This is a genomic window from Adlercreutzia sp. ZJ176 (assembly GCF_011038975.1).
Taxonomy (GTDB): domain Bacteria; phylum Actinomycetota; class Coriobacteriia; order Coriobacteriales; family Eggerthellaceae; genus CAAEEV01.
On sequence record NZ_JAAKEC010000003.1, the window covers coordinates 1 to 57,016 of the forward strand.

A 57,016-nucleotide genomic window follows, 5' to 3' on the forward strand; every position below is an offset into this window, starting at 1 on the left:
TTCCCATGATTGCCTCCTGTCTCGCATGGCGAGAAGGCACATGGGACTATGTTATGACATCGGATGTGCCCGCATTCTGCGACACTGACAGACCTAATGCCTGGTGTTTGGCATTAAAGATGACAATTAACCGCTGTCAAACTATATTCGGATTTGCGTCACCAACTTATTCGGATTTGTGGTGGTCATTTATTCGGATTCGTGGTATAGACTACTGGAGATGCATCTTCCCTCCCGCACAAAAGAGGAGGCTTGGCCATGAAAGCAAGCGGGATCGTCCCCGGTCCTTATCGGCCGCGCATCGTCGATGCCCAGGTGGATCGCTATCTTCGCCTGTTCGGCGCCGTGGAAGTGTCGGGGACGAAATGGTGCGGCAAGACATGGACGTCGCTCGCACACGCGAGCAGCGTCACCTACGTCGACCGCGGCGCGAACCTGCAGATCACTCAAGCAGACCCCTCCTATGCGCTTGCAGGAGAACAACCACACGTCATTGACGAGTGGCAGCGAGTCCCCGCCATCTGGGACACCGTTCGCCACGCCGTCGACGAACTAGGAGGGAGCAAAGGAGCGTGGATCCTCACCGGATCTTCTACCCCTGAGAGATCCAAGACATCTCACAGCGGCGCAGGCAGGATAGGCCGCGTACGCATGCACCCCATGACGCTGCAGGAGTCGGGCGACTCAACGGGCGCCATAAGCTTGTCGAAGCTGTTCGACGGGGAGTTTACGCCCTGCCAATGCCCCAACGGAATAGAGAATCTGGCGCAACTGATATGCCGCGGCGGATGGCCTGAAGAGCTATCCGCCGATCCAGATGACGCGCAGATCGTCATACGCGAATACCTTGAGGCGATCCACGAGCAGAGCATACCTCATCTCGGCGGCTCAAGCGCCCTCTCGCGGCGAGTCAGCCTCTCCTTGGCGCGCAACCTCTGCCAGTCAGCCACGCAGGCGACGCTCGCCCGCGACGTGTACAACCTCGAGACCGACGCCGTTCCGTCTGACGTTCAGAAACGTGCCTTGGCTGAGCATATCGGGCTTCTCATCAGGCTCTTCCTCGTAGACGAAGTTCCCGGATGGGTTCCCGCCACACGCTCTCCCAAGCGCATGCGCGTCAAGCCCAAGCGCTATTTCGCCGACCCCTCGCTTGCCGTAGCGCTGCTGGGATTGTCCGTTCAGTCCCTGCTCCAAGATTGGCAGACGCTCGGCCTTGCCTTCGAGAACTTGTGCATGCGAGATCTCGACGTATACGCCCGCGCACTGCCTGACACACCGTCCCAGCCGCTTCGCTACTACCACGACGATTCCGGCCTCGAGGTCGACGCCATCATCGAGCGCGCTGACGGCCGCTGGGGTGCCTTCGAGATAAAGCTGAGCGAAGACAAGATCGACCAGGCGAGCTGCACCTTGACGCGCATGAGGAACAAAGTGCTGAAAGACCCGCGTGAGCGCGTGCGCGAGCCCTCCTTCCTCGCTGTCCTTACCGGCATGGGAGAAGTCGCCTACCGACGCGCTGACGGCATCTACGTGATACCCATTCGCGCCTTGGGAGCCTGAGATTGAGCGACTCGGAAATCGGCGCAGGGTGAATTATCGAATCAGCCCTTCGCGCAGGGAAAGAAGTCAGCATAGGACACGTAGATGCCGCCAACTCTGGGCAGCTGCGGAAGCAGCAGCACAAGAACAGAAACCGTTAAGGCAACTGCTGTATATCAGCCACAAAGATTTGACATTCATGCTGATAGATCTTACGATTTTACTAGTACAAGCACCGATATGGAGGTTATTTTCCTCTTGGATCGGTGCTTTACTTTTGCGAGTCCCCGAACGGTGAGAAGTCACCCTTCCGGAGCTCTCGTAGTTTATCCGCCACCCAGCGGCTGGCACCTGCCGCAGCTGCGACGCTTCAGCTTTGAGGGCCCGTCGCTTCCCCATGCTACGGGAATTGCACCGCCTAACGTGCGTTCTCTATCAAACCTGACCCTTCGCCGACCAGAAAGCATCATCACAGCTTAACCGTGTTGACACACCCTTTGAAGGCCATTCAGCTGCTCGAAATCCGAGTCCGGAGCTCCTCACCGTGCCAAGGGGCGCCGCCACCACGTTTTCCCGGGATCCGCCGGAGCGATACCGAGGAGAGCTGCGGCAAATTCGCCACAAAGACATGCACCCTCACCTTGATCTGATCCTTTACCCTTTGCTCCTTGCCATTTTGCATGCATCAGCCTCCAGTTGTTATTTCCAACGCAAGCGAATCTGAGCCCGCGCTAAGCGAGCATTCCCAGAATAGGAACATGCCGCAAAGCGTCCTTGACGGCCGGCGTATAATCGATTGCATGACCAAAACCAGAGGACAGATAATCATCGTCCCAGGCTTGAACGTCTGGTCGTACGAACTGAAGACCGCCGAGGCCTTAGCCAATGCCGGCTGCACGGTTGAGTTTGTTAAGAAAAGTGAGATCGATCGCGCAAAATAGGCATGTGCTTATAGACGGCGTCCCATGGGAGACCAAATCACCGACATCGTGTCGAACCGACATGAGCGACTACTGTATGTCAGCCGCTATGGGGGTGTTGCGATCACCAAATAAACCGTGTTACACTACGTCCTGTCAAAGCGTTCGAACGGTGCGTACTGTGCCTACCTCAGCGCTTGGTTTTTTGATTCTAGGGTACATGGACACCGAGAACTCCCTTCCCGCTGCTGAGATCCTGCGCATCATGCCGACCGACGGCGAAGTCGCTAATCCTATCACGCGAATTGAAGTGCACATCGGCAGGTTTTCGCACCGATGTGCACTTCTCGTGCGCTTACATAGCAGTCCGCCGAGCGCGATCAGTCAACGGGATAGTTTCTCCTTGCTTATATGCATTCCGAATCTCTCATAAATACGCGCCATACGTTTCAAGCACATCATTAGTACTAATATGAGATTACAGCTGATCATAACGACTATGCTGGATATGCAGGACCAAGCCATTCCTAATTCCTCAGCTCCCGCAATACCTATGCAATCGAATATAATCAAAACAACAGAGATCGTCATACCTTCAAAAATGCACCAAACGACAGAAAAGAAAAGCTCATCAAGGACATCAACATCACCGTCATCAAAAATTGACCCTTGAGTGGTGCTGCCTTCCAGTGTCTTACGCTCCATCTTGTCATTTAGTTGGACTCGTGTTTGAAACAGGAACACAGTCACCGCCCCCAAAAGCGCCGACACGACGGAGACTCCTGCAATTAGATTCGAAATACCCTGAAAGCTAAAACCTAGCACCGCGGAAGCGATTCCGATCAATATGGGCAACCCAACTTGAATTGCTACATCAATAATAGAAACGCATCTCTTCCCGTTTCGCCAAACATACAGCGTGGAAATATAACGAGAAAGAACTGTTTTGAGCGACAACTTACTCATTCTTAAACCCTAGCGATATCAATATCTGCCGGAATAGTCCAAAGCCATTTCTTGACATTTTGCAACAAAATCGGTATCCGATAGCTCAGTTCCATCGGGATTATTGATCGGAATATACAGATAAGGCGCTCTGGGATCCTGATCCAATGAAAACGTAGTGGTTTTACCATCCTCTCCGCGAAGGGTCAATTTACCTTCTATCGAATCAGCATCATCTAAGCTAAAACCGAAGTCTTCAGCAACCTCAATCAATGTGGCCCTTCGTTCATCCTCGTTCTTTCCAATGAATTGCTCGAGGGTACGCTTCCCCCAGATTGTGAACTTATCAGGCTTTACTACATAACCCAACGTACCGCTGTAGGAACTTGTCCGATCTGCGGAGTCTGATGATTTTTTCTTTACGTTAATACTTAGCTCAGCCAAGGTCGCAGATCGAAGCCATTCCTCTGCTCCGTAGACTCGATTTGCATGTATCGTTACCGTAGGAACGCTATGAACAAAATCTTTTCTAAAAAGCGCCAGATAGTTAACTCCAGCACTGACCCTATCGGAATACTCGCTAAAGAAAAAAGCTGTCTCGCCATTTAGGGGAACATGGCAATACGCACGGGTGACTGTCGATACCGGGTCATCGCGCTGTATTTCATAACGAACGTCTGCGTAATCATTTGGATTTAAGACCTTGGATTCTTCGCCCCACTTAGCTACTGATAAATGCATTAAGCAACTTTCATCATTGAGTCGGGTATAGTTTTGACGCTCAATCATCGTTTGATGGTATTCATCCCGCGTTTCGCAAAAAGTGCACCCGTTAAAAAAACGCTCGAAATGGTCAAGAAGGTTGATGTTCTCTAGATCACTTGGAGCAATTGCCTCATCGGGATGTCTTTTTCTATTGAATTTTAACGAATGGGCAACTAATGACCTGCTCATTTTTCTAGCCTTTCATACAAGCTAGCCTAAGCGCTTACCGTCTCGACCTTCTTTGGTCCACGTTTTCTAAAAGAAGTTCCAGCCTGAAGCAACAGACTACGAGTTCTTTGGATCGAATAATCATATTTTGATGCGAGATCGTTTATTGAGACTCCGTTCTCATATTCGACACGAAGAGCTTTTCCAATTTTTGCGGATACCTCCTTTGGAATCCTTTCATTTGGATCAATAGGAGGCATAATGGGGCCACCTTCATAACCCTTAAAGACACGACCTTGGGGCGTAATCTCCTCATCAGCCTCATTGCCCCAAACCTCCCAATGCGGTTGTGGATATCGCGCAAATAGTTCTAAATACGGTCCAGGGGAGCAATCCATGATTAGCTTGTATTGTTCATCTGGCTTTCGACTATGCTCGCGCTTTCTTGTTTCGATCATATTGACCTGACTCCGACCGGGAGCAAGTGTTCTCATCTTTCCTTTGACACCAAAAAGAAGCAGCTCAGTCACATTGCGAAAATAGAAGCCTACGCCTCTCCCGTCGGGACCTCCGTCTTTCCGTCTTTTTGCCCAAACGATGTTTGAGACATATTTGAATCCCCAAGCCCTCATGACCTCAAGTCCCTCAGGCAGCAGCGCGTTAGGCACCCATAAATAAAGATGTGCATTGTCTGCAGCGGCATCGGCAACCGATAACGCTTTTATCTCGTCAAGCGACATCGTTGCATAACGACCTAAACGTTTGTGTTCTGGCGCAACCTTTCCAGTTCGATTGCTAAAACGCCAGGGCGGATCAGCGAGAATAGTTGAAAAGCCACCTGGAACGTTCGGGAGAGGCTCTATGTTCATTAATTTCTCCTTGCGACAACTGTTTTTTTATATTCTACTCTAATTAGATCTATTTTTAGATCTATTTCGGTAAACATATCATGAGCCTGTGCAATTATCATATGTGCATGATCGAAACTTACACATACCAAAGAGTTCTTCCGGAAACCATCCTCGAAAAGTATTGTTTCCTAGAGACCGGCTCTGCAACTCAAATTGCAAGCGTCGTTGACGAAGATGCCTTTAAGGACGTAATAGACGTTCTTGGGGGTTTTAGTCTAACCGGTCAACTCCTTTTAACTAAAGGAGGGAGTCGCGGTCCCATTCCCCGTCTTATCGATGGCGCGTTCGAGTCGCGCGGTTGGATTGAGGCTCGTGTTGATCTGTATAAAAGAGCGTTCCTGTTTCCAGGACATAATTCTCCCACTGTCAAAGACGATCCCTTGGGTACGAGAGCCAATGAAGTTTTGATTTCGGAGACATATCAACAGGGATATTCAGTTGACAATGTCAAGGACCGCATAGCGCTGGATGTGGAATGGAATCCAAAAGACGGAAATCTCGATCGTGACTTTTCAGCCTATCGGGCGTGGCATCAAGAAGGATTGATTGATGCCGCTATTTTGATCACACGAATACAAGACGATACGAAGAAGCTTGCAAAGCAAATCTGGGATGAGTTTGTAGAGCGAAATCCCCAGCTTAAAGGTAAGGCTCAACCCGTTGAGTACGGAACTACTACTACAGCCAACTTCGAGAAAGCTCGCGAACGAGTGTTGAGGGGCGACCTTGGAACCTGTCCGATCTTAGTAGTTGGTATTGGCGAACAGACTTGGGATGGTTTACCGTGGGATGGACGCAAGGTTCAGTACTTCAAGGGTGAAGGTTTTTTGGCACTGGTAGATTCATTCGAGGAAATCCCTCCCGACATAACGTACGAGATAGTGTCAATCTAAGTTTATGGAACCCATCATGCAAATGAAACTGTTCCGCAAGGATAACGACTTCGCAGACCTCAAGTTCCACGAGCTTCGCCATACCCAAGCAACACAACTCCTTGCGAATGGCGTTGACATGAAGACCGTGCAGACCCGCATGGGTCACGCAAATGCTTCGATCACACTGAATTGGCATGTGCACTCCGTCTCCTCAACCTAGATTTTATCTGCCACCCAGTGGCTGGCACCTGCCGCAGCTGCGGCGCTTGAGCTTTGAGGGCCCGCCGCTTCCCCATGCCACGAGACTTATGCCGTCTGACGTGCGTTCACTGTCAAACCTGCTCGTGTCGTCCTGAGCGAGCGAAGCGAGTCGAAGGACCTGGGTTCGGGCACGGCACGCTTGCGTGCGCTTTCCTCTCGCGGCCAGATCCTTCGACTCCGCGCCCTTCGGGCGCTCCGCTCAGGATGACATGGGAGGACAGCATGGCGGGCACTCCGGTTGGGATGGCATGGAGGGAACAACTTGCTGCCGAAATGGCACAAGAAAACTAGCTGGTTCTCAAAGCAGCGCAGGAAGAGTAGTCGACTGCACAGGATGGCGTAATTCGTGCGAGGTCATGCGTGCGTGTCCGCGTCATGATGCGCGGGAGCGGCAAACCCCGTGGCGTTAAAAGCAAGCGCATCAGCGCTTTACACTTTTCCTCGGGCGCCTCACACTCTCGCAGGAAGACGGTCGGCGTGGGGCGGGTCGGTTTCGCGGCGGACGGCTTCGTGGAGCTTGCGGCGAGTGGCTTCGAGCTGGTCCTTCTTGAGCTCGTGCTCCCAGACATAGACCACCTTCCAGCCGGCCTCCTCGAGGGCGTGACGCGTGCGCGCGTCACGCTCGACGTTGCGGTCGAACTTGGCCTGCCAGTACGCCACGTTGCTCTTGGGCTGCGGCAGGTCGCACACCGGGCAGCGATGCCAGAAACACCCCATGACGAAGATCGCGATCTTGCGGCCGGGGTACGCGATGTCGGGGTGTCCCGGCGCCTTCTTCCAGTCGAGTCGGTAGCCGGGATAGCCCAGCTCGCGCAGCATTGCGCGCACCTTGAGCTCGGGTGTGGTGTCGCGGCGCTTGTTGCCCTGCATGCACTTGCGCACCGCCGCGCTCGTGGCAGCGGGCGCCTGGCGCAAGACGTCATCGGCTGCGCTCGTAGCAGCGGGCGCCTGGCGCAGGACGTCATCGGCCGCGCTCGCCGCCGCAGGCGGCTGCGCGAGCGCGCCCTCTTCTACCTCGGGTTTTCGCACGCTGCGTTCCTATCGCAAGCTCACAGCCGCATCGAGGACAGCATCTGCGAGCACAGCCTTGCTCATGAGCGGCAGCTCGCGCGTTCCTTCCGCGTCGACGAGCCACACCTTGTTGTCATCGGTGCCGAAGGCGCGGCCCTCCCCCACCTCGTTGGCGACGATGAGGTCGGCGTGCTTGGACGCGAGCTTGCGGCGCGCGTTGCCGAGCACGTCGTCCGTCTCGGCGGCGAAGCCCACCACGCGCTGGTCGGCGCGCTTCTCCCGCGCGAGCGTCGCGAGGACGTCGGGGTTCTCCGTAAGCTCGACGACGCGAAGTGACGCGTCGTCAGCGCCCTTCTTGAGCTTGCGCTCGGCAGGGCGGGCGGGTCTGAAGTCTGCTACCGCCGCCGTGAACACCGCGATGTCGGCGCCTGCGAAGGGCGCGCGCGCCGCGTCGAGCATCTCGCGCGCCGTCTTGACGCGGATCACGCTCACGCCCTCGGGCGCCTCGAGCGCCACCGGCCCTGAGACGAGCGTCACCTGCGCGCCGCGCGCCGCCGCGGCGGCGGCCAGCGCGTATCCCGTCTTGCCGCTCGAGTAGTTGGAGAGGTAGCGCACCGCGTCGAGGGGCTCCACGGTCGGCCCCGCCGTCACCATCACGCGCAGGCCGGCCAGGTCACGCGCCGGCGTGCCAAAGGTCGCAGAGCCGGCAGCGGCCGCTTCCGCGCCCGCTGATGCTTCCTCGTCCGAGCAACCGTCCGCCACACTTGCCGACGCTTCCGCGCCGCCAGCGCCTACCTCCGCCGACGCTTCCGCTTCCGCACTGCCAACGCTCTCGCCCGCGGCCCTCGCCTCGCGCAGCGCCTCGAGCGCGGCGCGCACGATGACGTCCACGTCAGCCAAACGCCCGCGACCCACGTCCCCGCAGGCCAGATACCCCTCGTCCGCCTCGATGACGCGCACGCCGCGCCCGCGCAGGCGCGCGAGGTTCTCCTGCGTGGCAGCCGCCTCGTACATATGCACGTTCATGGCGGGCGCTATCAGAAGCGGCGAGGTGGTGGCAAGGGCGGTGGTGGTGAGCAGGTCATCGGCGATGCCGCAGGCTATCTTGGCCGCCACGTTGGCCGTGCACGGCGCGATGAGGAACACGTCGCACTCTTGTGCGAGCGAGACATGGTGGATGGGGTCGCTCGCGTCATCGAACAGGCCCACGGCGACTGGCTCGTGCGTGAGGGCACGGAACGTGGTGGGGCCCACGAACTCACACGCGTGCTCAGTCATGACCACCTTGCACCGCACGCCCGCCTTCTGCAGGCCGCGCACGATCTCGCAGCTCTTGTAGGCGGCGATGCACCCGGTCACGCCCACCAAAACACACGGCTCGCTCATCGTTCGTCCTTTCGCGCGCTTTCTGCCGCGCCCGCGCGGTCCTCGTCGAGCGCATCACCCACGTACGGCGCGAGCACGTGCGCCAGCACGCGCAGATGCGCCTTGCTCTTGTTGAGGCACGGCACGTACGTGAACGCCTCGCGCACCTCAGGCGCCTCGCGCACCGCGCGCGCCGCATGCGCGCCGGCCCCCTTCGCCATGCGAACCGCACCAGGCTCCCCTTGCGCGCCAGCCCCCTTCGCCACGCGCGGCACGCTGGTCTCCCTCTTCGCGCCAGCACCGCCCTTCCCTTCCGCGCCCGCGCCAGCCGCGCGCAGCGCTGCCAGGTACCCCGGCTTGAGCTCGCGTTCCACGTCGTAGAGCGTCTCGAGGCAGTCCACCGCGAAGTTCGGGCACACCATGAACACGCGCGAGCGCGCGCCCGACTCCGCCCAGCTCGCAAGCTTTTGCGATGCGAAGGGCGCCAGCCACTCGCGCCCCTTGTCGAAGCGGCACTGGTAGGCCACCGTCCAACGCCGGCGCTCAAGCCCGAGCTCGTTGGCCACGCCCAGGCTCGTGGCGCCCGTCTGAAGCTCGTAGGTGTCGCCGCGCTCGATGTCCGAGAGCGGGATGGAGTGGAACGAGAACAGCAGGCGGTCGTCGGAGTCCACCTCAAAGCCCGCGCGCTTCACGGAAGCCGCGATGGCACGCAGGTAGACCGGGTCATCGTGGTAGTTGTCGATGACGGTGACCTCGCCCTTGAAGCGCGCCTTGCGCACCGCGCGCGCCACGCCGTCAGACACCGCGCCCGTGGTGGAGTACGCGCTCTGGGGGTACAGCGGCAGCACCACGAGGGAGTCGCACCCCGAAGCGCGCAGGTCGCGCACCGCGTGCGGCAGGGTCGGCGCGCTGTAGCTCATGGCGAAGTGCACCTCCACGTCAAGCCCGCGCTCGCGGTAGTACGCCGCGAGTCCCTGGGAGAGTCGCTCGTGCGCGACGATGAGCGGCGAGCCCTCGGGCGTCCAGATGGCCTGGTACTTCTCGGCCGAGGCAACGGCGCGCTTCGGCAGGATGAACAGGTGCAGGATGCACCACCACAGCACGCGGTTCATCGGCGCGATGCGCGGGTCCATGAGGAAGCGCCCCAGATAGGCCCGCACCGCCGCCGGCGTGGGCTCCTCGGGCGTCCCCGTGTTCACGAGGAGCACGCCGGTCCTCGCGCGCCTGCCCGCGGCAGCTTGATCGCCCGCCGCGCCGCGCGTCCTCCCCGCGCGCCGCCCGTTCGCGCCTGCGCGCACGCCCGCATTCGCCCCGCCCGCGGCCTCAGTCATAGATGACCCCTTCGATCGAAGGCTTTGGCGAACGCGCCATGAGCGCGGCCACCTCCTCGCCCGCCGCCGTCTTGCCCATGCTGCGCGCCTCCAAGCCGTCGAGCACCGCGGCCAGGTCACGCGGCAGGTTGTCCGCGAAGGAGAGCTCCTCGCCCGTCAGGGGGTGCTCAAAGCCCACGCGGAAGGAGTGCAGGAACTGCCGCTTGAGGCCGAGCTGGGCCTCGGGGTCGCGCGGGCCGTTCGCGACGTACACCGGGTCGCCCACGATGGGGTGGCGCGTGTACTGCATGTGCACGCGGATCTGGTGCGTGCGCCCCGTGAACAGCTTGCACTCGATGAGCGTGTAGCCGTCGTCGCGCCGAGCGTGCTCGAAGCGCTCGAGCACCCGAAACGTCGTGATGGCCTCGCGCGCGGAGGGCACGTCGCGCACCGCCATGCGCGTGCGCTCGCTGGCGGCGCGCGCGATGGGCGCATCGACCATGCCCGTGTCGTGCGCCATGACGCCGTGCACGAGCGCGATGTAGCGCCGGTCGATGGCGCGGGCGCGGATGTCGTCCATGAGCGCGCGGCCCGCCTCGTCGGTCTTGGCCGCCAGCATGAGGCCGCTCGTGTCGCGGTCGAGCCGGTGCACGATGCCGAGGCGGTCGTCCTCGCCCTGCACATTGCACAGGTTCTCGGCCCCGCAGTGGAAGATGAGCGCGTTCACCAGCGTGCCGTCGGCGTGGTCGACGCTCGGGTGGCACACGAGCCCCACCTGCTTCGAGAGCACGATGAGGTCCTCGTCCTCATAACGTATGTCCAGGTCGATGGGCTGCCCGTACACGGGGAGCTGCTCGGGCTCATCGTCGAGCTCGCAGACGATCGCCTCGCCCGCGTTCACCTTGTGCTTCTTCGCGGCCACGCGCCCTCCCACGAGCACGCGCCCCTCCTCGACGGCGCGCGCAGCCGCCGAGCGGCTCGCGTACAGGGCATGCGCAGCCAGAAGCGCGTCGAGGCGCGATCCCGCGTCGGCGGCGGTGGCCACGTGGCAGACCGAGCGGCTCATGAGGCGCTCTCCTGCCGCCACTCGAGCGCGAGCGCTGCGAACACCAGGACGACGCCGCAGGTCACGCCGATGTCAGCCACGTTGAACACCGGGAAGTCGATGAACGTGGGCTCGATGAAGTCCACCACGTACCCCAGGGCGAAGCGGTCGAGCGCGTTGCCGATGCCGCCCGCGAACACGAGCGCGAGCCCGACGTTCATCACGAGCGAGGAGGTGCGCGCCGAGGCCACGGCGTAGGCCAGAAGCGCGCCGCACACCACGACGGCGAGCACGCCGAGGGCGAAGGTCATGTCGCCGAACATGCCCCACGCCGCGCCCGTGTTGTGCACGAGGCGCAGCTGGAAGACGCCCGCGAAGGGCCCGGCGACAAGTTCGCCGGGCTCGTAGGCGTTAAACGCCTGCTTGGAGGCGATGTCGAGCACCAGCCACGCGCACGCCACCGCGCAGAACGCGACCAGGTTGCGGACGCGCCGGGACGCCGGGACGCCCGGGGCAGCCGCGCCCGCAAGCTCTGCCGCGCCCGCAAGCTCCACGCCCACCGAAGCGTCCGCGCCCGCAAGCTCCACCGGCCCCGCGCCCTCCGCGCCCGCGCCCTTTTCGCCAAATCGCTCGTCAGCCATGCCGCTCAGCAAGTCTTATTCCGCAGACGCGGAGAAGCCGATGGCGTCGAGCGCATCGCCGCAGCGCGCGCACACGTCCGGGTGCGCCGCGTTGCCGCCGAGCTCGCGGAAGTTCCAGCAGCGCGGGCACTTCTCGCCCGACGCCGGCTCCACGCGCGCGCTCGGCTCCTGCGCGTCCGCGCATGCCTCGAACGTCACGCCCGCCACGATGAAGAGCTCCTCATACACGCCGGCGTCGAACCGCTCCAGCTGCTCGAGCGTCGCAAGCGGCACGCTCACGCGCACCACAGCCTCCTGGCTCTTGTTGATGGCCTTCGCCGTGCGCGCGTCCTCGAGCGCCTTGGTGACCACCTCGCGCACGGAGAGCACCTGCTCCCACGTGCCGAGGATCCCCGCGCACACCGCCTCGTCGGGCAGCGCCGGCGCGAAATCGGCGCGCGCGGGCCAGCCGGCGAGCTGCACGCTGCAGGCGCGGTCGGCGCGCGTGCGCGCGGCCGGTGGGAAGTGCTCCCACACCTCGTCGCAGGTGAACGACAGGATGGGCGAGAGCACGCGCACGAGCACCTCGAGGATGTTCATGAGCACGGTCTGCACGGCGCGGCGCCGCATGGACGCGGGCGCCTCGGAGTACAGGCGGTCCTTCGTCACATCCATGTAGACGGCCGACAGGTCGTTCACGAAGTCGTATGCGAGGCGGTAGACGTTGTTGAACTTGTACGCCTCGTAGCTGGCCTCGACCTCAGCAAGCAGCGCCGCGGTCTTCGCCATCATGTACTGGTCGATGGGCTCGAGGTCATCCCACGTCATCGACGAGGCAGCCGCGTCGTCGTAGTCGTTCAAGTTCCCGAGCAGGAAGCGGAAGGTGTTGCGGAAGCGGCGGTACGCGTCCGAGACCTGCTTGAGGATGCCGTCGGAGATGGACACGTCCTGGGAGTAGTCGACGCTGGCCACCCACAGGCGCAGCACGTCGGCACCGTACTTGTCGCAGACCGCGGCGGGGTCGATGCCGTTGCCGAGCGACTTGGACATCTTGCGGCCCTGCTCGTCGACGGTGAACCCGCAGTGCATGACGCTTCTGTAGGGCGGCACCCCGTAGGCGCCCATGCTGGTGAGCAGCGAGGACTGGAACCAGCCGCGATGCTGGTCAGAGCCTTCCAGGTACATGTCCGCCGGGAAGGTGAGGCCCTCGGCGGAGCGGTGCTTGCACACGCTCGTGTGCGTCACGCCCGACTCCCACCACACGTCGAGGATGTCCTTCTCGGGCACCAACTCGGTGCCCCCGCAGCGCGCGCACTTCGTGTTCTTCGGCAGGTACTCGCGCGGCTCGCGCGTGAACCACGCGTCGGCGCCCTCCGTGCGGAACAGCTCGATCACCGCGTCAAACGTCTCGGCCGTGGCCACCGTCTCGCCGCACTTCGCGCACTTGAACACGGGGATGGGCACTCCCCAGGAGCGCTGGCGCGAGATGCACCAGTCGGGGCGGTCGGCCACCATGGACCCGATGCGGTTCTTGGCCCACTCGGGGATCCAGGTCACCTCGGAGCCGATGGCGTGCAGCGCGTCCTCGCGCAGGGAGTTCTTGTCCATCGACACGAACCACTGGTCAGTGGCGCGGAAGATGACAGGCTCATGGCAGCGCCAGCAGTGCGGGTAGGAGTGGTTGATCTCCTGCTTGGCCACGAGCGTGCCCTGCCCGCGCAGCCACTCGATGATGACGGGGTTGGCCTCGTCCACGTCGAGCCCGGCGAAGCGGCCCGCCTCGTCGGTGAAGCAGCCGTTGTCGTCGACCGGCATGAGCAGCGGGACGTCGAACTCGATGCCCACGAGGTAGTCGTCCTGGCCATGCCCCGGGGCGGTGTGCACGCAGCCGGTGCCGGTGTCGAGCGTGACGTGGTCGCCGTAGATGATGGTGCCCTTGAGGTCCTGGCGCACCGGGCAGGTGTAGGTGAGGCCGCACATCTGCTTGCCCTTGAGGGTGACGGGCTCGCCCTGCGCGCTCTCCACGAAGCGGTAGCCCTCCCAGCCGGCCACCTCGGCCACCTGCTCCACGAGCTCGCGCGCCATGATCATGTTCACGCCGTCGACGACCACCATCACGTAGTCGGCCTCGGGCGCGAGCGACACGGCGGTGTTCGCCGGCAGCGTCCAGGGCGTGGTTGTCCAGATGAGCACGTAGGCGTCGCCCTCGGCTCCCGCGGCCTCGAACACGCCGGGCATGAGGTCCATCTTGAAGCGCACGAAGATGGACGGCGACACCTCGTCGCCGTACTCGATCTCCGCCTCAGCGAGCGCGGTGTGGCAGCGCTTGCACCAGTGGATGGGCTTGCGGCCGCGGTACACCGAGCCCTTCAGGTACATCTCCTTGAAGATCTCAACGTTGCCCGCCTCGAAGTCAGGGAGGTAGGTGAGGTAGGGCTTGTCCCACTCGGCGTTCACGCCGAGGCGCTTGAAGCCGTCGCGCTGGACGTTCACGTACTTCGTGGCCCAGTCGCGGCACAGCTTGCGCAGCTCGGGCTGGCTCGTGGCCGCCATCTTCTCGGGGCCCAGGGTCTTCTCGACCATGTGCTCGATGGGCTGGCCGTGGCAGTCCCAGCCGGGGATGTAGGGGGTGAAGTAGCCGCGCTGCGCATGGCTCTTCACCACGAAGTCCTTCAGGATCTTGTTGAAGGCGTGGCCGATGTGGATGGGACCGTTGGCGTAGGGCGGGCCGTCGTGCAGCACGAAGGGCTTGCCGTCCTTGTTCTTCTCCAAAACGCGATGGTAGATGTCCTCTTCAGCCCACTTCTCCAAGCGCTTCGGCTCGTTGGCGGGCAAGTTGCCCCTCATGGCGAAGTCGGTCTGAGGGAGGTTCATGGTCTCTTTATAGCTGTTAGCCACCGGAGCTTCCCAACCTTTCGTACGTACTTCAAAAAGCCTCTTAACGTAAACTTGTTCAGTATATGTCAACCTCGCAGGCGTTTCTATCGCTCGCAGGAAAAACGGATGCGAAAAGCGCGCAGATGATGCACGGCCGCTTGGAGCCTGTCGGTTTATCCCCACGTAGCGAATTCGTGACAAACGAGCCGACGGCGACACGCATGCGGACGCGCATGCGGTAGAATGGCACAGGTTCACCCTGACCACAAGGAGCGCTCATGGATTTCGAAATCGTCACCGACTCGAGCAGCAACCTCACCGAAGACATGATCGAGGAGTTCGGGCTGCACATCCTGCCGCTCACGTTCATGGTCGACGGGCAGCAGCGCCAGAGCTACCTCAAGGGGGCGCACACCGACCTCTCCCAGTTCTACCGCATGATGCGCGAGGGCAAGGTCATCACCACCTCGCTGCCCAACCTCGCCGAGTCCGAGAAGCTCCTGCGCTCCCTGCTTGAGGCCGGGCGCGACGTGCTCTACATCGGGTTCTCAAGCGGGCTGTCGGGCACCTACGAGGCAACTGACCTGCTCCTTCGCGAGCTGGCCGAAGAGTACCCCGCGCGCACCATCCGCACCGTCGACACGCTGGCCGCCTCGGGCGGCGAGGGCCTTTTAGTCTGGCACGCCGTGCAGCGCGCCCGCGCAGGCGCGAGCATCACCGAGGTGCACGCGTGGCTCGAGGAGAACAAGCTGCACCTGGCGCACTGGTTCACGGTGGACGACCTCATGTTTTTGTTCCGCGGCGGGCGCGTGTCGAAGACGAGCGCGTGGGCGGGCACGCTCCTGAACATCAAGCCCGTCATGCACGTGGACGACGAGGGGCACCTCATCCCGCTCGAGAAGGTGCGCGGGCGCAAGAAGTCGCTCAACGCGCTCGTGGACCACATGGCGAAGACGGCGCTGGCGCCCGTCGAGGACCAGATGGTGTTCATCACGCACGGCGACTGCCTCGAGGACGCCGAGTACGTGGCCGCGCAGGTGAAGGAGCGCCTCGGCGTGCGCGACGTGGTCATCAACTGGGTCGACCCCGTGATCGGCGCGCACTCCGGCCCCGGCACGATGGCGCTCTTCTTCCTGGCGTCCGGACGCTGAGCACACGCATAGTCCTGCCGCACCCAAGTAGCTGCTATAATGGGGCTGTTAGAACCGAGGCACGGTGATGATTGGGTCCCTACCGTCTCGGTTCTCTTCGTTTAAGTTTCTTAGCTACTTCAAGCCCGATGGCGTATACGATGTTGAAATTTGCGACTACCACTGAATCGGGAGGATGCCATGAGCGATGAGATCTATTTGAGGGAAGATGCCCTGCTCATAGGCCGAGAGCCTATCCATCCCGGCGAGTTTCTCCGGGAGGACTACATGCCGGAGCTCGGTTTGAGCGTGGCGGAATTGGCAAAGCGGCTTGGCGTCACGCGCCAGACGGTGAACGAGATCGTTCGCGAGAAACGCGGTCTCAGCCCCGAGATGTGCCTGCGGCTGGGGCGGCTGTTCGGCACCACCCCGCAGTTCTGGATGAACATGCAGCAGAAGGTAGACCTGTGGAACTCCATGGAGCTGCACTGCGAGGACATCGAGAAGGTGGAGCCGCTCGAGGTGCCCGAGCTGGCGATGGCCGCCGGGTGACACGCACACCATCAGCGCAATGACCTCAATCCAAAGAGAAGGTCACCTCGACGTCGCCGCTTCCGAGGATCTCCCTGAGCTCCGCATCGCTTACGCCTTCTATCTTGCCGACGCGCGTGAGGCTCCAGGAGTTGACGTCGTAGTAGATCGTCAGCTGATCTCCCTGGTAGAGAATGATGTCCCCAGGCGCAGTGGTGATCTGCGCGTCGGAGGTCGGGAGCGACTGGCCGATAGGCCCGATCTTCTCCATGGAGCCGTAGTCGCGCATGGCGATGGTGAGGGGTCCGTGGGCCAGCAGCTCGACGAGAGCCTGCGCCGAGGGGCTTTCCTCGAGGCTGGCGCGAAGCTCCCGCCCGTTAACTGAAACGGCGATCTGAACAGTTTGAGCATCCGCCTGCCCCGCCTCCTTGGCATCAAGGTCGCCGGACGATCCGCTGGATGATCCTCCGGGCAGTCCGCCGGACGCTTCCGCAAGCTGGGCCTGCTCCTGGGATTGGGCCTGCTCCTGGGCTAACGGCTCCTGCTGGCCCTCTGGCTGCGCGCTGCAACCGGCCAAGCCGGCTCCCAGGCAGGCGACGATGAGACAGAAAGTCGCCATCGTCGCCATCGTCGCCGTTGAGCCCATAACGGCGTTCCCGCGTTTCACTGAGCCTCCTCCGACCAGAGATACTCCGTTAGATCGGCTCATTATTATTTGGCTGAATCAGCGGAATTGCAAATACCTATAGCGCATCGAGAAGTAGAGCCTGCGGGCATGATCTGCCAAATCAGGGAATTACCTGGGAGAACAGTTGCGATCGCTGAGCTTGGCGTCACGTGTCAAGCGATGAACAAGGTCATTCACAAGAAGCGCAGGGGTCTATGGCGGCCGTCCGATTGCGCGTCTTGGCGCTCGCGCGCGAGGGCCTGGTTGCGCTACACTAGCCTTATGAGCGACGACACCGACAACCTGCTTCTCCCTTGGGAGGGACCGGCCATCCTGCTGGTCGACCTCGACGCGTTCTTCGCCTCGGTCGAGCAGCTCGACCACCCGGGCTGGCGCGGCAAGCCCGTCATCGTGGGCGGCGACGCCGACGCGCACGGCGTGGTGTCCACCTGCTCGTACGAGGCGCGCGCCTTCGGCGTCCGCAGCGCGATGGCCGCCTCGCTCGCGCGCGAGCTGTGCCCCGAGGCCATCTGGACGCGCGGCCACTTCAGCCGCTACCGTGAGATGTCGAACGCCATCATGGGCATCCTGCGCGACGAGACGCCGCACGTGCAGCAGGTCTCCATCGACGAGGCGTTCATGGACGTCACCCCCACGAAGGTGAACCACGAGCATCCCGTGAGCGTCGCGCGGCGCATCCAGGCGCGCGTGGCCGCGCTCGGCGTGACGTGCTCGGTGGGCGTGGGCACCACGAAGTCGGTGGCGAAGGTGGCCTCTGACATGGACAAGCCGCGCGGCCTCACCGTGGTGTACCCCGGCAGCGAGGCGACGTTCCTCGCCCCTCTGCCCGTGCGCACGATGAGCGGCGTGGGCGCCTCGGCCGAGCGCGCGCTCGTGAGCCACGGGGTGCGCACCTTGGGCGACCTGGCGCGCGCCGACGAGGGGCTTCTGCGCAAGGTGTTCGGCAAGAACGCGGGCATGATGCGCGCCCGCGCTGCCGGTGGCGACACATCGCCCGTCGAGGCTGACGACACGGTGAAGTCGATCTCGAACGAGGTCACCTTCGCGCGCGACCTCACCGAGAGCGAGGAGGTCACCTCGGCGCTCTCCACCATCGCCGCGAAGGTGGGCCGGCGCCTGCGCCGCAAGCAGCTTTCCGGGCGCACGCTCGGCATCCGCGTGCGCTACGCCGACCGCACCACGCGCTCAGCTCAGATGCGCCTGCCCCGGCAGACCGACGACGAGCTGTTCTTCACGCCCTACGCGTTGCGCCTCTTGGAGGACTTGTGGCAGCCCGGCATGAGGATTCGCCTGCTCGGCGTGAGCATGACGGGGTTCGAGGAGGAGGGCGTGGTGCAGGAGGCGCTCTTCGACGTGGACGAGGCGGCGCCCCTCGACGACGGCGTGCGCAGCCCGCTGATCGCAAGCGAGGAGAAGCGGCGCGGCCTTCTGGCGGCCACCGACGCGCTCAAGGAGAAGTTCGGGGAATCGGCCGTGCGGTTCGGCTGCGAGCTGCGCAACGAGCGGAACACCACCGGCTCGAGCTCGAAGAACCCGGCCGACTACAAGTAGGCCGAACGAGCCTTCGGGGCACCTTGCACGGCGATCCTTGCGGCCGGCTGCAAGCAGGCCCGCCCCCCCTTCGCCTACCGGCGGTTCGCGGCGTGCAGGAGGACGAGCCCCTTGAGCGTGAGCGCGGGCTCAACCACCACGTCGTGGCGCATGAGCGCGCCGAGCGCGCCGGCGTCGCGCCCCGAGAGCACCACCGTGGTGCGCTCGCAGCCCATCTCGGCCCACACCATGTCGATCAAGCCGTCGATGCGCGCGACCTCGCCCATCACGATGCCCGCCTGCATGGCCTCGCGCGTGGAGCGCCCCACCACCGACGCGGGCGCCTTCACCTCCACCATGGGCAGCCGCGCCGCCGCCGTGGCGAGCGCCTCGGCCGACAAGCGCAGCCCCGGCGCGATGATGCCGCCCGCGAACGCGCTTCGGGCGTCGAGCACCTCGATGTTGGTCGTGGTCCCCAGGTCGACCACCACGGCGGGCGCGCCGTAGAGCTCCTTGGCGGCCACCATGTCGGCCACGCGGTCGGCGCCCACCTCGCCCGGGTCGCTGTAGCTCATCTTGAGGCCGGTCTTGAGGCCCGGGCCCACCACGAGCGGCGCGCGGCCGCAGAGGCGCGACGCCGCCTCGACCCACACGTCGGTGAGCGGGGGCACCACCGACGACACGATGCCGTCGCGGGGGCGCAGGGGGGCGGACGGGAACGCGGGCGCGGGCGCACCGCCGCGCGCGGACGCGGGCGCACCGCCGCATGCGAACGCGCCACCGCGCGCAGGCACCGCCCCATCGCCGCATGCCGCCGCGTCCATGCGGGCGAGCCCCTCGCCGAGCGCGCCGAGGAAGGCGCGCAGTGCGCAGAGCGCCTCGTCGGCGGTCGCGCGCGGGTCAGTGGAGGTCTCCCAGGTGGAGAGGAGCGCGCCGTCGCGCGCCACGCCGAAGCGCGTGGTGGTGTTGCCCGCGTCGATGACGAGCACCGACTCGCGCATGCCCTCGCCGCCTTTCGCCACGATGCCCCGCTTCCCTTCGCCTAGTTGAACTTGAAGATCTTCTGCGCGATGTGGTAGCCGCCGAGGCCCGCGCGCCGCCCCACCTCGGTGGGGATGTTCGTGCTCAGGTTGAGCACGTTCGTGCGAATGCGGCGGTACAGCGCCACGTCGGCATCCTTCAGGTAGGCCCAGATCTCCTCGCGCTTGCGCTCGTCCTCGGGCGTGTTGCGCATGCGCAGGAACACCGAGCAGATGCACATCATCATCGCAAGGTAGTTCTCCAGGTAGTGGCGCAGGCGCTTCTGCTCGATGGACATCACGTCAACCGCGTCGATCATGATGCGCGTGATGCGCAGCTGCTGGTCGATGCGGCCCATCATCACGCTCTCGTTCACCGACTGCCCCTCGCGCCCGATGAAGTAGCGGTACATGTCCACGTCGAGGTAGTACATGGTCCGCACGTGGGGCAGCGGCTCGTACACGAAGATGTTGTCCACGTAGAAGCAGTGCCGCGGCAGCTCGAGCGCCATGTCGCGCAGAAGCTCGGTGCGGTAGATCACCGAGTGCATGAGCAGGTACTGCGACGGGCCGAACGTGCCCACCTCGTCCCAGGTGAACTCCTGCTCGACGGGGAACACGTTCTTGTAGCGCATCACGGTGCGCGTGTTCTCGTAGACCTTCTCGTACACGTAGTTCGCGATGACGAGGTCAGTGGGGTCCTTGAGCTCCATCTGGCGGCGCAGGTAGCGCATGACCCGCTCCATGGCGTCGGCGTCGAGCCAGTCGTCGGAGTCGACCACCTTGAAGTAGCGCGCCGAGGCGTGCGCGAGCCCGGCGTTCACCGCCGCGCCGTGCCCGCCGTTCTCCTGGTGGATGGCGCGGATGACGTCGGGGTGGCGGCGCGCCCACTCGTCAGCCTTCTCAGGCGTGGCGTCTTTGGTGGAGCCGTCGTCGACGATGAGGATCTCAACGTCGTCGCCGCAGGCCAGAAGCGACTCGATGCACTTGTCCATGTACTCCGCGGAGTTGTGGCACGGAACTGCAAACGTGATGGTCTTCATGCCCGCGCCCTACTCCTCCGCAGCTTCCTGCGCAGACGCGCGCTCGTCGAGGATGCCGTGTGACAGGTCGAGCGCGAGCCCCACGATCTTGTCCATGTTGTAGTAGCGGTACTCGGCGAGGCGCCCGAGCGGGTGGAAGTTCGACAGCGACTCAGTGAGGCGGCGGTAGCGCTCGTAGTGCGCGTTGTTCTCGTCGTTGATGATGGCGTAGTAGGGAATCTGCGCGTCGGGGTCGGTGTAGGCGCGCGAGTACTCCTTCATGATGGTGGTGTTCGGCGCCTTCTGGCCGGTCATGTGCTTGAACTCCGTGACGCGCGTGTAGTCCTCGGTCACCGTGTAGTTCACCGTGCCGCAGGGCAGCTTGTACTCCTCGTCGTAGGTCTCGTAGACGAAGTCGAGGCTGCGGTAGGGCAGGCGCCCGAAGCGCGCGAGGAAGAGCTCGTCGAGCGGGCCGGTGTAGACGATGGGGCCGGTGAAGCTCACGTCGTGCAGCTTGATGGCGGACAGCTGCGCGTCCTCGGAGTCGTCCTCGAACTCAAGCTCGAACACGCTCGTGGCGTCGGTGTTCAGGCACACCTCGATGCCCTCGTAGTCGAGCATCTGCTCGAACAGGTCGGTGTAGCCGCGCACGGGCATGCCCTGGTACTGGTCCTGGAAGTAGCGGTTGTCACGCGAGATGAACACGGGCACGCGCGCGGTCACGCTCGGGTCGACCTCCTCGGGCGTGAGGCCCCACTGCTTCTGCGTGTAGTAGAGGAACACGTTCTTGTACACGAAGTCGGCGATCTCGCGCAGTTCGGGGTCGTCCTGGGCGCGCAGTTCGTTGATGGTGACCTTGCGGCCGTCGCCGAACACGTCAATCAGCTTCTCGGTGAGGTGCGCGGCGCGCTCCTTGCCGAACGCGATCTCCATGGAGTTCTTGTTGAAGGGAACGGGCAGGTAGGTGCCGTACCAGTCGGCGAGCACGTTGTGCTGGTAGCCGATCCAGCCCGTGAAGCGGCGCAGGTAGGAGAACACGCGGCCGTCGTTGGTGTGGAAGATGTGCGGCCCGTAGCGATGCACGAGGATGCCGGCCTCGTCGTGCTCGTCGTACATGTTCCCGCCGATGTGAGCGCGCTTCTCGATGACGAGCACGCGCATGTCACCTCGCTCGGCGAACTCGCGCGCACACACCGCGCCGGCGAAGCCGCTGCCCACGACGACAGCGTCAAAGCTATTGATGTCAATGTCCTTGTAATCGGTGTACTGCACGCCCACGAGCGTTCCTTTCTGTTTGACGAGGGCCATGCCCGCGCGCCGTGCGCCGGGCCGAACCGCAAGCACGGCGCCGAGGGCGGGCCGCACGCTGCCTACCTCGCGCACCCCGCGGCCCGAACGCCGCAGCATTATCGGGGATATTGTACGATAGCCTGCGGCGACTCCGACCCGCGCGCCGTCTCTCCGCGGGCAACACCATACAAACCGAATAATTCAGCCGCACGGCACGCACGCAGGGTGCGCGGGCGCGCCGGGCGCGTATGATGGGCTCACGTCATCTGCACCAGAAAGGACTTTTTCCATGAGCACCTTCCTTGACACCATGCTCGAGCGCGCCCGCGCCGACAAGCAGACCATCGTCCTGCCCGAGGGCAACGACGAGCGCACGCTGGCCGCTGCCGAGAAGATCCTCGCGCTCGGCGTGGCCGACCTCATCATCTTGGGCGACGAGGCCGCCATCGCCGCGAGCGGGCACGCGCTCGACGGGGCGCGCATCATCGACCCACGCACCTCGGACATGCGCGCTGACCTGGCAGAGCACCTCTGCGAGCTGCGCAAGCACAAGGGCATGACGCCTGAGCAGGCCGATGCGCTCATCAGCGACGAGCTCTACTTCGGCGTGATGATGGTGAAGCAGGGCCTGGCCGGCGGCATGGTGGCGGGCGCGTGCCACGCCACGGGCGACGTGCTGCGCCCCTGCCTGCAGATCCTCAAGACGGCGCCAGGCGTCAAGCTCGTGAGCTCGTTCTTCGTCATGGTGGTGCCTGACTGCGACCTGGGCCAGCAGGGCACGTTCATCTTCTCCGACTGCGGGCTGGAGGTGCAGCCCGATTCCGAGCGCCTCGCGCACATCGCCGTGAACTCCGCGCGCTCGTGGAAGACGCTCATCGGCACCGAGCCCGTGGTGGCGCTGCTGTCGCACTCCACGTACGGCTCCGCGAAGAACGACGACGCGAGCAAGGTGGTGCGCGCCGTCGAGATCGCCCGCGAGCTGGACGGCGCGCTTGCGCTTGACGGCGAGCTGCAGCTCGACGCCGCCATCGTGCCCTCCGTGGGCTCCTCGAAGGCGCCCGACTCCCCCGTCGCCGGGCGCGCCAACGTGCTCGTGTTCCCCGACATCGACGCAGGCAACATCGGCTACAAGCTCGTGCAGCGCCTGGCGAAGGCCGAGGCATACGGCCCCATCACGCAGGGCATCGCCGCGCCCGTGAACGACCTCTCCCGCGGCTGCACCGCCGATGACATCGTAGGCGTGATCGCCATCACCTGCGTGCAAGCGCAAGCGCAAGCCCACGCGACTGAGAAGTAGGGCGGTTGCGGGTGCCTGGGCGGGTGTTTGGGTGCGTGCCTGGGCGGGTGCCTGGGTGCGTGCCTAGGTGCGTTCGCAAGGGGCACCTCACGCCAGCCTGAGCGAGCGTTCCTCCCCTCGTGTCATCCTGAGCGAGCAGCCCCCCTCATGTCATCCTGAGCGAGCGAAGCGAGTCGAAGGATCTGGCCCCGGGCACGGCGCGCCCGCATGCCATCCCAAACGCGAAAGCGCCTTAGCGTCACCCCGAGTGATCCTTCCTTTCCCCGTGTCATCCTGAGCGAGCGAAGCGAGTCGAAGGATCTGGCCCCGGGCACGGCGCGCCCGCATGCGCAACCCACCCGCGGCCAGATCCTTCGACTCCGCGCCCTGCGGGCGCTCCGCTCAGGATGACATAAAGGAGTTGCCTGGGATGGCACGAAGGGCGAGCTCAAGCGTGTGTGCCCGCGTCATGATGCGCGGGAACGCCCAAACCCCGTGGCATTAAAAGCAAGCGCGTCAGCGCTTAGCACTTTAACGGCGGGCGCTCCACCCGGGATGACACAGGATGAGAGCGCAGCCCTAGAACAGGTGGAGCTCGTCGGCGAGCATCTTCTCGTGCAGGATCTCGAAGGTGTCGCGCGCGATCATGTACTCCTCGTTGGTGGGGATGATGAGGATCTGAACCTCGGAGTCGTCGGTGGAAATCTCGCGCTCGCCGCCGCGCAGCTTGTTCTTCTGCAGGTCGAGCTTGATGCCGAGCGGCTGCAAGCCCGCGAAGATCAGTCGGCGCATCTTGTCGCAGTTCTCGCCGACACCCGCGGTGAGCACGACGGCGTCGACGCCGCCCATGACGGCGATGTACTGACCGATGTACTTCTTCACCGAGTTCGAGTACATCTCGTAGGCGAGCTGGGCGCGCTCGTTGCCGCTCTCGGACGCCTCGCGCACGCTGCGCAGGTCGTTCGACACGCCTGAGATGCCCAAAAGCCCTGACTGCTTGTTCATCAGGTTGTTGACCTCTTCGGCGCTCAGGTTCTCATGCTCCATGAGGAACGGGACGACAGCTGGGTCCACCGCGCCGCAGCGCGTGCCCATCATGAGGCCGTCGAGCGGCGTCAGGCCCATCGAGGTGTCGACCGCCACGCCGTGGTCGACGGCCGACATCGAGCAGCCGTTGCCGAGGTGGCACGTGATGAGCTTGAGGTCGTTGAGCGGCTCGTCGAGGAAGGCCGCCGCGCGCTCGGCGATGTAGCGGTGCGACGTGCCATGCGCGCCGTACTTGCGAATGGAGTACTTCTCGTACATCTCGTACGGCAGCGGGTACATATACGCCTTCGGGGGCATGGTCTGGAAGTAGGAGGTGTCGAACACCGCCACCATGGGCTTGCCCGGCATCTGCTGCTGGCAGGCGCTGATGCCCATGAGGGCCGCCTTGTTGTGCAAAGGCGCGAGCTCGGCGAGCTCGTCGATCTTGGCGATCACGTCATCGTCGATGAGCACCGAGCGGTCGAAGTACTTGCCGCCCTGCACGATGCGGTGCCCGATGGCGTCGATCTCGTCAAGCGAGTCGATGGCCTTGGTGGGACCGGAGATGAGCGCCTCGAGCACGAGCGACATGGCGTCGTTGTGGTCGCTCATCGCGGCGTCGATGACCACCTCGTTGTCGTCGAGGCCGTGCTTGTGGAACGCCTCGGCCGAACCGACGCGCTCGCAGATGCCCTTGGCGAGAACCGAGTGGGTCTCGACGTTGATGAGCTGGTATTTCAAGGAAGATGATCCTGCATTGATTACGAGTACGTTCAACGATCCGCCTCCCTTAGAACGAGTTGTATCCCGTTATTTTACGCTGTCGCCAAAGGTGACCCCGATCATGAGGAGACACTTTCGGCGAGTGGCGCGCGGCAGGCACGTGTCTTTCCGCGCCAAGCCTCCGTCGAACTTTAGCCACGTTCCCACCGCGTTCCCGCCGCGCTTTCGTCGAGCCTTCACCAGGCACCCGCCGCGCTTTCGCACAGGGACGCTACTCGACCGCAGGGCTGCCGTCGTTCATCTGCGCGCCGCCGAGCACGTGGATGTGGATGTGGTGCACGCTCTGGCAGGCATGATCGCCCGTGTTCACGAGCGTGCGGAAGCCGCCCTCGGTCACGCCCTTGATCTCGGCCACCTTCGCCACGGCGCCGAAGAGGCGCCCCATCTCGTCTGCGGGGATGCCGTCGGCGATGTTGTCGTAGTGGTTCTTCGGCACGATGAGGGTGTGCACCGGCATCATGGGGCTCACGTCCTCGAAGGCCAGCACGTCGTCGTCCTCGTACACCTTCGTGCAGGGGATCTCCCCCGCCACGATCTTGCAGAACAGGCAGTCGTCCTTGCGCATGGTTCTCTCTCCTTTTCGTCGGTTCCTTTCGGGTTGCTGCGGGTTGGCTGCTGCGGAAAAGCTCCCGCAGATGAGCTGCCGCAGGCGGGTTGCCCGCAGGCAGGTTGTCGCCTACGCCTTCTGGAGCGTGGTGTCCAAGGTCGCGTCGTCAGGTGCAGGCGCAAGCTCGCCCATGAGCACGTCGACCTGCTGCTCGGCGGCGTCGAGGCGCTTCTGCAGCGACGCGAGCAGGGAGACCCCGCGCGCGTAGCTTTCCAGCGACTCCTCAAGCTCGAGCGTGTTGGACTCGAGCACGTTCACGACGCCTTCGAGCTCGGCCATGGCCTGGCGAAACGTCAGCTCCTCGACCGGCTTCAATTCCTCATTCATCGCTATCCTCCCATGGTTCCAGCGCCGTTGTGATGCGCTGCGTGCCTACTACCTTGCAGTTGACGACGCCGTCGGAGACGGTGAGCTCCACGGCGTCGGACGAGCGGACGTCGTCCACGGACTTCACCACGCCCCCGCGCTCGTCGCGCGCGATGGCGTAGCCGCGGGCGAGCACCATAAGCGGCGACAGGTCGTTCAGGCGCGCCGCCATCATCGAAACGTCGCCCGCGAAGCGCCGCGGCAGCGCGCGGCCCTGATAGCGCAGGCGCTCGGCGAGCGCGCACGTGCGCTGCCCCTCGCGCTCGCCGAGGCGCGAGAGCGAGCCGGCGAGCAGGGCGCGCATGCCCTCGAGCGCACGGCGGTCGGACGCGATGGCCTGCGGGAGCGCCGCGTGAAGGCGCCCGGACAGCTCGTCGAGCGCACGCGCGTCAGCCTCGAACAGGCGCATCGGCTCGCGGAAGAGCGGCAACGCCGCCATGAGCTCCACCCGGCGGCTCGACGCGACCACGCGCGCCCGCTCGCGCGCGGCGAGCGCGGACGCGAGCGCATCGAGGCGCGCACGCACCTCGGCGCCTTCGGGCGCCACGCCCGCGGCGGCGTACGTGGGCGTCGAGGCACGCACGTCGGCCACCATGTCGGCGATGGAGGTGTCGGGCTCGTGCCCGATGCCCGTGACCACCGGGACCGGCATGTCGGCGATGGCGCGCGCGAGGCGCTCGTCGTTGAACGGCATGAGGTCCTCGAACGACCCGCCGCCGCGCACCACGAGCACCACCTCGGCGCCGGCCATCACCACGCGCTGCATGCCTTCCACGATGGCCGCCGGCGCTCCCGCGCCCTCGACCGGCACGCCGGCCAGAAGCACGCGCGCCAGCGGCCAACGGCGGCGCAGCGTGCGCAAAACGTCATGGACCGCCGCGCCGCGCGGCGACGTGACCAGGCCGACTGCCTGCGGATACGCTGGCAGGGGCCGCTTGCGCTCAGGTGAGGTGAGACCCTCGGCCGCGAGCTTGCGCGCGAGCTCGGCCACCTGCAGGCGCAGGTTGCCCTCGCCCGCGAGCGCCACCGAGAACACGTCGAAGTTCATGCGCCCCTTCGCCGCGTAGAGCGTGAAGCGGCCGGTGAGCTCCACGAGCGCGCCGACGCGCAGCTGCACGCCCGCTGCCTGGTAGCGGTTGTTCCACATCATGCACGGCAAGGAGGCGCTTCTGTCCTTCACCGTGAAGTAGACGGCCTTGTAGCCCGGCTTGTTGGAGACCTCGGACACCTCGCCGACGAGGCGCACCACCACGCCCTCGAGCGCGCCCTTGGCCAGCGCCACCGCGCCCGAGACCGAGAGAGCCTCCTGCCGCTCGCTACTCCTCACGCTGGCCGAGCAGCCACAGAAGCTGCAGGATCGAGGTGAGGGCCGCCGCCACGTACGTGAGCGCGCACGCCTGCAGGACGCTCGCGGTGCCGCCCTGCTCGGCTGCGGGCGCGCCGACGTTGGCCAGGTACGCCTTCGCGCGGCGCGACGCGTCGAACTCGACCGGCAGCGTGACGATCTGGAAGAGCACCACCACGGCGTACATGATGATGGCCAGCGTGGTGAGCTCCAAGATGTTCATGATGATGCCGAGCATCAGCAGGAAGATCCACGCGTTCGACGCGAGGTTCACCGCCGGGACGAGCGAGCCGCGGATGCGCATGGGGGCGTACCCCTCGGCGAACTGGCAGGCATGCCCCACCTCGTGGCAGGCCGTGGCGATCGACGTGATCGACGTGCCGCGGTAGGCGTCAGGGTCGAGCGTGATGGAGTTGTCACGCGGGTCGAAGTGGTTCTGGTCGGGGCCGCCCATGCGGATCTCCACGCCCGACACGCCGTGGTAGGACAGCATGTGCTGGGCCATCTGCGCGCCGGTGTAGCCGCTCGCCGAGCCCACGCTGCGGAACTTCTTCAGCTGGTGGTTCACCCACCACGTTGCCCCCATGCCGATGACGAGCGTCACCACGATGAGGGAAAGGTAACTCATGGACATGTTGCGTCTCACTCCTTCTCGGTTGGTCTACGTGCTTAGGGGGCATTATATCCGACAAACGTACGAATGATGTACCACAGGTGGAACACCGTCAAACATTCGCAACCCGCGCGGGCGCAGGCCCCTGCCCGCATGCGGGGCGCGCCCCACGTCACCGCTCCCACGCGCGCCGCGCACCCTCCTACGGCTGTCCCACGCGCGTCACCTTCACGCCGCCGCCCTCGAGGCTCAGCGAGATCCTGCCGGCCAGAAGGTCGAGCAGCTCCTCGCCCACGATGGCGCGGCGCCACCCGTGCAGCACGTCGACGTCGGTGTGCCCGCGCGCCACCTGGCAGAGGTCCGCATGGCTCGCGAGCGTCTGCATGGCTACGCCGTTCTCCCGCGCGCGCAGGCGCACGACGGCGTTCATGAGGTCGAGCTCCGCGTCGACGTTCGGCTCGTTGCGCGATGAGCGGTCCACTTCCGGCCACTCGTCCTCGGGCAGGGCGTACGACTTCCTCATGAGGTCGGCCACCGTGCGCGCGTCGCGCGTGGTGAGGCGCTCGCGCACGCCGCGCACCATGAACAAATCGTCGATCGTCGCCGCCTCGCGCTTGCACACCTCCACGATCTGCTCGTCGGTGAGCACCCACTTGCGCGGCACGTCGCGCCTTCGCGCCTCCACCTCGCGCCACGCGGCCACCTCGCGCGCCGCCGCGAGCTGCTTGCGCGAGAGCTGGTTGCCGCGCTTGAGCCGGCGGAAGCGCTCGCGCGGGTCGCTCTCGTAGCGCGCTGGGTCCACCAGGTCGTCGAAGTCGCGCTCGAGCCAGCCGAGGCGCCCCTTCTTCTCGAGCGCCTCGGTGAGGACGCGGTGGACCTGCGGCAGGTACACCACATCGTCGGCCGCGTACCTGAGCTGCGAGTCGGACAGGGGCCGGCGCGACCAGTCGGTGAACGAGTCGATCTTCTTGAGCGACACGCCGCAGGTGGCGCTCACGAGCGCCCCGTAGCCGATCTGCTGGGTGTGCCCGATGAGCGCCGCTGCGATCTGCGTGTCGAACACCGGGTGGGGCAGCACGCCGATCTCGCGGTAGAGGATCTCGAGGTCCTGCCCGCCCGCGTGGAAGAGCTTCAGGACGGACTCGTCAGCAAGCAGCGGGGCGATCACGCGCAGGTCGCGCACCGCGAACGGGTCGATGACGGCCACTTCGCTGTCGGTCGCCATCTGGAGCAGGCACAGCTTCGCGTAGTAGGTCTTCTCGCGAAGGAACTCCGTATCGATGGCAAGAAGGGAGGAGGACCTCGCGCGCTCGACGAACGCCTCGAGGCTTTCCTGGTTCGCTATGTACACCGAGTTGTTCCTAACATGATCACAGTTTGTAGTACCATGCCATTGTAGCTTGGGAAAGGAAATCTGTGAAACTGCTCGTGATAAATAACCTGGCTTCCGGCTTCGGCGAGGGCGCGGTCTACGACTTCGTGCGCTCGTTCGCGGCCGACGGCGACGAGGTGACGATGCGCTCCACGGACGGCAGCTCGGATCTGCGCACCTTCCTCCATGACGCCGAGGACTACGACGCCGTGGTGGCCGCCGGCGGAGACGGCACCATCGCCACGGTAACCTACCTCTTGGCGGACACTGGTATCCCGGTGCTCCCCTTCCCCTCGGGCACCGCCAACCTGCTCGCCATGAACCTCGCCTCGCCCACCGAGCCGCACGCGCTCGCCAAGATGACGCGCGAGATGCGCTGCATGGACTTCGACATCGGCGAGATCGAGCTCCCGGGCGGCGAGCACTGCGGATTCTCCATCATGGCGGGCGCCGGCTACGACGCCACCATCATGAAGGGCGCTGCCGCAGGCAAGAAGCTCCTCGGCCCCATGGCCTACTTCACCTCGGCCGTGGCCAACGCCACGCCCCAGCACGCCACGTTCACGCTGAGCATCGACGGGCGCGAGGTGAGAAGCTCGGGCGTGGGCGTGCTCATCGCGAACTTCTCGAAGATCCAGTTCGACCTCTCGCTCGTGCATGAGAACCTCCCGCGCGACGGGGCGTTCGACGTGGTGGTGCTCAACACCAAGGACGCCTTCGGGCTCATCCCCGCCCTGATCGCCTGCGTGCTCGACCGCTCGGGCGAGTTCCCCGGGCGCACGGACGCACTCGAGATCTACCGCGGGCGCGAGATCACCGTCGAGGCCGACCCGCCGCTGGTAGTGCAGTACGACGGCGAGGTCACGAGCTACACCACGCCGTTCGCCGTGCGCATGCTGCCCAAGGCGGCGCGCTTCATCGTGTCAGAGGAATGCTGCCGCGTCTTCGCCGAGGCGTAAGAGGCGAAGGGCGCCTGGGCATCCAGGCCACTACGCAACAGGGACGAAGGGCGCCTGGGCGCGGGCCGCTGCGCATCAGGGGCGCCTTGGCGCGAGGGGCTGCGCGGGATGGGGACGCCTGGGCGCGGGGCTGCTGCGCATCAGGGGCGCCGGATGCGTCTGACGGGCGGCCAGTCCGCTGAGCGAGGACCTCCCCCGTATCGTCCCAAGCGAGCAGCCTCCCCGTGCCATCCCAAGCGAGCAACCTCCCCGTGCCACCCTAAGAGAACAACTCCCGTGTCATCCTGAGCGAGCGAAGCGAGTCGAAGGATCTGGCCCCAAGCACGGTGCGCCCGCATGCGCAACCCCCTTGCGACCAGATCCTTCGACTCCGCGCCTTACGGCGCTCCGCTCAGGATGACACGGGGAGGGCATAGAAGGGCGCTCCGCTCGGGTGACATGGGGGGCGAGCGCCCAAGCGCGGGCCACTACACAACAGGGGCGCCTGCACGTCGCGCGTCCAGACGTCCCCGCGTCGCGCAGCGTCTAGGCGCGGTCGTCGAGCGTGCGCTCCTTGACGGCCTGGCTGGCCTTCCAGCGCGCCAGGTTCGCGTTGTAGCGCATCTGGATGAGCTCGAGGATCACCGCGAACACCATGGCGAAGTAGACCATGAGCTTCTCGAGGTGCATGTCGAGCACTTCGATGCCCGTGGTGATGCCGGCCGCGTCAAGCACGAGCAGGACGCCGATGGCGGTGATGAACACGAGCGCCAGAAGCTTCATCTCGACGTTGCGGTTGATGAAGTCGGCGATGAAGTCGATGAACACCATCATAACCACGATGGCCACGATGACGGCGATGATCATGATGATGAGGTGCTCGGCGAGGCCCACCGCCGTGATGACCGAGTCGATGGAGAACACGAGGTCCATCACCATGATGGTGCCGACGGCCTGGGGAAGCGAGAGCATATGCAGAAGCGCGTGAACCTCGGAGCTCTTCGCCTTGATCTCGGTGAGGCGCAGCGCGTCGAGGAGCTCGACGATGCCCTTGTAGATGAGGTAGCCGCCGCCGGCGAGCATGACGAGGTCGCGTATGGAGAAGCCGTGTGAGAAGTCGCCGAGGTCGAGGGTGAACAGCGGCGTGGTCATGTGCACGAGCCAGCTGGCGAAGCAGAGGAACAAACAGCGCATGATGAGCGCGCCGGCCAAGCCGAGCTTACGGCCGATGTGCTGCTTGTCCTCGGGCAGGCGGTTCGTGGTGATCGAGATGAACACGATGTTGTCGACACCGAGCACGATCTCGAGGAATATCAGGGTGATGAGGCTGATCCACGCCTCGGGTGTCGCGAAGATCGAGAAGTCCACACGCGCTCCTTTCGGTTTGCTTCCACAAAAAAACTCATGGCGCAAAGCCGATGATCCGCTGCGTCATCGATTCTGCGCCATGAGTCTCGTTAATTAAGATGCGCCAGACCGCTTGTTGCCAAGGTGCAACCGCGCTGCCATGATGTTGAACGCATCGCGCTGTTTCGCGCCAACTACTCCCCCATGGAGTGCGTTCATGCTATCAGAGGGCAGAGCCAGCCGCAATGCTATAATCGGCGGAGTCACAAAATATTACAAGGAGTTTGCATGGCATTCCAGCTTCCTTTCGGCTCCCTGCGCGATCCCGCGCGCATGGAGCGCCCGCGGGCCGCTGCTGCGCCGCTGCCGGGCTTCGAGAACGAGAACATCCGCTACCTCGACGCGCCGGCGCTCGCGCGCCCCCTCGAGCTGCCGCAGCCGGTGCGCGCCGGGGCGCTCGCTGGCATGCTCGTGGCCGCGGTCATCGGCGGGGTGTTTCTGTTCCAGTACTTCGACGCCATCGTGAACGCGCCTGCGCGCGAGCAGGCGGCGCTCGAGGAGAACCTCGCGCGCGAGGTGCCCATCGAGGTGCCTGCGCTCGTGTCGTTCATGACGATGAGCGACCAGGAGGTGATGGACGCGCTCAACGCGTCAGGCGCCACCCTGTACGAGCGCGTGGCGCCGGGCACCTCCGAGGACGGCAGCTTCGAGGTCATCAAGCTGCCCGAGGGCGTGACGGTGGCCGACGCGGGCGCGATGTACCTCACCGGCATCGACAACCTGAGCGCGGCTGACGCGGTGCGCCTGCTCAACGGCGCGTGGGACCTCACCGTGAACCACACGAGCGGTTCGTTTGCGCGCGTGCGCTACGCCGACTTCACCTCGCTGTCCGTCCAGGAGGCCGTGCAGAGCGCCATCAACGCCGCCGGGCTCGCCGAATGCGCCATCGACGACTCGGGCGTCGACGAGTCGGGCAACACCTACGCGGCCGGCGTGATCGAGAGCGAGGGCAACGTCTACAACTGGCGCGTGTCCGCCCTGCCGCTCTCCGAGATGTACGACATCAGCGGCATCCCCGCAAGCGCCAGCTACGTCGGAATCAAGCTGACGAGCGCGTAAGGGAGGGCCGGCCAGGGCTTCCAAGCCCCTCGACCAGGGCGTTCAGGTCCCTCGGCCATGGCCGCCAAGCCCCTCGGCCAAACCGGCCAGGGCTGTCAAGCCCCCCGGCGAAGCCGGCCAAGCCCCCGGCTAGGGCTCGATCAGGTTGATTCCCGCTGTAACGGAGCGCTTTCGGCGGTGTTTCGGCGGCGAACGCCCTGTCGGTGCTTCGGCGGCAAGCCCCTGTCGGTGCCTCGGTGGAGAACGCCCTGTCGGTGCTTCGGCGGCAAGCCCCTTTCGGCGCTTCGGTGGAGAACGCCCTGCCCGCCACTCACTCGGAACACCGACAACGCCCCCTTTCCATCCACCTCCTCGGGAAAGCTGGATGGAAAACGCCCGTTGTCGGTGCTTCGAGCCCCAAAAACCACCGACAACGCGCCTTTTGCATCCACTTTCTTCGGGAAATCACCGATAACGGCCTCGTTTCATCCAGAATCACCTGAGGGGTGGATGGAAAAGCGTCGTTGTCGGTAACCGGACTGCGAACATGCCTTTCTGCCCATATGCCACCCGCGAATAAACGGTCCCTACACACTTTTTCGCCTATATCCCAGATGGGGCGAGGGGATCGTGTGGTCGGAGCTCCATCATCAGACGCCGCGCCCATATGCGATCGACTGATGATGGATTACACACTTTTTGAAACTTAACCCTATATCCCGCGATACGCCCGCGATCCCCGCCAACGCTTCTGGAGCGAACCCCTCAAACGACCCGTAAAGGATCCGAAAAGCAAAGCAGCCCTGGGAGATTCCCAGGGCTGCACGATGAGCAATGGAGCGGACAACGGGGTTCGAACCCGCGACCCCCACCTTGGCAAGGTGGTGCTCTACCAGCTGAGCCATGTCCGCATGTTAGGTTGTCAAAGCCGAATGGAGGCGACGCCCGGATTCGAACCGGGGGTGAAGGCTTTGCAGGCCTCTGCCTTACCACTTGGCCACGTCGCCATTTTCAAGCTTGCCGTCATGTAAGAGGCTGGCCATTGCGTAAGCCTGACCAGCCTCGATGTGACAATGGAGCGGACAACGGGGTTCGAACCCGCGACCCCCACCTTGGCAAGGTGGTGCTCTACCAGCTGAGCCATGTCCGCGTCGCGAAGAGATATATTAGAGGAACTTAAACTCTCATGCAAGCATTTTTTTCAACTTTTTTACGAACGTCTTGCCGAGGCGTGCGGCACGCACCAGCCCCGAAACTCATCATGCTCGGCGTACCTCAAAACCTCTCTCTCGGTTTTGGTCCAAGATATTGGGCGCACCTCACACAGGCGTTGCGGTTGCTTTGAAAAGCTACCGCGCGCACCAGCTGGCGCGCGGGCTGAGGGCAGCAAAAAAGCGGCAACGCAGACGGCGACACGGGCAGGAGGGACGCAACCCCTTCCACCCTCCCCTTCTGGCAAAAATTCTTGAAAAAGGGGCTTGTCAGATTCTGTTGCTCTGTTAAAATATTTTCTTGCTGACGCGGTAATGCGATGCACACCATATACGTGGGCGGTTAGCTCAGGGGGAGAGCACTACCTTGACACGGTAGGGGTCACAAGTTCAAATCTTGTACCGCCCACCATTGAAATTCGAAAGCGGTCTTCTGGCCGCTTTTTTGCTGCCATCAGCGCAAACACCCTCATGCCGGGCCAAGGCGCTCCTCCGCCATGCGTGACCTATGTGTGACGTCGTATCCTTACGCGATCGATTAATCACGATTACACACTTTTGTTCCTATATCCCCGTCCGCAAGCTTGGCGCTGCCCTGCCGCTAGGGAATTAGCCACGCCTTGGCGCTTCTTCCCTCCTCGCCGTCTCCCAGGCGCCCTCACGGGCGTCTCCCTGTCCCAAGGGAATCCCGTCGCACGCCTTGGCGTACTCCCCCAGCTCTCTCCTCGCCGCTTTTCTGGTGCTCTGGCGGGCGCTACCGGTAGGACTCGTCCTCGCCGTAGGGCTCGATGTGGACGAGGACCTCCTTCACGTTGGGATGGCGCTTGATGACCTCGCGCTCGAAGGCGTCGCCGAGCTCGTGGGCCGCGCGCACCGTCATCTCGGGGTCGACGAGCGCATGCAGGTCGCAGTACACCTCCGCCTCGGTGCCGCGCGTGCGCACGCAGTGCACCTCGACGAGGCCCGGCATCTCCCGCGCGATGGACTCGATGTCCTCGGGCGGGATGCACGCGTGGTCGGACAGCGTGCGCAGCGCCGTGCGGAACACGCCCACCGCCGACAGGAGGATGAACACCGTCACGATGAGCGCCATGATGGGGTCAGCCGCCGGGAAGCCCGCCGCCACGAAGCCGAGGCCCGCGATGACGCCGATGGACACGAACGCGTCGGAGAGCGTGTGGGCCGCGTCAGCTGCGAGGATCTCGCTGCGCAGCTCCTTGCCGCGCCGCCGCTCGTAGAGCGTGACGCCAAGGTTCACCACAAGCGTGGACACCATGACCACGAACGACACGGGCGTGACCTCCGCGGTGTAGCTCTGGCTCATGAGCTTGCCCACCGCGCCCGTGCCCACCTCGAAGGCTGCGAGCACGAGCAGCACGCCGATGGCCATAGAACCGTACGTCTCGAACTTCGCATGCCCGTAGGGGTGCCCTGCGTCGGCCGGGCGGCCCGCCACGGCGATGCCCACGAGCCCGATGATGTTGCCGAGCGAGTCGAACACCGAGTGGATGCCGTCGGCCTGCATCGAGGCAGAGTTCGAGGCCAGGCCGTAGAAGAACTTCGCCGCCGCCACCGCCAGGTTGAGCACGAACACGATCCAGAGCACCCGCTCCACGCTGCGCGCGTGGTCGGTCTTTTCCGAGGAGCCGAAACGAGCCATGCGCCCTCCTCCCCACAAGACGGAATCTGATGCAAAAAAGCCCCGCTGAGCGGGGCTTTCAATTTCAATGGTGTCGGAGGCGGGATTTGAACCCGCACACCCGGTATGTGGGCACTAGCACCTCAAGCTAGCGTGTCTGCCGTTCCACCACTCCGACATGCTTTTTTGCAGCGACGAATAGTTTAGCAGAATGGCGCTGCAATGCAACAAGAATTTTCAACTTTTCTTGCTGCGGCGCGCTGGGCTGCGCTGGCGCTAGGCGCCGATCGTCCCATGCGGGTAAATGACCATGAGCACCAAAAGCGACACCATGAACACGATCGCGCACGCGATGGTGATGCGGTCGAGGTTCTTCTCGATGACGCTCGTGCCCGTCTGGGTGGAGTACATGGAGCTCGCGATCATGTCGGAGATGCCCGTGCCCTTGCCCGAGTGCATGAGGATGAACACGATCATGCCCACGCCCGACAGCACGAGCAGGATGAGAAACACAATAACCAGAGGATTCAAAGTTTCACTCTTCTCTCGGAGGAATAACTACCTTTACACAAATTCGTTATTATAGCGCAACCTCCGCTACGAGGCAAGCAGGCACGAGCCCGTCATCTCGCCGGGCACCGCAAGCCCCACGGCGGCCAAAAGCGTCGGCGCGATGTCGGCCAGACACCCTACCTCCCCGCTTAGGGCGAGGCCCGCCCCCGTCTCATCCACCAGCACGAACGGCACGGGCGCCGTGGTGTGGGCCGTGTGCGGCGTGCCGTCCGGCGCGATCATCTTGTCGGCGTTGCCGTGGTCGGCCGTGACGAACGCCACGCCGCCCTTGCGCGCCACCGCGTCGAGCACGCGCCCCACGCCCGCGTCGACCGCCTCGACGGCGGCCACCGCGGCGGGGATCACGCCGGTGTGCCCCACCATGTCGCAGTTCGCGAAGTTCACGATGTACACGTCGGCGGCGTCATCGTCGATGGCCGCGGCCAGCGCCTCGGCCACCTCGGGCTCGCTCATCTCGGGCTTGAGGTCGTAGGTCGCCACCTTCGGGCTCGCGATGAGCTTGCGCTCCTCGCCCGCCTTCTCCTCCTCGCGCCCGCCGTTCAAGAAGAACGTCACGTGGGCGTACTTCTCGGTCTCCGCGATGTGGTACTGAGCAAGCCCCGCATCAGCCAGCACGTCAGCCAGCACGTTGTCGGGGAACTCCTTCGGGAAGGCCACCGCCGCCGGGATGTCGGGGTCGTACTCTGTGAGGCACACGAACGTGACCTGCGGCCAGCGCGCGCGCTCGAAGCCCGCGAAGCCCGCGTCCGTGAGGGCGCGCGTGATCTCGCGCGCGCGGTCGGGGCGGAAGTTGAAGAAGATCACCGCGTCGCCGTCGCGCATGCCGCGCCCGCTCAGGGCCACGGGCACCACGAACTCGTCGGTCACGCCGTCGGCGTAGGACGCCTCCATGGCCTCGACGGGGCCGAGCTGCGTGAGGTTCGCCGCGCTCGTGAGCGTGTCGTAGGCGCGCGCGACGCGGTCCCAGCGGTTGTCGCGGTCCATGGCGTAGTAGCGCCCCTCGATGGAGGCGATCTCCATCACGCAGCCGCTCTCGGGCGCCTCCTTCGTGAGCCGGGCCATGACGTCGGCCAGCTCGCGCACGTACCCCGCGCCGCTCGAGGGCGGCACATCGCGGCCGTCCATGAAGCAGTGCACCATGACGTGCGGCACGCCCGCGTCGCGCGCCGCCTCGAGCAGCGCGTAGAGGTGGGCGTTGGAGGAGTGCACGCCGCCGTCGCTTAGGAGCCCCATGAGGTGCAGCGCGGCGCCCGGCGCCTTCGCCGCCTCGAACGCCGCGGTGATCTCGGGGTTCGTGACGATGGAGCCGTCTGCGCACGCGCGGTTGACGCGCGTGAGCTCCTGGAACACCACGCGTCCCGCGCCGATGTTGAGGTGCCCCACCTCGGAGTTGCCCATCTGGCCCGCCGGCAGGCCCACGGCCTCGCCCGACGCCTCGAGGCGCACCCAGGGGCGCGTGGCGAACAGCTCGTCGAGCACGGGAGTCTGCGCGAGCGAGATGGCGTTTCCCTCCCCCGGCTCCTCGAGGCCGAAGCCGTCCATGATGATGAGGCACGCCGGGAGGCGCAGGGACGCGCGATCGGCGCCCTGCGCCTCCTTTCCTTCGTTGAACTGCTCAGACGCCATCTACATCGCTGCCTTCACGATCTCGATGAACGACTTCGCCTTGAGCGACGCGCCGCCGATGAGGCCGCCGTCGATGTCGGGCTCGGCGAGCAGGAGCGCAGCGTTGCCCTCGTTCATGGAGCCGCCGTAGAGCACGCGCATGGCGTCGGCCGTCTTGTCGCTGTAGATCTCGGCGAGCGTGGCGCGCACCGCCGCGCACACCTCCTCGGCCTGCTCGGGGGTGGCGGTGCGGCCGGTGCCGATGGCCCAGATGGGCTCGTAGGCCACCACCGCGCTTTTCGCCGCCGCCTCGTCAACGCCGGCGAACGCCGCGCGCACCTGGGCGCACACGTACTCGAGGTACGAGCCCTCGTCACGCACGGCGAGCGACTCGCCCACGCACACGATGGGCTTGATGCCGCCGTCGACGAGCGCCTTGACCTTCTTGTTCACGTCCTCGTTCGTCTCGCCGAACAGCCCGCGGCGCTCCGAGTGGCCGACGATGCACCACTCGCAGCCGATCTCGCGCAGCATCTCGATCGAGATCTCGCCCGTGTAGGCGCCCTTCGGCTCCCAGTAGACGTTCTGCGCGCCCACGCCCACCTTCAGGTGGTCGAACTCGAACACGTTCACCACCGGCTTGAGGTCGACGTACGGCGGGCACACCGCCACGTCGACGGTCTCGAGCCAGTCGCGGTAGAAGTCGTAGGAGATCTCCTGCGCGAGCACCACGGCCTCGCCGATGGTGTTGTTCATCTTCCAGTTGCCCGCGATGAGGTTCTTTCTGGTCATGTGAGGTCCTTTCACTCTGCGCGCAGCGCCTCGACGCCGGGCAGCTTCTCGCCTTGCACGAGCTCCATGGAGGCGCCGCCGCCGGTGGAGATGAACGTCATCTTCTCGGCGAGGTCGAACTTGTTGACCGCCGCCACCGAGTCGCCGCCGCCGATGATGGTGTCGGCCGCAACGTTCTCCGCCACGGCCTCGGCCACGGTCTTCGTGCCCGCCTCGAACGCCTTCATCTCGAACACGCCCATGGGGCCGTTCCAGAACACGCTCGCGGCGCCCGCGATGGCCTCCGCGTAGAGCGCGGCCGTCTCGGGCCCGATGTCAAGGCCCATCATATCCGCGGGGATCTCGTCCGCCGAAACCGTTTTCGTGTTGGCATCTTCGGCGAAGGCGTCAGCGCACACCACGTCGACGGGGAGCAGCAGCTTCACGCCGCGCTCCTCGGCCTTCGCGATCATGGCGCCGGCGCGCTCGACCCAGTCGTCTTCCTTGAGCGAGGTGCCCACGGCCTTGCCCTGCGCGAGCAGGAAGGTGAAGCACATGCCGCCGCCGATGATGAGGGTGTCGGCCTTATCCATGAGCGCGTCGATGACCTTGATCTTGTCGGACACCTTGCTGCCGCCGAGGATGGCCACGAACGGGCGCTTGGGCTCATCGAGCATGCCGGTGAGCGTGGCCACCTCGCGCTGCATGAGGTAGCCCGCGTACGCCGGGAGCAGCGATGCGACGCCGGCCGTGGAGGCGTGCGCGCGGTGCGCGGTGCCGAAGGCGTCGTTCACGTAGGCGTCGCCCAGCGCGGCGAGCTCAGCGCAGAAGGCCGGGTCGTTCTTCTTCTCGCGCTTGTCGAAGCGCAGGTTCTCGAGCACCACCACGTCGCCGTCGGAAAGCGCGGCCACCTTGGCCTGCGCGTCGGCGCCCACGGTGTCGGACGCGAAGGCGACGGGGCGGCCCAGAAGCTCGCCCAGACGCTCGGCCGCGGGGGCGAGCGTGTACGCCTCCTCGAAGCCCTCCCCCTTCGGGCGGCCCAGATGGCTCATGAGGACGACGCGCGCGCCCTCGCCCACGAGGCGCTCGATGGTGGGCAGCGCCGCGCGGATGCGCGTGTCGTCGGTCACCACGCCGTCTTTCACCGGCACGTTGAAGTCGACGCGCACCAGAACGCGCTTCCCGCGCGCCTCGAGCTCGTCAACCGAGTTAATCTTGCTCATGTTCACTTCCTAGCAAATCGGGTTTGTTCATGCCGCCGAGCGTGCTCATCAGCTCGCGCAGCATCTCAGTCTGCTCGCGCTGCGCTGCGGCAACCTGCTTGAGAGCCTCGGCACTCTCCTTCGTAGCCTGCGCCATGTCGAAGAACTTCTTCAAGATGAGCAGCGCGACGACGAGGGGGATCAGATAGATGAAAGCGGCCATGACGGCTGGGAGCATGTTCCCCATAGGCAGAGCACCTCCTTTGCAGAAAAGCCCCGGGGGCCGACCAGGAACCCGGGGCTTAATAAATCATAAATCGCGCAGCGTCGAGCCGTCCGCCGTTGCGTCAGCAACGGCGGCACAAACTTACAGCATGATCTTGACGAGGTCCTTCACGCGGTTGGAGTAGCCCCACTCGTTGTCGTACCAGCTGATGCACTTCACCATGTCGGACTTCTCGCCCATCACCATGGTGAGCAGGCTATCGAAGATGGAGGAGTGGTTGTCGCCCACGATGTCGATGGACACGATGGGGTCGTCCTGGTACTCGAGGATGCCCTTGAGCGGGCCCTCGGCGGCGGCCTTCATGGCCTCGTTGATCTCCTCGCGGGTCACCTCGCGCTCAAGCTCCACCGTGAGGTCGACCATGGAGCCGTCCGGCGTGGGAACGCGGGTGGCGAAGCCGTCGAGCTTGCCCTTGAGCTCGGGCAGGACGAGCGCCACGGCGCGGGCGGCGCCGGTGGTGGTGGGGATCATCGACATGGCGGCCGCGCGGGCGCGACGCAGGTCCTTGTGCGGGAGGTCGAGGATCTTCTGGTCGTTGGTGTACGCGTGGATGGTGTTCATGTAGCCGCGCTTGATGCCGAAGTTCTCCATGAGGACCTTCGCCATGGGGGCCAGGCAGTTGGTGGTGCAGGAGGCGTTCGACACGATGTGGTGCTTCTCCGGATCGTACTGGTCGTCGTTGACGCCCATGACGATGGTGATGTCCTCGCCCTTCGCGGGGCAGGTGATGACGACCTTCTTGGCGCCGGCCTTGATGTGTTTGCCGGCCAGCTCGCCGGTCTTGAAGATGCCCGTGGACTCGACCACGATGTCGACGCCGAGCTCGCCCCAGGGCAGGTTCTCCGGGTCGCGCTCGGAGAGCACCTTGACGGCATGGCCGTCGGCCACGAAGCCGTCCTCGGTGACCTCGACCGTGTCGAACGCGCGGCCGTGGACGGAGTCGTACTTCAGGAGATGCGCCATCGTGGGGATGTCACCCAGGTCGTTCACAGCCACGACCTCAATCGCGGGGTCGTTCACCATCGCGCGGTAGACGAGGCGGCCGATGCGGCCGAATCCGTTGATGCCTACTTTGGTTGCCATACGTATCTCCTTTCACAAGATACTCCTCAAAAACCCTTGCTCAGGGTTGATTACCTGACTCGTACAGCATAGCACGCCTCGCGCCGAATCGCGGGCGCGTGTCAGCTTCAGTATACGCGCTCGTCCCCCGGTATCTCGCGGGCCATCTGCTCGAGGCGGCGGACGCGATGGTAGACGGCTGACTTCGACAGCGGCGGCGTCGAGTGGCTCCCGAGCTCCTTGAGCGACGCGTCGGGGAAGGTGACGCGCAAGCGGATGAACTCCTGGAGCGCAGGCGGGAGGTTCTCCATGCCGTAGTGCTCGAGCACGGCGCGGATGGTGAAGAGCTGCTCCACCGCGGCGTTCGAGGCCTTCTGCTGGTTGGCGAGCTCGGCGTTGATGGCGCGGTTCACGTCGTTGCGCACTGACTTCACCACGCGCTGCTCCTCCATGAACAGGGCCGACGCGTGCGCGCCCACGAACGCCAGGAACTCCAGGATGGCGTTTCCGCTCTTCAGGTAGACCATGTGCGAGCTGCGCCGCTGCATGACGCGCGCGGTGATGTCCTTCTCGGCCATGAGCGCCACGAGCCCCTCCGCGAGCTCCTCGCTCTCCACGGTGATCTCGAAGTGGAAGTCGCTCTTGGGGTTCGAGATGAAGCCCGACCCCAAAAACGCCCCGCGCAGGTACGCCGCCGCGCAGCACTGCTTCGCCACGAGGTCGGGCTTGATGCCGAGCTCGAGGCCGTCCTCGGGCGAGAGCACGCCCATGTCGCGCAGCGCGGGGGCCAAGGCGGGCTGCGCGGGGACCTCGATGAGGTAGTTCGGCGTCTTGTGCAGCACGCTGCGGCGCACGGTGAGGTCGGTCTTGAGCTGGTAGAGCGTGTGCAGAAGGCGGATGATGAGGCGCGCCACGGAGGGCACGTCGGTGGCCACCTCCATGCGGTAGCGCCCCGGGCCGCTCACGAACAGCGTGCCCTCGATGCGCACGAGCGCGGCGAGCGTGGCCTTCTCGCAGTGCGAGCACTCGGGCGCGACGTGGGCGATCTCGTCCTTCACATCTGAGGTAAACGACATGCCTTAAGACCCTACCCCCGCCTCGCCTGCGTGAGCTTGACGACCTGCAGAAGCGCGTTGCGCAGCGCCTCGGGGGAATGCCAGGTGGGACGCTCGGCGTCGGCGAGGTCGCGCGCGAGGACCACCGGGCCCATCGACTGGATGGCCTGGAGGTCGTGGTAGTTGATGGACACGGGCCGCACCTTGCCCGCAAGGCGCGCGTCGTCGAGGCCGGCGGTGGAGGCGTGGTCGGAATCGCGCCCCGTCATGGCGTTGAAGCGGTCGTTCGCCGGGCTGTCGGCGCGCAGCGGCACGCGCGTGTGCACGAGCACGTAGTCCACGAGCCCCGCCATGCCGTGGTCCATGAGCGCCTCCACGTGCTCGCGCGCGGTGAGGCCCCACGTCTCGCCCTGCACGTCGGCGAGCGAGCACACGAAGAGCACGCGCCCGCGCGAGGCGCGGATGGCGTCGATGATGCCGGGCACGAGCAGGTTGGGGATGATGGAGGTGAACAGCGACCCGGGGCCGAGCACGATGAGGTCGGCCTCGCGCAGCGCCCGCAGCGCCGGCTCGTACGCGGTGATGCCGCCGCCTGACGCGGACGCGCACAGGCGCACGCGCTCGAGCGCCGTGTGCGAGTGGCACGCCACCGCCTGCCCGTCGAGCACGCGCCCGTCGCGCGTGGTGGCCGCGAGCGTCACGTGGTCGAGCGTAGAGGGATGCACGTGCCCCTGCGCGTCGACGAGGCGCTCGCAGATGCGTATGGCCTCGGGGAACGAGCCGCACGCGTCCTCGAGCGCGGCGAGCATGAGGTTGCCGAGCGCGTGGTCGCGCGCCACGGCGAAGCGGTACTTGAACGCGCGCACGAGAGGGTCCTGCGGGTCGCGCGCGAACGCGGCGATGCACTTGCGGATGTCGCCGGGGGGCGTGACATCGGCCTCCTCGCGCAGGATGCCCGTCGAGCCGCCGTCGTCGGCCATGGCCACCACCGCGCTCGTCTCGATGCCGAGCGAGAGCAGCGTGCGGATGGACATGGGCGCGCCCGTGCCGCCGCCGACCACCACGGCGCGCAGGCGCGGCCCGCCGTGCGCGAGCACGTCGAGGCGCGGCAGCTTGCTGCGAAGCGCCGAGAACGACCCGGTGGCTGACGGGTCGACGCGGAACGGCTGCTTGGTGGCCATGATGTTCCTGCCTAGCACGCGTCCGCGGGAGCGGGGGCCGCGGCGGGGATGCCGGGAGCCGCGGGGGCGCCGGGGGCGCCGGGGGCGCCGGCAGCGCTGGGGGCCGCCGCTCCGCCCGCAGCCGCGCCGGCCGCGTCCACGTCCGCGTGCACGTCGGGCGACTCGGCGAGCACCGCCTCGCCCACGTGGCGGTCGGCCAGCTTGAGGTCGCGGTGCGCCACCGACACGCGGTAGCCCTTGGTCTTGAGGTAGTCGCCCGTCGACTCGGCGAGCGCCACGCTGCGGTGCTGCCCGCCCGTGCACCCCACGGCGATGGCGAGCTGCTGCTTGCCCTCGGCCACGTAGCCCGGCATCACCACGTCGAGCAGGTCGTGCCAGCGGTGCCTGAACTCGATCGTCTCCTCGCGCAGCATCACGAAGTCGCGCACCGGCGCGTCGAGGCCCGTCAGGGGACGCAGGTCGGGGTCGTAGTAGGGGTTCGGCAGGAAGCGCACGTCCATCACGAGGTCGGCGTCGAGCGGCGCGCCGTGCTTGAAGCCGAACGAGTACACCGTGACGGCGAGGCCGCGGCGCTCGCTGCCGGTGCCGAAGAGCGAGCGAATGGTGGTGCGCAGCTTCTGCGGCAGCATCTCGGTGGTGTTGATCACGTGGTCGGAGGCGTCGTGCAAGTCCATGAGCAGCTGCCGCTCGCGCTGGATGCCCTGGACGATGGTGGTGCCGTCGGTGCACAGCGGGTGCCGGCGGCGGCTCGACTTGTAGCGCGCGACGAGCTTCTCGTCATCGGCGTCGAGGAAGAGCATGCGGTAGTCGATGCCCTCTTCGCGCAGGCGCCCGAGCTGCGCGTCGAGCGAGCCGAAGTAGCCGCCGTTGCGCGCGTCGCACACCACGGCGAGGCGCTTGCGCTCGCCCTCCCCGCCCGGGCGCTCGTTGAGCTCGATCAGGTTGCCGATGAGGCTCGCCGGTAGGTTGTCCACGCAGAAGTACCCCAAGTCCTCGAACACGTGCATGGCCTCGGTTCGCCCCGCGCCGCTCATGCCGGTGACGATCACCAGGTCGGGCATGTTCTTCAGATCCACGGGTTCGTCAGTCATGGGCGCCTCCTTCGGTCGCGGCGCGCGCAAGCGCGTCCTCGGCGGTTCTCTTGTCCTCATTATACTGCTCGATCACGCGCACGAGCTCCTCGGCCACCTCGTCGGGCACCACGTGCGCCGCCTTGACTTCCTCGAGCGTGGCCGCCTTGAGGTTCTTGAACGACTTGAAGTGCTTCATCAGGGCCTTCTTGCGCACGGGGCCGAGACCCGCCACGTCGTCGAGGATGGAGGCCGTCATGCCCTTGCCGCGCAGCTCGCGGTGGAACGTGATGGCGAAGCGGTGGGCCTCGTCGCGCACCTGCTTCACCAGATACAGGCTCGCGCTGCCGCCGGGCAGGACCACGGGCCCGGTGTCCTGCCAGGGCACGAAGAGCTCCTCGTCGCGCTTGGCCAAACCGCACAGCGCGATGCCTGTGACCCCCATTGCGTCGAACATCTCGAGCGCGGCCGTGAGCTGGGGCTTTCCGCCGTCGAGGATGATGAGGTCGGGCTTTCTGCCGAAGCGCTCGTCGGCCATGCGCGCGGGCGCGTAGCGGCGGCTCATGACCTCCTGCATGGAGAGGAAGTCGTTCGCCTCGTCGAGCGGCGTCTTGATCTTGAACCGCCGGTACTGGTTCTTGTCGGGCTTGCCGCCCGTGAACACCACCATGGAGGCCACCGTGTAGGAGCCGTGGATGGTGGAGATGTCGAAGCACTCGATGCGCATCGGCGGGCCGTCGAGCGCGAGCGCGCTCTCGAGCTGCAGGAGCGCGTCGTTGATGCGCTTGTCATCGTAGTTCGTGCGCACCTTGTAGCGCATGAGCGTGTGCTTGGCGTTCGTCTCCGCCATGCCCACGAGCTCGGCCTTCTCCCCCTTCTTCGGGGCGGTGAAGCGCACCTTCGCCCCGTGCGCCGAGCCGAGCTTGCCCGTGAGCCACTCCTCCATGGCGCCGGCGTCCTCGGGCAGCTCCCGCACGATCACCTCGTGCGGGATGGAGGTGGTGGCGTCGTAGTAGCGCAGCAGGAAGTTGTGCTGCAGGTCCTGGTCGGGCACGTCGCGCCCGCGGTTCAAGGTGAACTCGTTCGAGTTGATGATGCGCCCCTCGCGCACCATGAGCACGTGCGCGCCAGCCACCGTCTCCTCGCGGAAGAAGCCGACGACGTCGGCGTTGAGGTTGCGCGCCGACACGGCGTGCTGCTTGTCGGTGAGCGAGCCGATGGTGTCGATGCGGCTCTTGATGCGCGCCGCGCGCTCGAAGTCGAGCTCGGCGGCGGCCGCGCGCATGTCGGCGGAGAGCTCGTCGACGAACTCGCGGTGGTGCCCCGCGAGGAACCGCTCGACGCGGCGCACGTTCTCCGCGTACTCCTCGGGCGTGATCTGCCCGCAGCACGCGCCCGGCCCGAGCCCCACGTGGCAGTCGAAGCACGGGCGGATGGAGCCGTCGGACGTGAGGAAGGCGGCGGGCGTGGCGGCCTCGCCCCTGCTGGCGAGCTTCTCCAGCCTGCGCGTGAGGTTGCGCCAGTCCGCGCAGCTTGCGGCGCAGATCGGCACCACGCGCCGCGCGATGTCGACCATCTCGCGCGCGGCGCGCGAGTCGGTGTAGGGGCCGAAGTAGCGCGTGGCGCTTCTGTGCCGCTCGCGCGTGTACTTGATGGCGGGGAACGCGTCGCCCTTGGTGAGCGCGATGAAGGGGTAGGACTTGTCGTCCTTGAAGTCCGCGTTGAAGAACGGGCTGTGCTGGTTGATGAGGTTCTTCTCGAGCACGAGCGACTCGTGCTCGTTCTGCACCACGATGTACTCGAACGAGTCGATCTGGTCGACGAGCAGCGGGATCTTGGCGCGGTCGTCCTGGAAGTTCACGTACTGGCGCATGCGCGCACGCAGCTGCTTGGCCTTGCCCACGTAGATGACCTGGCCCGACGCGTCCTTCCAGAGGTACACGCCCGGGAGCGTGGGCACCGCGTCGAGTTCCCGCTTGATGCGCGCGATCTTGGTGGCCTGGGTCTCAGGGGTGGCGGGCGCGGCGGGACTGGCGGGCGCGGGGGCGCCAGGGGCCTCAGGCGCGAGTGCGCCGACGCCGGCAGGCGCGGTGGCGCCAGGGGCCTCAGGGGCCGCGGGCGCGCTGCTGGCGAGCGCGGGCGCGGGGACGGAGTTGTTCTCGAAATCTTCCATGCGAAGAAGTATAGCGGTTCTCCCCCGCGCCCGTTCGAGCGCGCACAGCGGCTGGCGCTACTCCTCAGCGAACTCCCACAGGTCGACCCCGAGCTCCTCGGCCTTCTCGCAGAGCTCGCAGCCGTCCATGTCCTCGATGTCGGCCAGGTCGAGCAGAGCGCCCGGGAACCCTCCGAAGGCGGCCGTCCCGCAAAGGTCCTCCAGATGCTCCCGCAGCTCGTCAACGTTGATCTCGGTCATGGAATCCCCTTCCTCACGTCACAGGTCGAGCGCCTTGCGCGCGGCGGCCACCGCGTCCCCGTCAGGGTAGAAGTCGGGGCTCACCGCCCCCATGAGCTCGGGCGGCACGCTCTGCAGGTCCCGGATGGAGCTCATGGGCAGCAGGATCTTCTTCGCGCCGGCGTTGCGCGCCACGCGGAACATCTCCTCGAGCCCGCGCAGCTCGTCCATCGTGCCCGACAGGCGCACGATGCCCGGGATGGCCATCGACGCCACCACGGGCCGGTTGCACGCCGCCGAGCACAAGCCGACGAACTCGGCGAGCGAGAGCTCGTCAGAGAGCCCCTTTCCCTGCAGGTCATTATAGAAGAGCAGATAGTCCTTCTGCTCGCTGTGCATGCCCGCCGCCACAGACGATCCGCTGCCCTCGAAGCAGTGGAAGGCCGCCTGCATGCTCTCGTGCACCGTCCGCGCGCGGCCGATGCCCTCCGTCTCGAAGCCGAAGCTGCCGGCCACCGCCTTGTTCTCGAGCTTGTACATGGCGCATTCGCCCTCGAGCGAGCACCCGATGGCGAACACGTGCCCCGGCTGCAGCGGCCCCTCGGGGACGAGCGTGCCGCCCGACTGCTCGGGCACGCCCACCACCCGCACGCCCATGGGGTTGTCGGCGTCGACGTAGCCGAGGTTCACGTCGATGAACTCGACGCCTGCCATGATCTTGAGCTGCTCCTTCACGCGGCGCCGCCCCTCGACCGCGTAGTCGAGCAGCCGCGCGACGTCGTCCTTCCCCATCTTCCCGTCGGGGAACAGAAGCTTCGCCAGCCCCGAGAACGTCTTGCGCACGCCGATCTCGTCGCGCTTGTTGAAGTCGTTGTTCAACCGGAAGTGCGCGTCGATCAGGTGCGTGAAGTCACGCTTGCGCATCTCGTGGCAGAACTCGCTCAAACAGTCGGTTATGAGGCCGTAGTGCTCGGTGAGCAGGTCGCTGCGCATCTTGGGGACCTCCCAGCCGGGAAGGTAGCAGTGGATGCGGTCGAAGTACGCGGAGTCGTCGTGGAACTCGGGCGGGAACGGCTCGAACAGATGCGTCGTCTTGAGCATGTTGCGCACCGAGTCGTTGATGTTGCCCTCGAGCACGATGGACGCATCGGCGTTGAGCTGGTCGCGCCCGCGCGCGTAGCTGCCCGAGGCCATGTAGTCCTTCATCACCTGCACGGCGTTCTTGTCCTTGAAGTTCATGCCCGCGACCTCGTCGAACGTGATGCAGTCCCAATGCCCCACGAGCCCCACGCGGTCGGCGCGCATGCTGTTCATGCGCCCGAACAGGTTGGCCGTGGTGGTCTGCCCGCCCGAGAGCAGGATGGAGTGCGGCGACACCTCCTTGTAGAGGTGGCTCTTGCCCGTGCCGCGCGGCCCCAGCTCGCACAGGTTGTAGTTGCGCTCGATGAGCGGCACCATGCGCGCGAGGAAGTGCAGGCGCTCGCGCTCGGTGAGGGCGTCGGGCTCGTAGCCCGCCGAGCGCAGGATGAGGCTCTCCCACTCCCGGGCGGTGAAGCGCTCCCGCTCGGCGATGAGAGCGTCCAGGTCAAGGTTGGGCATCTGGATGGGCGTGAGGCTCACCACGTGGAACGGCGAGTCCTCTGGCCCGCGCTTCTTGCCGGCGGCGGCGCGCCTGCGTGCGGGGGTCGACCCGTCGAGGTCGAACACGTCGGCCAGGGCGTCCTCCTCCTCGTCGCCGATGCGCAGGTACTCGATGCGCATGATGCACCAGATGCCGCCCTGCAGGATCTTGGTGTAGTTGCGCACGTACTCGGCGGGCATGACGAACGGCTCGATGGTGAGGTTCGTGAAAGACGCCACGTAGATGTCCTTGTACTCGTCGAGGCGCGCCGACACCTTGTCGATGATGGTGTACTGCCCCAGCTCGCGGATCTTCGACTTGATGCGCTCGGACTCGTCGGGACGCACGTAGTTCTCCGCCAGGATGCGCCTGATGCGCGCCAAGCCCTCCTCGACCGTGTCCGCGTCGTCGGTCGAGCAGTACATGCCAAGCAGGTACTCCAGCACGAACGTGGGCACGTTGGCCCCGCGCTTCATGAGCGCCGTCAAGTCCTTGCGCACGATCTTGCCTGCGAAGCGCTCCACCACCTTGGCGTCGAGCTCGTCCGCTGAAAACGTGTTCGCCTCTTGGCTCATGGCGTGATGTCCTTTCCTTGCGCCCTCTTCGCTAGAATCCGAAGTCATCCAGGGGCATGAACGCGATGTCGACGGAGAACTCCTCTTTCCACGCAACGCGCCCGCCCTCGTGCTCGCGCGCGACCAGATAGCACGGCTCCGCCGGGGCGAACGCCCGCTTGGCGGAGAGGGCGAAGGCCACCTGCGTGACGCGCTCGAGCTCGCTTGCGCTCGCGCTGTCCGCGTGCACCAGGCGCACGTCGCTGACCTCGTTGCCTGACGCGTCGGTGAGCACCAGGTCGTAGGCGCGCGGCGCCACCTTGCCCGCCACCGCCTCGGTCTGGAACAGCTCCACGCGGAACAGCGCGCTCGTGATGCGCCGGTTCGTCGAGACGAGCTGGAGCGTCGTCGGGCGAGTCTCCTGCGCCCCCTTCGCACCTGCGCGCAGGCTGCGGAAGCGGATGACCGGGACGCACAGCTCCTGCAGGCTCGCGCCGCCGTGCACGTAGCGCTCGCCCGCCCCGGGACGCTTGATGCGCGTGCAGTCGCGCGGGGCGAAGCCGGCGAAGGGGCCGTACGCGCTCATGTCGACGCGCGCGAGCACGTCGGAGGTCGCACCGTCGCGCGCCACGGCGAAGCGGCGGCCCTCGAGCACGCTCTCGCCTTCGAGCACGTCGCGGCCCACGCGCTCGAAGGCGCGCAGGGGCTTGCGCGTGAAGAGGAAGCCGTGGTCGGCGGTCACCACCACGCGCGTGATGCCCATGCCGCTCACCGCCCGCTTCGCCAAGGCGCAGACGTCCTCGATCGCGTCGGCGCACGCCTCGAACACCTCGCCTTCCGTGGGAAGCTTCTCGCCGGCGGCGTCGATCTTGTTGTGATACACGTAGACCACACGCGCCTGCGCCGTCGCCTGCTTGAGGTCGGCCGTCTTCATGCCGAGCACGTCGGGCGCGCGCAGGGCGCAAGCCTGCGGCACGCGCCCGCGCAGCACCGCCTGGCGCTGCTCGGTTGTGCCGGTGGGCAGGCCGTCGGCGAGCACGCTGCGCGCGCCGGCGTCGAAGGCGAGCGCGGCGTGGGGAAGCAGGGCCGCCATGCCGAACTCCGTGACGGAGGGGAAGGCCGCCTGCATGGTGTCGAGGCGCGCCTGCCCGCGCATCTGGCGCTCGAGACGGTCCGCCAGCTCGCACGCCACCTCGAAGCGCAGCGCGTCGGAGACGATCGCGCACACGCGATGCCCTGCGGAAAGCTCCGGCTCCACCACGTCGGCGAAGAAGCGGCGCTGGTCGGGCACGTCCTCCACGCACCCGCGCACGGCCCATTGCGAAAGCGCCGCGCGCGTCCAGCACGCCGTGCTCTCGGGCAGAAACCAGCCGTTGTACAGGCGGTCAGCCCAGTCGGCGAGGGCGCTCGCCTCCTCCTCGAGAAGCGGGCTCGGATCCTTCGCGCTGCGGTTGAGCGCGCAGACGAGCCTCCGGTACGCCGTGTCCATGGCATGCCAGTCCTCGACGTAGGCGCGCCACGCCTCGTGGGCGCGGGCCAGGTGGAACCCCTGGGTGTGCCTCAGGTAGAACGCCTGCATGTCGGCGGCGGCCGAGAGCAGGTCGAAGTACGGCTCGACGCACTCGTACCACCCCAGGCAGCGGCGCGCCTGCACGACGGGCCCCACCTCCTCGCAGCGGTGCGCGCCCTGCGCCAGCGAGCCCATCAGGTCCTGCAGGATGCGCTCGTTCACGCAGGGGAACACCTCGCAGCGCCCGAGGGCCGCAAGCGGAAGCTCGGCGAAGCGCCGCGGCAGGTTGCAGGCGTCCTCCACCTCGCGGCACGCCTCGTAGAGCGCCGCATATGCCGCCTCGTCGTCGCAGGACATCCAGCCGCGCACCACGTTGAGGCAGAACTGCGCGCAGGCGGGCGCCAGGTAACGTTCAAGGCCCTTGAGGTGGGCGGGATCCATCGTCGCCGACGAAGCCGTGACCAGCACGTGCGCGCTGAGGGAGCGGGAGTCGGCCACGTCGCCCGCATATCCGGTCACGTGCTCCACCAGCCGCTCGAGCGCCGCGCGGGCACCGAACTTCTCCACGCCGCAAAGCGCGCCCTCCCCCGCGCGAAGCCTGAGCAGAAGCGCCCGCACGATGGCCTCAGGCGACACCTCGGCGCTGCCGAGCAGCACGGCCAGCACGCCGCAGCGGACCTCAGCCGAGGTCCGCGGTGCGCCCACGCGGCTTTTGAAGCGCGCCGCGCGGTCCTTCGCCGCGAAGAAGCCCTTGAGCTCAGAGAGCGCCGCGCGCACCTCGTCGGTGTCGGCGGCGTCGAGCTGGTCGACGAGCAGCGAGAGGTAGTCAGCCTGGAAGCTCTCGGCGTACAGCTCCACGTCGGCGAGCCAGTCGCCCTCGAGGCTGCCGCGGGCGCGACGGCGGTACACCAGGACGTCGCTCTCCACGTCGTCGCGCGCGAGGAGCTTCTTCACCGCGAAGAGCCCGCCTGGCTCGGCGCGCACGAGGCGCACCAGACGCGGGAGCGGGGGCGCATCCGCCCCGCCGAAGCCCGCGGCCTCGAGCTTCGCGAACACGTCGGCGAACTCGCCCTCCGCGTCGTGCCAGATGACGATGCGGCGGCGCGCGCAGTCGGGCAGCGGAGCGGCAAAGCGCCGTGCGAGCTGGTCTTCTACGTCGATATGCATGAGGTCCTTCCCTACTTCACCCGAGACAGCACGTCGGCGAACTTGGCGTAGTTCACCTTCACGCCGTCGTCGAGGTCGATCTCGATCATCTGGTCCGCCAGGTGGTGCACCTTCTCCTCGAACGCGCGCGTCTCGGAAAGCTGCGCGCGCAGCTTCGTCAGCTGCTTCTGCAGCTGCACCTTCTGCGACTTCTCGGCCGCGTCGAGCGCGTCGGCGAGGTGGTCGATCTGTGCCTCGTAGCGCGCCTGCATGCCGTGGACGTACTCCGTGCGCAGGCGCGCGAGCAGGTCAGGCTGGTAGCGGTGCAGGTAGACGAGCGCCTTGAAGCCGTTCTTCTTGCCCGAGTCGAACTGCCAGTAGATCGGGCGCTTCTTGTAGGTCTGGCAGTGGTCCTTGAAGAACTCCTTGAGGAAGTAGCTGCGTATCACCGCACGCGGCGAGCCCGTGCCGCCGAGCGCGTCAGCCACGAAGGCCAGGTTCTCCTCGAGCGTGTCGGCCCCGTAGGCCGCGCGCACGAACTCGACGAAGCGCCCCACGATATCGTCGTCGAAGTAGTCGTCGTCCGTGATGGGGATGACGTTGTCGGCGTCGGGCAGGAAGGTGACCTGCGCGGGATCGGGCATCTTGGCCAGGTAGTCGTCGAGCGTGTCGCCCTGGTTGGCCAGCACCAGGCCTTCGACGTCGAGCGAGTAGCGGCCGAACATGCAGCCCACGGCGTAGCTGATGAGCGAGGTGATCTCGTCGCGCTTGGTGCGGACGTACTTGTTGCCCCTGAACGACGCGGGGATCTCCTCGGGCGTGTCGAACACGCGCGCCACCGACACGTACTTGTCCTCCACCTCGATAGGCACCTCGCCCACCATGTCGTAGATCTCCGCGAAGATGCGGTTGAGCTCCTCCTCGTTGGCCTTGAGCTGGTCGAATCGGGCGTTGGCCTCGGCCTTCCACGCCTCGTACTTGTCGGCGATGAGCGTAGCCATCAGGCGGCCCTCCTTTCGTTGCGAGCGGCTTTATAGGGTACAAATGTTCTTGTGTTTTTGGTATAATGGAAGCCGGTCAACGGAGTAAGTCCCGTGTGCTGGCAGCGCCTTCTTCTCAGGAAGGAGGTGAGGTGCCTATGGAGTTGATTATTCAGATTATCGGACTTGCGACGGCAGTTGTGAGCCTGGTGTCGACGATAGTTAAAGCCATATCCGTAGCACGGGGCGAGCGCCCCAAACTGAAGGGCGGTCGTAAGCGCTAGTTGACTTACGACCGCCTGGAAAACCAACGGCGCTGCCCGCATCGGGAAACACGGGCATCCGCTGGCCATATTATAGCAGGAATCGCACACCTGATAGCCATCGGCAACGTAAAGAATACGTGTGTTTTCCTGGGAACCGTTGGAAATGCAAGTGCGCTCGCTCAACTTGCAAAATACAGCATCTTGCAAGCGACAGCAGCGCGTGGTATAAGGAAGGTGGTCCTCCCGCAAGGGTCGGCCTCCAAGAGCCGGGGGGTGCCCCCCGGCAACCGGCAGCGGCTTCTTCGGAAGATTGCTCGTCCGGGTCGAAAGCGAGAGCTTACGACAAAGATTCGGAGTCCTCGAGAGAGGGGCACCGACGATCGGGGACAAGGCCCCGGTACCCAATTGGTCCTCCCGCAAGGGTCGGCCTCCAAGAGCCGGGGGATGTCCCCCGGCATTTTTATATTGCTTCACCGAGTGAACCAAAAAGAAGAGCACAGCATATTCAGCTTCATTTCGCCTCTCAGCACAAGACGCGAGCGGCAAGTCGGAAGGAGCGAGAAAATGAGGGAGGTCTCCGTCTTCGTCGATGAATCGGGCGATTTCGGCGAAACATCCCGCTTCTACTTGATCACGCTTGTCGTCCACGATCAATCCATCGACATCATCAAAAGCATTTCCCGTTACGAGGCATCGCTGCAAAGTCGCAACCTGCCGAACATACCCATGCACTTCAGCCCGCTGATCAACGGAAACAACGGCTACAGGAAGCTGAGCCTTGGTCAGAGGAAGTTGCTGCTTTCCGCCTTCCAAGTGTTCGCCATGCACTTGCCCGTGCGCTACAAAACGTTCGCGCACCGTAAAAATCGCTTCCGAAGCTCCGCGCAACTCATGCAAAAGCTCAAGCAGGAACTCACTCTGTTTCTTTTCGACAATCTTGATTTCTTTCAGTCGTTCGACGTCATCAAAATCTATTACGACAACGGACAAGAGGAAATATCCAAAGCGCTGCATAGGGCCGTGGAGTACGCGCTTTCCAAGAATGCCCTCATCTACAAGGACGCGTCGCCTCGAGACTATCGGCCTTTCCAACTCGCAGACTTCATCTGCGGAATCGAACTGACCGCCTTGAAGTTCGACCAGCAATGCCAAACGTCCACCGACGAGCTGTTCTTCGGTGGTTCCGTGAGTTTCAAGAAAAACTATTTGAAGAAGCTGAGACGAAAAAGTCTGTAGGGCTATGGAGACAGCGCGGAAGCCGGGCCCCGCGAACACGCGGGTACTCCGGCTTCCACTTCCTAACCCCCGCAGGGGCGGCATCTGTGAAACAGAGTAGCATGCCGCAAAAGCAAGCTGAACAGCCGAGGAAGTAAAGCTCAAATTATTGCCAGACTTTATCATTCTTGCACACTGTCAATCACATTTGGCTGATCAATGGATTCGACTAAAATCCTGTACCAGGCTTCCAGCGTGTCTAGTTTCACTATCATCCGCATACGAATCTCAAGCAAAGAACCTTCTGGCTTTTCTTCTCCTTCATATTCAACCTTTTGTGGTTTATTCCCATCTTCAAGGAAAATATATGCATCTGTTCCACGAAGCAGCACCGCTATTCGACCATGAGCAAAGGCGTTTCTGATGTGTCTGCACACACTTTCGATGCACGAATCCTCTTCGCCGTTTTCCTTTCTTCCGATAAACAGTGCAGCGCGTTCGTCGAGAGAATCAAAAGCATCTGCACCATTGCTCGACAAATCAAGGTTCGCGAGATTCAGCTTCATTCCTTTACGCAAATACACAAACTCAAATTTTGTGCAATCCAGACCGAATGGGAGTAGAAATTGTTCATCAAAAAATGCTCTGTTCTGAGTACGCGACCCCTTCTTTGGATCGCAGGATGAGCAGAACATATTAATGCACGACGGATTAGCCAAACAGCTTATTTCTTTAATCGGAGTTCGCAGCAAGAACCAACATGCAAGTTTTTCCACACGTCTATAGACTTCACCAATTCCGTCAAGTGGATACTTCTCAAGTACAGGGAACTTGCTCTTCTGCACAATAACTAAATCGCTTGCAGGGGTCTTTTTTCTTTTTTGCTTATCAGTCATACAGCATCACACCAGCGGATGACGTTTGAAATCCCAGGAGGTTTCAAACGAATCGTAATCAGATTTGGAAAGATCAACGGAATAAGAAGCAGCCACCAGAACGTCTTCAGATTCAGTGATCTTCATATTGAAAGGGTATTGAGAGATCTGTCCAGGCTGAAAATCTAAGGTTGCCGACATAAACCTAGCCACATGCATACCAACTGCCGAATTAAGAAAGGCCATGGACGCCAATAAATTTGGACGTCTCCCGAACGCAGCCGGGCCCGTCATATCAAACAAATACCCTTGTTCTTTGTAGCGAACTGCCAGAACACCACTCGACACGCGAGACCAAGATACCATTGGCTGAAAGTTTAGAGAGTCTTTTACAAGGACAGCGCCCGCTTTTCTTAACTCAACGCCACCCTTTCCCCAGTTAACCACATACTCGTTATTTCCATACCATTTCTTGAATTGGCCGCCTTTGTTGTATGGAAGCCATATTATGAAATCCGAATAGGGATAATCGCTCGGAGCACCTCTTCTATCCGAAGACACTTCATGCCATAAGCGCAAGAATCTATCATTATTGCAGGTAGCCATCCCTAAATGCGTTTCAGTATTCGAACCGAGAGATGGATTTTCGAACGCCTTCAACATGGCGCCACTGGCCCAGTAGGCTATGGGGGTGCCGGGGATTTTTGAGAAGGAGCTGGCGCTTCGGCGGTAGAACCAGCCGCAGTCTGGGTTTTCGATGGCCTCCCTTATCGCCTGCTCTTTCGCCTGCTCGTTCTCGAAGTCAACAAGGCGCAGGTACGTTGCTGCAGCATCGGTGTGAGCACCCGAATAGACCGTCGCCGTTGTCGCGACGACCTCCCCGCCAATCGCGCTGAATGCGCGCGTGCCGAGATGCGCCATCGAGACGATCGAGCAACTTGCGAGAAGCTTCCCGCGCATGGCCTCGAAGCTGCCGAGGAACATCCAGCTTTGCATGGTGACCATGGCGGAGTAGCCGCTGGCGTCCGCCAGAGTGAAACCTCGCTCGACGAAGCAGGTGCAGAGGTCGCGCTTGCTGTCGGGGTAGCTCTTCTTCGTCCAGCTCGCGAGCCACTTGTTCATGTTGGACGAGCCCATGTAGGGCGGATTGGCCACGACGACGTCGTAGGTTCTTGCGAGAGGCGCGCAGTTCTGCTGCATCTGGCGCAGCTTGTCGCGAGCGGCGTCGGCGAACAGGTTGCCGGCTGCGGCCTGCTCATCCAAGACGCGCAGCGCTTCGTCAAGCGCCGCCAAGTCTGCGGCATCGGGCGCGAACAGGCTGCCGCACTCGTCGGCGTGCGCCATGGCGTCCAGCAACGCCGTGCGCTTTCCCAGCTCAGAGACGAGCTGTAGCTCGCCTTCGTCAAGCTCAGCCCTTCGCAGGCACGTGATGCGCGGCCGCACTCCCCTGCGCAGGAAGCGGCTGTCGTACTCGCACGCCTTCATGGTAAGCGCGAAGCTCGCCATGGCCGCCGCGCGCGGGTCGATCTCCATGCCCGACAGGTTGTTCTCCAGCACGAGGCGCGGGATGTCGCGACGCACGTAGCCCGCCTCCTCGTAGATGCTCGCCAGCAAGTCAAACGCATACACCAGGATGTGGCCCGAACCGCACGCCGGGTCAACCACGGTGATCTCCTCGGGCGAGGACACGCGCCGAAACGCCACGCGGGCATCATCCTCGTTCGCGATGTAGTACGGCATGCGCCCAGCGAGCTGCGAGCTCGGGGTGTTCTGCATCCACAAGCGCCCGAGCGAGTTCTCCACCAGGTAGCGCACGATCCATTCGGGCGTGAACAGCTGCGTGGCCGGCGCGATGGCGTCGCGCTCCGCCTTCCTGCCCTTCTTGAAGCCGGCGAACACCTCGTCCTTGCGCTCCGACACGTAGTACTGGTACATCCAGCCGACGATGCGCACGCCCTCGCCCGCATCTTCCCCCTCGCCTTCGCGCCAGTCGGACTCGGGGATGTCGCTCACCAGGTGCGCGAGCACGCCGTCGTGGTGCAGGAGCCCCGCGGGCAGCAGCAGCTCCATGGCGCTTCCCACCGGCTCGAACACGTCGGGCATGCACCGGGACAGCTCGTTGCACTGCGCGAGGAACAGCAGACGGAACAGCGCCTCGTCGTCGCCTGAGCCCATGGCCTCCACCACGCGATCGGCGTCGAGCCCCTCG

Annotated in this window: 48 protein-coding genes and 5 tRNA genes (1 of these 53 cut by a window edge); 12 read left to right on the forward strand and 41 right to left on the reverse strand. The window is 64.6% G+C overall.

What is annotated here, in order from left to right; genetic code table 11:
• Positions 1-258 precede the first annotated feature (258 nt).
• The gene (locus G7Y50_RS01875) at positions 259-1,560 is read left to right on the forward strand and encodes an ATP-binding protein (protein WP_165056292.1); all 1,302 of its coding nucleotides are present in this window, start codon (positions 259-261) and stop codon (positions 1,558-1,560) included.
• 1,283 nt (positions 1,561-2,843) lie between these two features.
• Here G7Y50_RS01875 and G7Y50_RS01880 read toward each other — a convergent pair.
• From G7Y50_RS01880 to G7Y50_RS01890, 3 genes are read right to left on the reverse strand one after another with little or no spacing between them, the layout of a single operon-like run.
• Positions 2,844-3,425: a hypothetical protein gene (locus G7Y50_RS01880; RefSeq protein WP_165056287.1), complete on the reverse strand. Its 582-nt coding sequence runs from the start codon at positions 3,423-3,425 to the stop codon at positions 2,844-2,846.
• An 18-nt stretch (positions 3,426-3,443) separates the two neighbouring features.
• Complete coding sequence (locus G7Y50_RS01885; protein WP_165056283.1) at positions 3,444-4,358, reverse strand: hypothetical protein; 915 nt, start codon at positions 4,356-4,358, stop codon at positions 3,444-3,446.
• A 26-nt stretch (positions 4,359-4,384) separates the two neighbouring features.
• A complete protein-coding gene (locus G7Y50_RS01890; protein ID WP_165056281.1) occupies positions 4,385-5,206 on the reverse strand; it encodes an MT-A70 family methyltransferase in 822 nt (273 codons plus the stop codon).
• A gap of 107 nt (positions 5,207-5,313) precedes the next feature.
• Between G7Y50_RS01890 and G7Y50_RS01895 the strand changes: the two genes are divergently transcribed.
• Complete coding sequence (locus G7Y50_RS01895) at positions 5,314-6,141, forward strand: BglII/BstYI family type II restriction endonuclease (RefSeq protein WP_165056278.1); 828 nt, start codon at positions 5,314-5,316, stop codon at positions 6,139-6,141.
• A gap of 16 nt (positions 6,142-6,157) precedes the next feature.
• A complete protein-coding gene (locus tag G7Y50_RS01900) occupies positions 6,158-6,343 on the forward strand; it encodes a tyrosine-type recombinase/integrase (RefSeq protein WP_206214728.1) in 186 nt (61 codons plus the stop codon).
• A 491-nt stretch (positions 6,344-6,834) separates the two neighbouring features.
• Here G7Y50_RS01900 and G7Y50_RS01905 read toward each other — a convergent pair whose 3' ends face one another.
• The 6 genes from G7Y50_RS01905 to ileS are packed head-to-tail and all read right to left on the reverse strand — an operon-like array spanning position 6,835 to position 14,633.
• Positions 6,835-7,413, reverse strand: a complete 579-nt coding sequence (locus G7Y50_RS01905; RefSeq protein WP_241156584.1) for a very short patch repair endonuclease — start codon at positions 7,411-7,413, stop codon at positions 6,835-6,837.
• A gap of 9 nt (positions 7,414-7,422) precedes the next feature.
• Positions 7,423-8,781, reverse strand: coding sequence for a phosphopantothenate--cysteine ligase family flavoprotein (locus tag G7Y50_RS01910; RefSeq protein ID WP_165056274.1), 1,359 nt, complete (start codon positions 8,779-8,781; stop codon positions 7,423-7,425).
• Positions 8,778-10,091: a ferrochelatase gene (gene hemH, locus G7Y50_RS01915; RefSeq protein WP_165056272.1), complete on the reverse strand. Its 1,314-nt coding sequence runs from the start codon at positions 10,089-10,091 to the stop codon at positions 8,778-8,780. Before hemH ends, G7Y50_RS01910 begins: the two co-directional genes overlap by 4 nt.
• Positions 10,084-11,136, reverse strand: coding sequence for an RluA family pseudouridine synthase (locus tag G7Y50_RS01920; RefSeq protein WP_165056270.1), 1,053 nt, complete (start codon positions 11,134-11,136; stop codon positions 10,084-10,086). Before G7Y50_RS01920 ends, hemH begins: the two co-directional genes overlap by 8 nt.
• Positions 11,133-11,756 carry a signal peptidase II gene (gene lspA / locus G7Y50_RS01925; protein WP_206214729.1) on the reverse strand — a complete coding sequence of 208 codons (624 nt, stop codon included), beginning with the start codon at positions 11,754-11,756 and terminating at the stop codon, positions 11,133-11,135. Before lspA ends, G7Y50_RS01920 begins: the two co-directional genes overlap by 4 nt.
• Before the next feature lie 15 nt (positions 11,757-11,771).
• A complete protein-coding gene (ileS, locus tag G7Y50_RS01930) occupies positions 11,772-14,633 on the reverse strand; it encodes an isoleucine--tRNA ligase (RefSeq protein WP_165056267.1) in 2,862 nt (953 codons plus the stop codon).
• A gap of 257 nt (positions 14,634-14,890) precedes the next feature.
• Between ileS and G7Y50_RS01935 the strand changes: the two genes are divergently transcribed.
• Together G7Y50_RS01935 and G7Y50_RS01940 are read left to right on the forward strand one after the other, a co-directional pair.
• Positions 14,891-15,763, forward strand: a complete 873-nt coding sequence (locus G7Y50_RS01935; RefSeq protein WP_165056265.1) for a DegV family protein — start codon at positions 14,891-14,893, stop codon at positions 15,761-15,763.
• Positions 15,764-15,943: 180 nt separating this feature from the next.
• The gene (locus tag G7Y50_RS01940; RefSeq protein ID WP_165056263.1) at positions 15,944-16,294 is read left to right on the forward strand and encodes a HigA family addiction module antitoxin; all 351 of its coding nucleotides are present in this window, start codon (positions 15,944-15,946) and stop codon (positions 16,292-16,294) included.
• A 25-nt stretch (positions 16,295-16,319) separates the two neighbouring features.
• Here G7Y50_RS01940 and G7Y50_RS01945 read toward each other — a convergent pair whose 3' ends face one another.
• Positions 16,320-16,940 carry a cyclophilin-like fold protein gene (locus G7Y50_RS01945; RefSeq protein WP_206214730.1) on the reverse strand — a complete coding sequence of 207 codons (621 nt, stop codon included), beginning with the start codon at positions 16,938-16,940 and terminating at the stop codon, positions 16,320-16,322.
• Between the two features lie 282 nt (positions 16,941-17,222).
• On the opposite strand from G7Y50_RS01945, the gene dinB reads away from it, so the two are divergent.
• A complete protein-coding gene (gene dinB, locus G7Y50_RS01950) occupies positions 17,223-18,512 on the forward strand; it encodes a DNA polymerase IV (protein WP_165056260.1) in 1,290 nt (429 codons plus the stop codon).
• Positions 18,513-18,586: 74 nt separating this feature from the next.
• Here dinB and G7Y50_RS01955 read toward each other — a convergent pair whose 3' ends face one another.
• Genes G7Y50_RS01955 through glf form a run of 3 tightly spaced genes read right to left on the reverse strand, consistent with a single transcriptional unit; the run spans position 18,587 to position 21,840 of the window.
• The gene (locus G7Y50_RS01955) at positions 18,587-19,513 is read right to left on the reverse strand and encodes a type III pantothenate kinase (protein ID WP_241156582.1); all 927 of its coding nucleotides are present in this window, start codon (positions 19,511-19,513) and stop codon (positions 18,587-18,589) included.
• A 20-nt stretch (positions 19,514-19,533) separates the two neighbouring features.
• The gene (locus tag G7Y50_RS01960; protein WP_165056258.1) at positions 19,534-20,553 is read right to left on the reverse strand and encodes a glycosyltransferase; all 1,020 of its coding nucleotides are present in this window, start codon (positions 20,551-20,553) and stop codon (positions 19,534-19,536) included.
• Positions 20,554-20,562: 9 nt separating this feature from the next.
• The gene (gene glf, locus G7Y50_RS01965) at positions 20,563-21,840 is read right to left on the reverse strand and encodes a UDP-galactopyranose mutase (RefSeq protein ID WP_241156580.1); all 1,278 of its coding nucleotides are present in this window, start codon (positions 21,838-21,840) and stop codon (positions 20,563-20,565) included.
• Positions 21,841-22,111: 271 nt separating this feature from the next.
• Here glf and pta point away from each other — a divergent pair, with 271 nt between their 5' ends.
• Positions 22,112-23,119, forward strand: coding sequence for a phosphate acetyltransferase (gene pta / locus G7Y50_RS01970; RefSeq protein ID WP_165056256.1), 1,008 nt, complete (start codon positions 22,112-22,114; stop codon positions 23,117-23,119).
• A gap of 558 nt (positions 23,120-23,677) precedes the next feature.
• On the opposite strand, the gene G7Y50_RS01975 is transcribed toward pta, so the two are convergent.
• From G7Y50_RS01975 to rnd, 6 genes are all read right to left on the reverse strand, one after another.
• Positions 23,678-24,901 carry an acetate/propionate family kinase gene (locus tag G7Y50_RS01975; protein WP_165056254.1) on the reverse strand — a complete coding sequence of 408 codons (1,224 nt, stop codon included), beginning with the start codon at positions 24,899-24,901 and terminating at the stop codon, positions 23,678-23,680.
• A gap of 217 nt (positions 24,902-25,118) precedes the next feature.
• Positions 25,119-25,472: a histidine triad nucleotide-binding protein gene (locus G7Y50_RS01980; protein WP_165056252.1), complete on the reverse strand. Its 354-nt coding sequence runs from the start codon at positions 25,470-25,472 to the stop codon at positions 25,119-25,121.
• A 111-nt stretch (positions 25,473-25,583) separates the two neighbouring features.
• Complete coding sequence (gene xseB / locus G7Y50_RS01985) at positions 25,584-25,841, reverse strand: exodeoxyribonuclease VII small subunit (protein ID WP_206214731.1); 258 nt, start codon at positions 25,839-25,841, stop codon at positions 25,584-25,586.
• The gene (xseA, locus tag G7Y50_RS01990) at positions 25,834-27,207 is read right to left on the reverse strand and encodes an exodeoxyribonuclease VII large subunit (RefSeq protein ID WP_165056250.1); all 1,374 of its coding nucleotides are present in this window, start codon (positions 27,205-27,207) and stop codon (positions 25,834-25,836) included. Before xseA ends, xseB begins: the two co-directional genes overlap by 8 nt.
• Positions 27,197-27,859 carry a zinc metallopeptidase gene (locus G7Y50_RS01995; RefSeq protein ID WP_165056248.1) on the reverse strand — a complete coding sequence of 221 codons (663 nt, stop codon included), beginning with the start codon at positions 27,857-27,859 and terminating at the stop codon, positions 27,197-27,199. The genes xseA and G7Y50_RS01995 overlap by 11 nt, the downstream gene beginning before the upstream one ends.
• Positions 27,860-28,040: 181 nt before the next feature.
• Positions 28,041-29,189, reverse strand: a complete 1,149-nt coding sequence (gene rnd, locus G7Y50_RS02000; protein WP_165056246.1) for a ribonuclease D — start codon at positions 29,187-29,189, stop codon at positions 28,041-28,043.
• Positions 29,190-29,254: 65 nt separating this feature from the next.
• Between rnd and G7Y50_RS02005 the strand changes: the two genes are divergently transcribed.
• Positions 29,255-30,169, forward strand: a complete 915-nt coding sequence (locus G7Y50_RS02005; protein WP_165056244.1) for a diacylglycerol kinase family protein — start codon at positions 29,255-29,257, stop codon at positions 30,167-30,169.
• 525 nt (positions 30,170-30,694) lie between these two features.
• On the opposite strand, the gene G7Y50_RS02010 is transcribed toward G7Y50_RS02005, so the two are convergent.
• Positions 30,695-31,516 (reverse strand): TerC family protein, encoded by an 822-nt coding sequence (locus G7Y50_RS02010; RefSeq protein WP_165056242.1) that lies wholly within the window; start codon positions 31,514-31,516, stop codon positions 30,695-30,697.
• 267 nt (positions 31,517-31,783) lie between these two features.
• Between G7Y50_RS02010 and G7Y50_RS02015 the strand changes: the two genes are divergently transcribed.
• Positions 31,784-32,614 carry a teichoic acid transporter gene (locus tag G7Y50_RS02015; protein ID WP_165056240.1) on the forward strand — a complete coding sequence of 277 codons (831 nt, stop codon included), beginning with the start codon at positions 31,784-31,786 and terminating at the stop codon, positions 32,612-32,614.
• Positions 32,615-33,428: 814 nt separating this feature from the next.
• Here the strand turns inward: G7Y50_RS02015 and G7Y50_RS02020 are convergent.
• The 3 genes from G7Y50_RS02020 to G7Y50_RS02030 form a co-directional block, all read right to left on the reverse strand.
• Positions 33,429-33,504 (reverse strand) — tRNA-Gly (locus G7Y50_RS02020).
• Positions 33,505-33,526: 22 nt separating this feature from the next.
• Positions 33,527-33,600: transfer RNA gene (locus G7Y50_RS02025), tRNA-Cys, on the reverse strand.
• Between the two features lie 67 nt (positions 33,601-33,667).
• A tRNA-Gly gene (locus tag G7Y50_RS02030) sits at positions 33,668-33,743 on the reverse strand.
• A gap of 398 nt (positions 33,744-34,141) precedes the next feature.
• Here G7Y50_RS02030 and G7Y50_RS02035 point away from each other — a divergent pair.
• Positions 34,142-34,216, forward strand: a tRNA-Val gene (locus G7Y50_RS02035).
• Between the two features lie 342 nt (positions 34,217-34,558).
• Here the strand turns inward: G7Y50_RS02035 and G7Y50_RS02040 are convergent.
• From G7Y50_RS02040 to G7Y50_RS02115, 16 genes are all read right to left on the reverse strand, one after another.
• On the reverse strand, positions 34,559-35,464 hold the full coding sequence (locus G7Y50_RS02040; RefSeq protein ID WP_165056238.1) for a cation diffusion facilitator family transporter: 906 nt from the start codon (positions 35,462-35,464) through the stop codon (positions 34,559-34,561).
• A 68-nt stretch (positions 35,465-35,532) separates the two neighbouring features.
• Positions 35,533-35,621 (reverse strand) — tRNA-Leu (locus G7Y50_RS02045).
• 98 nt (positions 35,622-35,719) lie between these two features.
• Positions 35,720-35,974, reverse strand: coding sequence for a preprotein translocase subunit SecG (gene secG, locus G7Y50_RS02050; protein WP_165056236.1), 255 nt, complete (start codon positions 35,972-35,974; stop codon positions 35,720-35,722).
• A 66-nt stretch (positions 35,975-36,040) separates the two neighbouring features.
• Positions 36,041-37,642 (reverse strand): 2,3-bisphosphoglycerate-independent phosphoglycerate mutase, encoded by a 1,602-nt coding sequence (gene gpmI / locus G7Y50_RS02055; RefSeq protein ID WP_165056234.1) that lies wholly within the window; start codon positions 37,640-37,642, stop codon positions 36,041-36,043.
• Positions 37,643-38,413: a triose-phosphate isomerase gene (tpiA, locus tag G7Y50_RS02060; protein WP_165056232.1), complete on the reverse strand. Its 771-nt coding sequence runs from the start codon at positions 38,411-38,413 to the stop codon at positions 37,643-37,645.
• A gap of 11 nt (positions 38,414-38,424) precedes the next feature.
• The gene (pgk, locus tag G7Y50_RS02065; protein ID WP_165056230.1) at positions 38,425-39,615 is read right to left on the reverse strand and encodes a phosphoglycerate kinase; all 1,191 of its coding nucleotides are present in this window, start codon (positions 39,613-39,615) and stop codon (positions 38,425-38,427) included.
• The gene (locus G7Y50_RS02070; protein ID WP_165056228.1) at positions 39,602-39,841 is read right to left on the reverse strand and encodes a hypothetical protein; all 240 of its coding nucleotides are present in this window, start codon (positions 39,839-39,841) and stop codon (positions 39,602-39,604) included. The genes pgk and G7Y50_RS02070 overlap by 14 nt, the downstream gene beginning before the upstream one ends.
• A 120-nt stretch (positions 39,842-39,961) precedes the next feature.
• Positions 39,962-40,963: a type I glyceraldehyde-3-phosphate dehydrogenase gene (gene gap, locus G7Y50_RS02075; protein WP_165056226.1), complete on the reverse strand. Its 1,002-nt coding sequence runs from the start codon at positions 40,961-40,963 to the stop codon at positions 39,962-39,964.
• A gap of 107 nt (positions 40,964-41,070) precedes the next feature.
• Positions 41,071-42,018: a DNA-binding protein WhiA gene (whiA, locus tag G7Y50_RS02080; RefSeq protein ID WP_165056224.1), complete on the reverse strand. Its 948-nt coding sequence runs from the start codon at positions 42,016-42,018 to the stop codon at positions 41,071-41,073.
• A gap of 11 nt (positions 42,019-42,029) precedes the next feature.
• Positions 42,030-43,178 carry a gluconeogenesis factor YvcK family protein gene (gene yvcK / locus G7Y50_RS02085; RefSeq protein ID WP_165056921.1) on the reverse strand — a complete coding sequence of 383 codons (1,149 nt, stop codon included), beginning with the start codon at positions 43,176-43,178 and terminating at the stop codon, positions 42,030-42,032.
• A gap of 11 nt (positions 43,179-43,189) precedes the next feature.
• Positions 43,190-44,269, reverse strand: a complete 1,080-nt coding sequence (gene rapZ / locus G7Y50_RS02090) for an RNase adapter RapZ (protein WP_165056922.1) — start codon at positions 44,267-44,269, stop codon at positions 43,190-43,192.
• Positions 44,262-46,421 (reverse strand): excinuclease ABC subunit UvrC, encoded by a 2,160-nt coding sequence (gene uvrC, locus G7Y50_RS02095; RefSeq protein ID WP_165049088.1) that lies wholly within the window; start codon positions 46,419-46,421, stop codon positions 44,262-44,264. The genes rapZ and uvrC overlap by 8 nt, the downstream gene beginning before the upstream one ends.
• A gap of 57 nt (positions 46,422-46,478) precedes the next feature.
• Positions 46,479-46,661 carry a hypothetical protein gene (locus G7Y50_RS02100; protein ID WP_165049078.1) on the reverse strand — a complete coding sequence of 61 codons (183 nt, stop codon included), beginning with the start codon at positions 46,659-46,661 and terminating at the stop codon, positions 46,479-46,481.
• A gap of 18 nt (positions 46,662-46,679) precedes the next feature.
• The gene (gene brxL, locus G7Y50_RS02105) at positions 46,680-48,836 is read right to left on the reverse strand and encodes a protease Lon-related BREX system protein BrxL (RefSeq protein ID WP_165049064.1); all 2,157 of its coding nucleotides are present in this window, start codon (positions 48,834-48,836) and stop codon (positions 46,680-46,682) included.
• A 31-nt stretch (positions 48,837-48,867) separates the two neighbouring features.
• On the reverse strand, positions 48,868-51,492 hold the full coding sequence (gene pglZ, locus G7Y50_RS02110; protein WP_165049033.1) for a BREX-1 system phosphatase PglZ type A: 2,625 nt from the start codon (positions 51,490-51,492) through the stop codon (positions 48,868-48,870).
• 11 nt (positions 51,493-51,503) lie between these two features.
• Complete coding sequence (locus tag G7Y50_RS02115) at positions 51,504-52,472, reverse strand: hypothetical protein (RefSeq protein WP_165049008.1); 969 nt, start codon at positions 52,470-52,472, stop codon at positions 51,504-51,506.
• 137 nt (positions 52,473-52,609) lie between these two features.
• On the opposite strand from G7Y50_RS02115, the gene G7Y50_RS12145 reads away from it, so the two are divergent.
• Positions 52,610-52,735, forward strand: coding sequence for a hypothetical protein (locus G7Y50_RS12145; protein WP_255464091.1), 126 nt, complete (start codon positions 52,610-52,612; stop codon positions 52,733-52,735).
• A 546-nt stretch (positions 52,736-53,281) separates the two neighbouring features.
• Positions 53,282-53,953 carry a DUF3800 domain-containing protein gene (locus G7Y50_RS02120; protein ID WP_165048998.1) on the forward strand — a complete coding sequence of 224 codons (672 nt, stop codon included), beginning with the start codon at positions 53,282-53,284 and terminating at the stop codon, positions 53,951-53,953.
• A 161-nt stretch (positions 53,954-54,114) separates the two neighbouring features.
• On the opposite strand, the gene G7Y50_RS02125 is transcribed toward G7Y50_RS02120, so the two are convergent.
• Together G7Y50_RS02125 and pglX are read right to left on the reverse strand one after the other, a co-directional pair.
• Entirely contained in the window at positions 54,115-54,828 is a 714-nt protein-coding gene (locus G7Y50_RS02125; RefSeq protein ID WP_165048989.1) for a hypothetical protein, read from the reverse strand.
• A gap of 6 nt (positions 54,829-54,834) precedes the next feature.
• Positions 54,835-57,016 carry the 3' portion of a BREX-1 system adenine-specific DNA-methyltransferase PglX gene (gene pglX, locus G7Y50_RS02130; RefSeq protein WP_165048976.1) on the reverse strand. It continues 386 nt past the right edge of the window, so 2,182 of the gene's 2,568 nt are visible here — the last part of the coding sequence; its start codon lies beyond the right edge, outside the window; the stop codon is at positions 54,835-54,837.

Coding starts and splice junctions, on each gene's coding strand:
- brxL (WP_165049064.1), bottom strand. CDS start 48,836: ATGAGCCAAGAGGCGAACACGTTTTCAGCGGACGAGCTCGACGCCAAG.
- G7Y50_RS02120 (WP_165048998.1), top strand. CDS start 53,282: ATGAGGGAGGTCTCCGTCTTCGTCGATGAATCGGGCGATTTCGGCGAA.
- G7Y50_RS01900 (WP_206214728.1), top strand. CDS start 6,158: ATGCAAATGAAACTGTTCCGCAAGGATAACGACTTCGCAGACCTCAAG.
- G7Y50_RS12145 (WP_255464091.1), top strand. CDS start 52,610: ATGGAGTTGATTATTCAGATTATCGGACTTGCGACGGCAGTTGTGAGC.
- pta (WP_165056256.1), top strand. CDS start 22,112: ATGAGCACCTTCCTTGACACCATGCTCGAGCGCGCCCGCGCCGACAAG.
- G7Y50_RS02100 (WP_165049078.1), bottom strand. CDS start 46,661: ATGACCGAGATCAACGTTGACGAGCTGCGGGAGCATCTGGAGGACCTT.
- G7Y50_RS01935 (WP_165056265.1), top strand. CDS start 14,891: ATGGATTTCGAAATCGTCACCGACTCGAGCAGCAACCTCACCGAAGAC.
- xseB (WP_206214731.1), bottom strand. CDS start 25,841: ATGAATGAGGAATTGAAGCCGGTCGAGGAGCTGACGTTTCGCCAGGCC.
- tpiA (WP_165056232.1), bottom strand. CDS start 38,413: ATGACCAGAAAGAACCTCATCGCGGGCAACTGGAAGATGAACAACACC.
- G7Y50_RS02040 (WP_165056238.1), bottom strand. CDS start 35,464: ATGGCTCGTTTCGGCTCCTCGGAAAAGACCGACCACGCGCGCAGCGTG.
- G7Y50_RS01920 (WP_165056270.1), bottom strand. CDS start 11,136: ATGAGCCGCTCGGTCTGCCACGTGGCCACCGCCGCCGACGCGGGATCG.
- rapZ (WP_165056922.1), bottom strand. CDS start 44,269: ATGACTGACGAACCCGTGGATCTGAAGAACATGCCCGACCTGGTGATC.
- uvrC (WP_165049088.1), bottom strand. CDS start 46,421: ATGGAAGATTTCGAGAACAACTCCGTCCCCGCGCCCGCGCTCGCCAGC.
- whiA (WP_165056224.1), bottom strand. CDS start 42,018: ATGTCGTTTACCTCAGATGTGAAGGACGAGATCGCCCACGTCGCGCCC.
- yvcK (WP_165056921.1), bottom strand. CDS start 43,178: ATGGCCACCAAGCAGCCGTTCCGCGTCGACCCGTCAGCCACCGGGTCG.
- G7Y50_RS01995 (WP_165056248.1), bottom strand. CDS start 27,859: ATGTCCATGAGTTACCTTTCCCTCATCGTGGTGACGCTCGTCATCGGC.
- G7Y50_RS01910 (WP_165056274.1), bottom strand. CDS start 8,781: ATGAGCGAGCCGTGTGTTTTGGTGGGCGTGACCGGGTGCATCGCCGCC.
- G7Y50_RS01980 (WP_165056252.1), bottom strand. CDS start 25,472: ATGCGCAAGGACGACTGCCTGTTCTGCAAGATCGTGGCGGGGGAGATC.
- G7Y50_RS01890 (WP_165056281.1), bottom strand. CDS start 5,206: ATGAACATAGAGCCTCTCCCGAACGTTCCAGGTGGCTTTTCAACTATT.
- dinB (WP_165056260.1), top strand. CDS start 17,223: ATGAGCGACGACACCGACAACCTGCTTCTCCCTTGGGAGGGACCGGCC.
- hemH (WP_165056272.1), bottom strand. CDS start 10,091: ATGACTGAGGCCGCGGGCGGGGCGAATGCGGGCGTGCGCGCAGGCGCG.
- G7Y50_RS01940 (WP_165056263.1), top strand. CDS start 15,944: ATGAGCGATGAGATCTATTTGAGGGAAGATGCCCTGCTCATAGGCCGA.
- G7Y50_RS02015 (WP_165056240.1), top strand. CDS start 31,784: ATGGCATTCCAGCTTCCTTTCGGCTCCCTGCGCGATCCCGCGCGCATG.
- glf (WP_241156580.1), bottom strand. CDS start 21,840: ATGGCCCTCGTCAAACAGAAAGGAACGCTCGTGGGCGTGCAGTACACC.
- G7Y50_RS01895 (WP_165056278.1), top strand. CDS start 5,314: ATGATCGAAACTTACACATACCAAAGAGTTCTTCCGGAAACCATCCTC.
- gap (WP_165056226.1), bottom strand. CDS start 40,963: ATGGCAACCAAAGTAGGCATCAACGGATTCGGCCGCATCGGCCGCCTC.
- G7Y50_RS01875 (WP_165056292.1), top strand. CDS start 259: ATGAAAGCAAGCGGGATCGTCCCCGGTCCTTATCGGCCGCGCATCGTC.
- pglZ (WP_165049033.1), bottom strand. CDS start 51,492: ATGCATATCGACGTAGAAGACCAGCTCGCACGGCGCTTTGCCGCTCCG.
- G7Y50_RS02115 (WP_165049008.1), bottom strand. CDS start 52,472: ATGGCTACGCTCATCGCCGACAAGTACGAGGCGTGGAAGGCCGAGGCC.
- pgk (WP_165056230.1), bottom strand. CDS start 39,615: ATGAGCAAGATTAACTCGGTTGACGAGCTCGAGGCGCGCGGGAAGCGC.
- gpmI (WP_165056234.1), bottom strand. CDS start 37,642: ATGGCGTCTGAGCAGTTCAACGAAGGAAAGGAGGCGCAGGGCGCCGAT.
- G7Y50_RS02070 (WP_165056228.1), bottom strand. CDS start 39,841: ATGGGGAACATGCTCCCAGCCGTCATGGCCGCTTTCATCTATCTGATC.
- lspA (WP_206214729.1), bottom strand. CDS start 11,756: ATGGCTGACGAGCGATTTGGCGAAAAGGGCGCGGGCGCGGAGGGCGCG.
- G7Y50_RS02125 (WP_165048989.1), bottom strand. CDS start 54,828: ATGACTGATAAGCAAAAAAGAAAAAAGACCCCTGCAAGCGATTTAGTT.
- G7Y50_RS01880 (WP_165056287.1), bottom strand. CDS start 3,425: ATGAGTAAGTTGTCGCTCAAAACAGTTCTTTCTCGTTATATTTCCACG.
- G7Y50_RS01885 (WP_165056283.1), bottom strand. CDS start 4,358: ATGAGCAGGTCATTAGTTGCCCATTCGTTAAAATTCAATAGAAAAAGA.
- G7Y50_RS01960 (WP_165056258.1), bottom strand. CDS start 20,553: ATGAAGACCATCACGTTTGCAGTTCCGTGCCACAACTCCGCGGAGTAC.